This is a genomic window from Gracilibacillus suaedae (assembly GCF_017599345.1).
GTDB classification, from domain to species: domain Bacteria; phylum Bacillota; class Bacilli; order Bacillales; family Amphibacillaceae; genus Gracilibacillus; species Gracilibacillus suaedae.
Window position 1 is genome coordinate 57,672 of record NZ_JAGFVL010000039.1, and the last position, 57,671, is coordinate 115,342.

General features: G+C 37.0%; 61 protein-coding genes (2 of these 61 cut by a window edge). 14 read left to right on the top strand and 47 right to left on the bottom strand.

Going from position 1 to position 57,671, the window contains the following annotated elements; all coding sequences use genetic code 11:
- From J5J03_RS11140 to J5J03_RS11155, 4 genes are all read left to right on the top strand, one after another.
- Window positions 1–924, top strand: partial view of an ABC transporter ATP-binding protein gene (locus J5J03_RS11140; protein WP_208589571.1) — the 3' portion only. 30 nt of this gene lie to the left of the window's left edge; only the last 924 of its 954 coding nucleotides appear in the window; its start codon lies off the left edge, out of view; its stop codon occupies window positions 922–924.
- On the top strand, window positions 917–2,428 hold the full coding sequence (locus J5J03_RS11145; protein WP_208589572.1) for an ABC transporter permease/substrate-binding protein: 1,512 nt from the start codon (window positions 917–919) through the stop codon (window positions 2,426–2,428). Before J5J03_RS11140 ends, J5J03_RS11145 begins: the two co-directional genes overlap by 8 nt.
- Window positions 2,429–2,469: 41 nt before the next feature.
- Window positions 2,470–2,880 (top strand): VOC family protein, encoded by a 411-nt coding sequence (locus J5J03_RS11150; RefSeq protein ID WP_208589573.1) that lies wholly within the window; start codon window positions 2,470–2,472, stop codon window positions 2,878–2,880.
- Between the two features lie 151 nt (window positions 2,881–3,031).
- Window positions 3,032–6,232 (top strand): DEAD/DEAH box helicase, encoded by a 3,201-nt coding sequence (locus tag J5J03_RS11155; protein WP_208589574.1) that lies wholly within the window; start codon window positions 3,032–3,034, stop codon window positions 6,230–6,232.
- Window positions 6,233–6,280: 48 nt separating this feature from the next.
- On the opposite strand, the gene J5J03_RS11160 is transcribed toward J5J03_RS11155, so the two are convergent.
- The 4 genes from J5J03_RS11160 to J5J03_RS11175 form a co-directional block, all read right to left on the bottom strand.
- On the bottom strand, window positions 6,281–6,829 hold the full coding sequence (locus tag J5J03_RS11160) for a DUF7010 family protein (protein WP_208589575.1): 549 nt from the start codon (window positions 6,827–6,829) through the stop codon (window positions 6,281–6,283).
- A 95-nt stretch (window positions 6,830–6,924) separates the two neighbouring features.
- Entirely contained in the window at window positions 6,925–7,509 is a 585-nt protein-coding gene (locus J5J03_RS11165; protein ID WP_208589577.1) for a TetR/AcrR family transcriptional regulator, read from the bottom strand.
- A 13-nt stretch (window positions 7,510–7,522) separates the two neighbouring features.
- Window positions 7,523–8,305 (bottom strand): DNA alkylation repair protein, encoded by a 783-nt coding sequence (locus tag J5J03_RS11170; protein ID WP_208589578.1) that lies wholly within the window; start codon window positions 8,303–8,305, stop codon window positions 7,523–7,525.
- A complete protein-coding gene (locus tag J5J03_RS11175) occupies window positions 8,305–8,736 on the bottom strand; it encodes a VOC family protein (protein ID WP_208589579.1) in 432 nt (143 codons plus the stop codon). The genes J5J03_RS11170 and J5J03_RS11175 overlap by 1 nt, the downstream gene beginning before the upstream one ends.
- 113 nt (window positions 8,737–8,849) lie before the next feature.
- Between J5J03_RS11175 and J5J03_RS11180 the strand changes: the two genes are divergently transcribed.
- Window positions 8,850–10,292 (top strand): amidase, encoded by a 1,443-nt coding sequence (locus J5J03_RS11180; protein WP_208589580.1) that lies wholly within the window; start codon window positions 8,850–8,852, stop codon window positions 10,290–10,292.
- A gap of 17 nt (window positions 10,293–10,309) precedes the next feature.
- Here the strand turns inward: J5J03_RS11180 and J5J03_RS11185 are convergent, their stop codons facing one another.
- The 8 genes from J5J03_RS11185 to J5J03_RS11220 form a co-directional block, all read right to left on the bottom strand.
- On the bottom strand, window positions 10,310–11,131 hold the full coding sequence (locus J5J03_RS11185) for a carbohydrate ABC transporter permease (protein ID WP_208589581.1): 822 nt from the start codon (window positions 11,129–11,131) through the stop codon (window positions 10,310–10,312).
- A 14-nt stretch (window positions 11,132–11,145) separates the two neighbouring features.
- Window positions 11,146–12,459 carry a carbohydrate ABC transporter permease gene (locus J5J03_RS11190; protein WP_407927830.1) on the bottom strand — a complete coding sequence of 438 codons (1,314 nt, stop codon included), beginning with the start codon at window positions 12,457–12,459 and terminating at the stop codon, window positions 11,146–11,148.
- Between the two features lie 113 nt (window positions 12,460–12,572).
- On the bottom strand, window positions 12,573–13,901 hold the full coding sequence (locus J5J03_RS11195; RefSeq protein WP_208589582.1) for an ABC transporter substrate-binding protein: 1,329 nt from the start codon (window positions 13,899–13,901) through the stop codon (window positions 12,573–12,575).
- A 149-nt stretch (window positions 13,902–14,050) separates the two neighbouring features.
- On the bottom strand, window positions 14,051–15,037 hold the full coding sequence (locus J5J03_RS11200) for a LacI family DNA-binding transcriptional regulator (RefSeq protein ID WP_208589584.1): 987 nt from the start codon (window positions 15,035–15,037) through the stop codon (window positions 14,051–14,053).
- 280 nt (window positions 15,038–15,317) lie between these two features.
- Window positions 15,318–15,821, bottom strand: a complete 504-nt coding sequence (locus tag J5J03_RS11205; protein WP_208589586.1) for a PadR family transcriptional regulator — start codon at window positions 15,819–15,821, stop codon at window positions 15,318–15,320.
- A 35-nt stretch (window positions 15,822–15,856) separates the two neighbouring features.
- Window positions 15,857–16,090 (bottom strand): hypothetical protein, encoded by a 234-nt coding sequence (locus J5J03_RS11210; RefSeq protein ID WP_208589587.1) that lies wholly within the window; start codon window positions 16,088–16,090, stop codon window positions 15,857–15,859.
- 74 nt (window positions 16,091–16,164) lie between these two features.
- Entirely contained in the window at window positions 16,165–16,791 is a 627-nt protein-coding gene (locus tag J5J03_RS11215; RefSeq protein WP_208589588.1) for a hypothetical protein, read from the bottom strand.
- Window positions 16,792–17,123: 332 nt separating this feature from the next.
- Window positions 17,124–17,732 carry a dihydrofolate reductase family protein gene (locus J5J03_RS11220; protein ID WP_208589589.1) on the bottom strand — a complete coding sequence of 203 codons (609 nt, stop codon included), beginning with the start codon at window positions 17,730–17,732 and terminating at the stop codon, window positions 17,124–17,126.
- Between the two features lie 191 nt (window positions 17,733–17,923).
- On the opposite strand from J5J03_RS11220, the gene J5J03_RS11225 reads away from it, so the two are divergent.
- Window positions 17,924–18,358, top strand: a complete 435-nt coding sequence (locus tag J5J03_RS11225) for an SRPBCC family protein (RefSeq protein ID WP_208589590.1) — start codon at window positions 17,924–17,926, stop codon at window positions 18,356–18,358.
- A 164-nt stretch (window positions 18,359–18,522) separates the two neighbouring features.
- Here the strand turns inward: J5J03_RS11225 and J5J03_RS11230 are convergent, their stop codons facing one another.
- From J5J03_RS11230 to J5J03_RS11270, 9 genes are all read right to left on the bottom strand, one after another.
- Window positions 18,523–18,681 carry a hypothetical protein gene (locus J5J03_RS11230; RefSeq protein ID WP_208589591.1) on the bottom strand — a complete coding sequence of 53 codons (159 nt, stop codon included), beginning with the start codon at window positions 18,679–18,681 and terminating at the stop codon, window positions 18,523–18,525.
- Between the two features lie 348 nt (window positions 18,682–19,029).
- Window positions 19,030–19,578, bottom strand: coding sequence for an alpha/beta fold hydrolase (locus J5J03_RS11235; RefSeq protein WP_208589592.1), 549 nt, complete (start codon window positions 19,576–19,578; stop codon window positions 19,030–19,032).
- 17 nt (window positions 19,579–19,595) lie between these two features.
- Window positions 19,596–20,069, bottom strand: coding sequence for a DinB family protein (locus J5J03_RS11240; RefSeq protein ID WP_208589593.1), 474 nt, complete (start codon window positions 20,067–20,069; stop codon window positions 19,596–19,598).
- Between the two features lie 174 nt (window positions 20,070–20,243).
- Window positions 20,244–21,128, bottom strand: coding sequence for a glycerophosphodiester phosphodiesterase (locus J5J03_RS11245; protein WP_208589594.1), 885 nt, complete (start codon window positions 21,126–21,128; stop codon window positions 20,244–20,246).
- A gap of 30 nt (window positions 21,129–21,158) precedes the next feature.
- Complete coding sequence (locus J5J03_RS11250) at window positions 21,159–21,488, bottom strand: hypothetical protein (protein WP_407927831.1); 330 nt, start codon at window positions 21,486–21,488, stop codon at window positions 21,159–21,161.
- A 9-nt stretch (window positions 21,489–21,497) separates the two neighbouring features.
- Entirely contained in the window at window positions 21,498–22,250 is a 753-nt protein-coding gene (locus J5J03_RS11255; protein ID WP_208589596.1) for a GNAT family N-acetyltransferase, read from the bottom strand.
- Window positions 22,251–22,256: 6 nt separating this feature from the next.
- Window positions 22,257–23,114: an aminoglycoside 6-adenylyltransferase gene (locus J5J03_RS11260; protein WP_208589597.1), complete on the bottom strand. Its 858-nt coding sequence runs from the start codon at window positions 23,112–23,114 to the stop codon at window positions 22,257–22,259.
- An 89-nt stretch (window positions 23,115–23,203) separates the two neighbouring features.
- On the bottom strand, window positions 23,204–23,791 hold the full coding sequence (locus J5J03_RS11265; protein WP_208589599.1) for an LOG family protein: 588 nt from the start codon (window positions 23,789–23,791) through the stop codon (window positions 23,204–23,206).
- 110 nt (window positions 23,792–23,901) lie between these two features.
- Window positions 23,902–24,363 carry a hypothetical protein gene (locus J5J03_RS11270; protein WP_208589601.1) on the bottom strand — a complete coding sequence of 154 codons (462 nt, stop codon included), beginning with the start codon at window positions 24,361–24,363 and terminating at the stop codon, window positions 23,902–23,904.
- 302 nt (window positions 24,364–24,665) lie between these two features.
- Here J5J03_RS11270 and J5J03_RS11275 point away from each other — a divergent pair, with 302 nt between their 5' ends.
- Window positions 24,666–25,226: a sugar O-acetyltransferase gene (locus J5J03_RS11275; protein ID WP_208589603.1), complete on the top strand. Its 561-nt coding sequence runs from the start codon at window positions 24,666–24,668 to the stop codon at window positions 25,224–25,226.
- Window positions 25,227–25,319: 93 nt separating this feature from the next.
- Here the strand turns inward: J5J03_RS11275 and J5J03_RS11280 are convergent, their stop codons facing one another.
- The 5 genes from J5J03_RS11280 to J5J03_RS11300 all read right to left on the bottom strand — a co-directional run bounded on the left by J5J03_RS11280 (window position 25,320) and on the right by J5J03_RS11300 (window position 29,332).
- Window positions 25,320–25,958 carry a hypothetical protein gene (locus J5J03_RS11280; RefSeq protein ID WP_208589605.1) on the bottom strand — a complete coding sequence of 213 codons (639 nt, stop codon included), beginning with the start codon at window positions 25,956–25,958 and terminating at the stop codon, window positions 25,320–25,322.
- Window positions 25,959–26,004: 46 nt separating this feature from the next.
- The gene (locus J5J03_RS11285; protein ID WP_208589607.1) at window positions 26,005–26,826 is read right to left on the bottom strand and encodes an undecaprenyl-diphosphate phosphatase; all 822 of its coding nucleotides are present in this window, start codon (window positions 26,824–26,826) and stop codon (window positions 26,005–26,007) included.
- 65 nt (window positions 26,827–26,891) lie between these two features.
- On the bottom strand, window positions 26,892–27,206 hold the full coding sequence (locus tag J5J03_RS11290) for a PadR family transcriptional regulator (protein ID WP_231710703.1): 315 nt from the start codon (window positions 27,204–27,206) through the stop codon (window positions 26,892–26,894).
- A 257-nt stretch (window positions 27,207–27,463) separates the two neighbouring features.
- Complete coding sequence (locus J5J03_RS11295; RefSeq protein ID WP_208589609.1) at window positions 27,464–28,561, bottom strand: C40 family peptidase; 1,098 nt, start codon at window positions 28,559–28,561, stop codon at window positions 27,464–27,466.
- A gap of 300 nt (window positions 28,562–28,861) precedes the next feature.
- Window positions 28,862–29,332 (bottom strand): DinB family protein, encoded by a 471-nt coding sequence (locus J5J03_RS11300; protein WP_208589611.1) that lies wholly within the window; start codon window positions 29,330–29,332, stop codon window positions 28,862–28,864.
- 150 nt (window positions 29,333–29,482) lie between these two features.
- Between J5J03_RS11300 and J5J03_RS11305 the strand changes: the two genes are divergently transcribed.
- Window positions 29,483–30,097 (top strand): NUDIX hydrolase, encoded by a 615-nt coding sequence (locus tag J5J03_RS11305; RefSeq protein ID WP_208589613.1) that lies wholly within the window; start codon window positions 29,483–29,485, stop codon window positions 30,095–30,097.
- Window positions 30,098–30,222: 125 nt separating this feature from the next.
- On the opposite strand, the gene J5J03_RS11310 is transcribed toward J5J03_RS11305, so the two are convergent.
- Entirely contained in the window at window positions 30,223–30,948 is a 726-nt protein-coding gene (locus J5J03_RS11310; protein ID WP_208589615.1) for a class I SAM-dependent methyltransferase, read from the bottom strand.
- Between the two features lie 252 nt (window positions 30,949–31,200).
- On the opposite strand from J5J03_RS11310, the gene J5J03_RS11315 reads away from it, so the two are divergent.
- Entirely contained in the window at window positions 31,201–32,352 is a 1,152-nt protein-coding gene (locus J5J03_RS11315) for an oligogalacturonate lyase family protein (protein WP_208589617.1), read from the top strand.
- A gap of 71 nt (window positions 32,353–32,423) precedes the next feature.
- On the opposite strand, the gene J5J03_RS11320 is transcribed toward J5J03_RS11315, so the two are convergent.
- Genes J5J03_RS11320 through J5J03_RS11330 form a run of 3 tightly spaced genes read right to left on the bottom strand, consistent with a single transcriptional unit; the run spans window position 32,424 to window position 34,313 of the window.
- Entirely contained in the window at window positions 32,424–32,741 is a 318-nt protein-coding gene (locus J5J03_RS11320) for a hypothetical protein (protein WP_208589619.1), read from the bottom strand.
- Window positions 32,729–33,823: an anti-sigma factor gene (locus J5J03_RS11325; RefSeq protein ID WP_208589621.1), complete on the bottom strand. Its 1,095-nt coding sequence runs from the start codon at window positions 33,821–33,823 to the stop codon at window positions 32,729–32,731. The genes J5J03_RS11320 and J5J03_RS11325 overlap by 13 nt, the downstream gene beginning before the upstream one ends.
- Window positions 33,816–34,313, bottom strand: a complete 498-nt coding sequence (locus J5J03_RS11330; protein WP_208589622.1) for a sigma-70 family RNA polymerase sigma factor — start codon at window positions 34,311–34,313, stop codon at window positions 33,816–33,818. Before J5J03_RS11330 ends, J5J03_RS11325 begins: the two co-directional genes overlap by 8 nt.
- Window positions 34,314–34,709: 396 nt before the next feature.
- Between J5J03_RS11330 and J5J03_RS11335 the strand changes: the two genes are divergently transcribed.
- The gene (locus tag J5J03_RS11335) at window positions 34,710–35,465 is read left to right on the top strand and encodes an SDR family oxidoreductase (RefSeq protein WP_208589623.1); all 756 of its coding nucleotides are present in this window, start codon (window positions 34,710–34,712) and stop codon (window positions 35,463–35,465) included.
- Window positions 35,466–35,717: 252 nt separating this feature from the next.
- Here J5J03_RS11335 and J5J03_RS11340 read toward each other — a convergent pair whose 3' ends face one another.
- From J5J03_RS11340 to J5J03_RS11420, 17 genes are all read right to left on the bottom strand, one after another.
- Window positions 35,718–36,062 (bottom strand): CHY zinc finger protein, encoded by a 345-nt coding sequence (locus J5J03_RS11340; protein WP_331460479.1) that lies wholly within the window; start codon window positions 36,060–36,062, stop codon window positions 35,718–35,720.
- Between the two features lie 70 nt (window positions 36,063–36,132).
- Window positions 36,133–37,302 carry a GTP-binding protein gene (locus J5J03_RS11345; RefSeq protein WP_208589625.1) on the bottom strand — a complete coding sequence of 390 codons (1,170 nt, stop codon included), beginning with the start codon at window positions 37,300–37,302 and terminating at the stop codon, window positions 36,133–36,135.
- A complete protein-coding gene (gene dcd, locus J5J03_RS11350; RefSeq protein ID WP_208589626.1) occupies window positions 37,302–37,847 on the bottom strand; it encodes a dCTP deaminase in 546 nt (181 codons plus the stop codon). The genes J5J03_RS11345 and dcd overlap by 1 nt, the downstream gene beginning before the upstream one ends.
- Before the next feature lie 16 nt (window positions 37,848–37,863).
- Window positions 37,864–39,054 (bottom strand): GTP-binding protein, encoded by a 1,191-nt coding sequence (locus J5J03_RS11355; protein ID WP_208589628.1) that lies wholly within the window; start codon window positions 39,052–39,054, stop codon window positions 37,864–37,866.
- A 64-nt stretch (window positions 39,055–39,118) separates the two neighbouring features.
- Complete coding sequence (locus tag J5J03_RS11360) at window positions 39,119–40,792, bottom strand: FeoB small GTPase domain-containing protein (RefSeq protein ID WP_208589630.1); 1,674 nt, start codon at window positions 40,790–40,792, stop codon at window positions 39,119–39,121.
- A complete protein-coding gene (locus tag J5J03_RS11365; RefSeq protein WP_208589632.1) occupies window positions 40,786–41,898 on the bottom strand; it encodes an NAD(P)/FAD-dependent oxidoreductase in 1,113 nt (370 codons plus the stop codon). Before J5J03_RS11365 ends, J5J03_RS11360 begins: the two co-directional genes overlap by 7 nt.
- A 48-nt stretch (window positions 41,899–41,946) precedes the next feature.
- Window positions 41,947–42,909, bottom strand: a complete 963-nt coding sequence (locus J5J03_RS11370) for a CobW family GTP-binding protein (protein WP_208589634.1) — start codon at window positions 42,907–42,909, stop codon at window positions 41,947–41,949.
- Window positions 42,910–43,061: 152 nt separating this feature from the next.
- On the bottom strand, window positions 43,062–43,331 hold the full coding sequence (rpsN, locus tag J5J03_RS11375; RefSeq protein ID WP_208589637.1) for a 30S ribosomal protein S14: 270 nt from the start codon (window positions 43,329–43,331) through the stop codon (window positions 43,062–43,064).
- Between the two features lie 855 nt (window positions 43,332–44,186).
- Window positions 44,187–45,110 (bottom strand): iron-hydroxamate ABC transporter substrate-binding protein, encoded by a 924-nt coding sequence (locus tag J5J03_RS11380; protein WP_208589722.1) that lies wholly within the window; start codon window positions 45,108–45,110, stop codon window positions 44,187–44,189.
- 41 nt (window positions 45,111–45,151) lie between these two features.
- Window positions 45,152–46,189, bottom strand: a complete 1,038-nt coding sequence (locus tag J5J03_RS11385; protein ID WP_208589639.1) for an NAD(P)/FAD-dependent oxidoreductase — start codon at window positions 46,187–46,189, stop codon at window positions 45,152–45,154.
- A gap of 21 nt (window positions 46,190–46,210) precedes the next feature.
- A complete protein-coding gene (locus tag J5J03_RS11390; RefSeq protein WP_208589641.1) occupies window positions 46,211–47,248 on the bottom strand; it encodes a FecCD family ABC transporter permease in 1,038 nt (345 codons plus the stop codon).
- The gene (locus J5J03_RS11395; RefSeq protein WP_231710711.1) at window positions 47,245–48,279 is read right to left on the bottom strand and encodes a FecCD family ABC transporter permease; all 1,035 of its coding nucleotides are present in this window, start codon (window positions 48,277–48,279) and stop codon (window positions 47,245–47,247) included. Before J5J03_RS11395 ends, J5J03_RS11390 begins: the two co-directional genes overlap by 4 nt.
- Window positions 48,280–48,475: 196 nt before the next feature.
- Window positions 48,476–49,285, bottom strand: a complete 810-nt coding sequence (locus J5J03_RS11400) for an ABC transporter ATP-binding protein (RefSeq protein ID WP_208589643.1) — start codon at window positions 49,283–49,285, stop codon at window positions 48,476–48,478.
- A gap of 11 nt (window positions 49,286–49,296) precedes the next feature.
- A complete protein-coding gene (locus J5J03_RS11405; RefSeq protein WP_208589644.1) occupies window positions 49,297–50,262 on the bottom strand; it encodes an ABC transporter substrate-binding protein in 966 nt (321 codons plus the stop codon).
- A gap of 658 nt (window positions 50,263–50,920) precedes the next feature.
- Window positions 50,921–52,027: an N-acetylmuramoyl-L-alanine amidase gene (locus tag J5J03_RS11410; protein WP_208589645.1), complete on the bottom strand. Its 1,107-nt coding sequence runs from the start codon at window positions 52,025–52,027 to the stop codon at window positions 50,921–50,923.
- 276 nt (window positions 52,028–52,303) lie between these two features.
- Window positions 52,304–52,774, bottom strand: a complete 471-nt coding sequence (locus tag J5J03_RS11415; protein ID WP_208589646.1) for a DinB family protein — start codon at window positions 52,772–52,774, stop codon at window positions 52,304–52,306.
- Window positions 52,775–52,815: 41 nt separating this feature from the next.
- Window positions 52,816–54,042 (bottom strand): MFS transporter, encoded by a 1,227-nt coding sequence (locus J5J03_RS11420; protein ID WP_208589648.1) that lies wholly within the window; start codon window positions 54,040–54,042, stop codon window positions 52,816–52,818.
- Between the two features lie 120 nt (window positions 54,043–54,162).
- On the opposite strand from J5J03_RS11420, the gene J5J03_RS11425 reads away from it, so the two are divergent.
- The 4 genes from J5J03_RS11425 to J5J03_RS11440 all read left to right on the top strand — a co-directional run.
- Window positions 54,163–54,744: a CGNR zinc finger domain-containing protein gene (locus tag J5J03_RS11425; RefSeq protein WP_208589650.1), complete on the top strand. Its 582-nt coding sequence runs from the start codon at window positions 54,163–54,165 to the stop codon at window positions 54,742–54,744.
- A 317-nt stretch (window positions 54,745–55,061) separates the two neighbouring features.
- On the top strand, window positions 55,062–55,847 hold the full coding sequence (locus J5J03_RS11430; RefSeq protein WP_208589652.1) for an arylamine N-acetyltransferase family protein: 786 nt from the start codon (window positions 55,062–55,064) through the stop codon (window positions 55,845–55,847).
- Between the two features lie 135 nt (window positions 55,848–55,982).
- Complete coding sequence (locus J5J03_RS11435) at window positions 55,983–57,653, top strand: GAF domain-containing sensor histidine kinase (RefSeq protein ID WP_208589655.1); 1,671 nt, start codon at window positions 55,983–55,985, stop codon at window positions 57,651–57,653.
- Window positions 57,644–57,671, top strand: partial view of a response regulator gene (locus tag J5J03_RS11440; RefSeq protein WP_231710704.1) — the 5' end (the start) only. Its footprint extends 602 nt past the window's final position; only the first 28 of its 630 coding nucleotides appear in the window; the start codon lies at window positions 57,644–57,646; its stop codon lies beyond the right edge, outside the window. Before J5J03_RS11435 ends, J5J03_RS11440 begins: the two co-directional genes overlap by 10 nt.

Consider the following 57,671-nt stretch of genomic DNA (forward strand, 5'->3'; position numbering starts at 1 on the left):
TTTACTGATGGTACAACAGCTGTCGATAGGGCGAGTTTCTCCATTGAAAAAGGAGAATTTTTTGTACTGATCGGCCCTAGTGGCTGTGGAAAAACGACGACACTGAAAATGATGAATCGACTCATTCCACTTTCAACAGGTACCATTTACATCGATAATAAGAGAATTAGTGATTATAACATTCATGCATTAAGATGGAATATCGGCTATGTCCTCCAGCAAATTGCCCTTTTTCCTCACATGACAATCGAAGAAAACATTGCTATTGTTCCAGAAATGAAAAATTGGGACAAAGATGACGTTCAAAAACGCACAGATAAATTATTAGAAATGGTCGGCCTCGATCCTGATACATATCGCGACCGCCAGCCACATGAACTTTCAGGTGGTGAGCAACAGCGAGTGGGAGTTATTCGTGCCTTAGCGGCAGACCCAGATATTATCCTAATGGATGAACCATTTAGTGCATTAGATCCAATCAGCAGAGAAAAGTTGCAAGAAGATATCATCGATTTACAACAAAAAATCAATAAAACGATTGTATTTGTTACCCATGATATCCAAGAAGCACTTAAGCTTGCAGACAGAATCTGCATCATGAAAGAAGGAAAAATCGTGCAGCTCGGTAGTCCAAAAGAAATCCTGACTAATCCTGTTAATGATTTTGTCCGTGACTTTATAGGTTCTGCTAACAGCATTGACTCCACTTTTCATTTAAAAGATATGATGCAACCTGCAACTGATGGAAAACCGGCTATTACAATTGACGCCTCCGCTTCCCTTGAAGAAGTATTAGATATGTTATCCAAGGAAGAAACCATTTACGTTACATCAAAAGGGAAAACAGTTGGACAAGTAGATCGACAAGCATTGTTACAATACTTATCCTCCTCTTTCAAAGAAGGGCGGGGAGAATATGTCTGATTTCTATGACGTGTTCCAAAACAGACAAACTCAAGTATGGCAAGCATTATTGGAACATATCCAAATATCGTTCATTGCCTTATTGTTCACTGTATTCATTTCGATTCCAGTCGGTATCTACTTGACCAAAAAGGAAAAAATTGCAGAAACTATTATTGGTGCTACCGCGGTTTTACAAACCATTCCTTCCTTAGCTTTACTCGGTCTTTTCATTCCATTGTTCGGAATCGGCAAAGTACCGGCAATCATCGCGTTAGTCATTTATGCGTTGTTACCAATCTTGCGCAACACATATACAGGGATTAAAGAAGTAGATAGTTCCTTAATCGAAGCTGCAACAGCAATGGGAATGAATCCATCAAAAAGACTGATGAAAGTAGAACTCCCTCTTGCAATACCGGTCATTATGGCTGGGATCAGAACAGCAATGGTCTTAATTGTCGGTACAGCAACACTTGCTGCTTTAATAGGAGCCGGTGGTTTAGGAGATATCATCTTGCTAGGAATCGATCGCAATAACACATCTCTTATTATCATAGGTGCCATACCTGCTGCACTTTTAGCCATTGTTTTTGACTTCTTATTACGGAAGATGGAGAAATTTTCTTTCAAACAATCCATCGTGACGATTATTCTGATTATCATTATTTCTTTACTTTTTATCATTGTGCCAAATGTAATGAAAAATAATCAAGATACCATTGTCATTGGTGGAAAGCTAGGTGCTGAACCGGAAATATTAATTAACATATACAAAATATTAATTGAAGAAGAAACAGATCTACAGGTAGAATTAGAACCCGGACTAGGAAAGACTTCCTTTTTGTTTGACGCATTGCGATCAGGAAGCATTGATATCTATCCGGAATTTACTGGAACAGCATTATCGCAATTTTTAAATGAGACTGCCTCTAGTAATGATGAAGAAGAGGTATATCATCAAGCACAAGATGGATTATTAGAAAAATATGACTTAAAATTCTTACAGCCTATGCAATTCAATAATACATACACATTAGCAGTACCAAAGGATTTTGCCGAACAACATCATTTAGAAACTATTTCTGATTTGCAAGAAATGGAAAATGAGGTTCAGGCAGGGTTCACGCTCGAATTCTCTGATCGGGAAGATGGCTATTTAGGAATTCAGGAACTCTATGGAGTAAACTTCCCGAACGTTACCACGATGGAACCTCAACTTCGATATGCAGCTATCGAAGAAGGCGATGTCAATCTAATTGATGCTTATTCTACGGACAGTGAGTTAAGGAGATACCAATTACAAGTGTTAGAGGATGATAAAGGGCTTTTTCCACCTTATCAAGGGGCACCACTACTAAGACAAGAAACACTGAATCGTTATCCTGAACTAGAGGAAATACTTAACCAACTCGCGGGAAAAATTACCGATGATCAAATGCGTGAAATGAACTACCAAGTAGCCGTCGAAGGAAAGAGTGCACATGAAGTAGCACAGTCCTACTTAAAAGAAGAAGGGTTATAATCATGTTACAATTGAAGAAATAGTTGTGAAAGGTGATTGTTATGAAAAAAGTATTAGATCACATCGGAATTGCCGTTAGAGATTTGGAAGGAAGTATCGATTTTTATATAAAAATCTTAGGTGGAGAATTGATTGATCGTTATCGTAGTGAAGCAGTTGGTGTCGAGAGTGAAATTGCGATCATCGATATCGAGGGTGCTCGTACAGAATTATTGATGCCAACCAATAATACAACCTCTCCTATTGCTCGTTTCATTAAGCAAAAAGGGAAAGGCGTACACCATATCGCTTATCGTGTTGACAACTTAGATATAGCAATTGAGGATCTAAAGAAACAAGACATTCGCGTGATGGAACACACTAGACGAATCAACAAACACGGCAGACGATTAATTTACTTAAACCCTGCTGATACAGAAGGAACCATTATCGAATATTGTGATTATCCTTAAACAAGGATATTACATAGTGCCTGGTCCCAACTAGAAAAATGATAAAGGGGGGGAGACTGACAAGACAAGACGTTTAGCACCGTGATTAAAATATTGGACAAATACTAAATGGACATTACATGTGTCTTGATAGAAGGCGAGAACGCATCTTATGAATATAAAATGGAGTCACAAAAAAATTGAAGAGGCTAGTGGTAAAATTTCCTTCAAAAAAGGACTTTCCTTTTATCGTTCGAATAAAGTATATCTTGAGACTTTCACTGCTCATCGTTGCGAGGCAATCGTAGCCGGAAAAGAAAATTTCCATGTCACAGTTGAACAGGATGAAAGTGGCGGTATAAGTACAACATGTAGCTGTCCTACATTAGCTTCTGTCAAAAATGACTGTCAGCATGTAGCGGCTGTTTTACTGGCGATATCTGAACATCCACAAAGAGAGTCACACTCTTCGTCTAGTTCAGAAATTTCAAAAGGTCTAATGAATCTATTAGAAAATCAACCAATCCGTCCTAGTGCCCAACAGCCACGATTTGAAAGCCGCCAAGTACTTCCATTAGCTTTCACATGCAAACTTATTACCAATAATCAGGGACAATCCCTGTTTGGCATAGAAGTTGAAGTTGGTACTACTAAAGTTACAAATATCCGCGCCTTTCTGAAGCAGGTGAAAGAACACGGTAACTATCAGTTAACTAGTTCATTCACTTACAATCCAGAGTCGCATTGTTTTTCAACTGATACAGACGACATTATCCAACAACTGATCCAAGTGATGAATGACGAAACAGCATATGGTTATGATCGGTTAATAGATAAATTTGCATATAAGATAAGCGATCAGCTATTAGTTATTCCGCCTTCTCTCTGGAGACGACTGGTGCCTTTACTCACTAAAGCACCAGTTGTGAAATTATCAAATGGGAAGGAAATTATAGACAAACTCTACTTTTCCGATCATGTCACATTGCCATTATCGTTTTATTTTACCAAAACTCACAATCAAGATTATCTACTTACCGTTAAAGGACGAGATAAGATCGTTATGTTAGATGCTTATCAAGCGCTACTGTTTGATGACAATGTAATACAGATAAACGAGGAGGACTTTCAGTATCTATCTGAGCTCATCCAGATACTAGATACTTCTAAAACTAATCAGACTCCGATTCCGCCAAGACAAACAGAATTTTTCATTGAAAAAGGACTACCCATATTGAAAAGGTTAGGCCAAGTCCATTTACATGGTGCTGTCACTAATCAACTGAAGCAGACTCCTTTAATTATAAAATTATACTTGGATCGAGTGAGAGACCGACTGCTTGCGGGTTTGGAATTTCATTATGGAAATATCTTGATTAATCCATTGGATGATGAGCAAATCGAAACGGGATCGATTTTGATAAGAGATGAGGAGAAGGAACATACGATACTGCAAATGATGGATGACAGTCGGTTTACACAGACAGATAGTGGCTACTTCTTACATAATGAAGCTCTGGAGTATAACTTTTTATACCATATGCTCCCGAAAATTCAAAAATTAGTACAAGTATATGCTACAACTGCTGTGCGGAACAGGATCTTCAAAGAGAATCCGCGGCCAAAGATTAAAGTAAAGATCCAAAGGGAACGAACCAACTGGTTGGAATTCAAATTTGAAATGGATGGCATCCCTGACCAAGAGATACGCGACATATTATCGGCTTTGGAGGAAAAGCAAAAGTACTATCGTTTGCGGGACGGATCCTTATTGTCATTGGAAACAAGAGAGTTTGAAGAGCTTCAACGTTTTTTAAGGAGTGCTGCTCCGATCCAGGATCAAGAAGACGTGGTAAGTGGACTACATGTACCAGTCATTAAAGGAATGCAGTTACTAGACTCTGCTGATGATCAGGTATTCACATTTGAACAATCGTTTCGGCAGTTCCTACACAATATCGAAAATCCTGATAATCAGAAGTTTACAGTTCCGAATAACTTAAAGACCATATTACGAGATTATCAGACACAAGGTTATAAATGGCTAAAAACCCTTGCTATACATGGATTTGGCGGAATTCTTGCAGATGATATGGGACTTGGCAAATCGCTACAAAGTATTGCATTTATTTTGTCTGAGCTTCCTACTATCCGTAAGAAAAAACTTCCTATTCTAATTGTTTGTCCATCATCTTTAATGTATAACTGGCGTAGTGAGATAAAGAAGTTCGCACCTGACATTCAAGTGACTATTGTAGATGGAAATAGAACAAAGCGATCCCAAAAGCGGACAATGGCGTTGGAAGTAGACGTTGTCATTACTTCCTACCAATTGTTACGAATGGATATCGACTGGTATAAGAAACAAGCCTTTCACACTGTCTTCTTTGATGAGGCACAAGCCTTTAAAAATCCCGTTACACAAACAGCACAGGCAGTAAAGAAGATACAAGCTAGTAATCGCTTCGCACTAACTGGTACACCGGTAGAAAATAATCAAGAGGAACTATGGTCGATTTTCCATGTCGTCTTTCCAGAACTATTTCATGGATTGAAGGAGTATAGTAATCTCACGAGAACGCAAATTACTCGGAGGAGCAGACCCTTTTTACTTCGTAGGGTGAAAGAGGATGTCCTCTCAGAGCTACCAGAAAAAATTGAATCAAGGGAATCTGTCGAACTGCTACCAGATCAAAAGAAGCTTTATGCCGCTTATTTGGCAAAACTTCGTCATGACACCTTAAAGCATCTAGACCAGGACACATTACGGAAAAATCGGATCAAAATCCTTGCTGGCCTGACACGGTTACGACAGATCTGCTGTCACCCTGCCTTATTTGTAGATGGGTATAAAGGAAGTTCTGCTAAATTTGAACAGCTAAAACAGATTTTAGAGGAATCGAGGCTAGCAGGAAGAAGGGTATTGATTTTCTCACAGTTTACGAAAATGCTTGAGTTAATAGGTAGAGATCTAGCGATTCAAGGCAGGTCCTTTTTGTATCTGGATGGGCAAACCCCGTCAGAAGAACGTGTCAAAAGATGCAATCGATTCAATGCAGGTGAATGCGATTTGTTTCTGATTTCAATGAAAGCAGGTGGAACAGGCCTTAACCTGACTGGTGCTGACACGGTTATTTTTTATGATACTTGGTGGAATCCTGCTGTGGAAGAACAAGCAGCAGACCGTGCCCATCGTATTGGGCAGACGAATGCCGTACAAGTCCTCAAGCTTGTTGCCCGTGGTACAATTGAAGAAAAAATGAATGATTTGCAAGAACAAAAAAGATCCCTTATAGAAGAGATCATTGCTTCGAAGGAAAAAGCATCGTCCACATTAACAGAAGAAGATATTCGTGAAATATTGTTATTGTGAATTTTTGCAAGGGGTGTGAGGGACAAGATACCTGACCCCCGTCCCATTCTAGTTACCTTTCACCTTACTTTTATAGTCACCATACAATAAGAGGCTTAGAATGAAAAGAAACATGATCATCATAAGCGGTATGATCCATAATTGACTTTCCTCCATCTTCCATCCTGCTATCATAATCGATACCGAAATAATTGGAGCGAATATATAATAAGACTTCGCTTCATAAAACCAGCCATAAGGGAAAAAATGGGCTCCTGTCACGATAGCAAAAAAGATAATCATGTCCTTAGGGCTTTGCATAAACGCCCAAAATATAATAGGAAAATACATAAACTGAGCTAAGTTTAAGAATAACCCTAACATTCCTAGTGGATTATCCGCTAATTTCCAATCGGCTTTTACAATAGCTGAAACACCTAATGCCAGTGGAAAAAGGAAAGCGCTAAGAAAAAATAAGATGATATTCTTTGTTTGAATTGGTATCGTTTGTGCATAAATGATAGCAATCGCTAGCCAAATAATCGTTGCCGCCATAATAAAAGCAATCCCGTTCTTCCCTTTTACAGCAGCATCTCGTTTCCATTCAGAAATATTCAATTTTTTAACCTCCAGCACTATAGACATTAGCTTGGTGTGTGATCTTCTGTTGGTTAACTTATTATACCATGTTAAAAATAACATACTTCATTTTTTTATTGTTTTAATCCTGCTAACAAATGCTCCAGAACAACCATCGCTTCTCCTATTACCTCTTTCTGATCAATATGCTCAGCAATCCATAGAACCGCTTCATTCATTGCTCCTGATAAGCAATGTGTCATAGCTTCAATGGAAATCGGCTTTAGTAATCCTTGTTCCTGCATTAACTGTAATTGTTCTTTCAAAGAACTCATCGAGTATTTTTCGTCCATTTTCCGAAACACATCCCAGCCTAAAACGGCCGGTCCATCAATCAAAAGGATACGTTGATTGTGGGATTGCACTGCCCCTTCCAAAAAAGCTCGACAACCACGGATCAGCTGCTCCCAGCTGTCATTCCCTCTTGCCGCTTCTACTTCTACATGTTCCCCCACTTCCTTTTGAACAGTTTCAAAAACAGCAAGAAAAAGCCCTTTTTTATTTCGAAAGTGGTGGTATAATGCCCCTCGAGTTAAGTTCGCTTCTTTAACTATCTCTTCTAATGCCACTTTTGCATAGCCATACTCTGTAAAATGATATCGGGCAATTTTTATCAAGTTATCTATTGTCTGCTCCGTTTCTAATTTGGTTCTTCTCATGCTGTTCCACTCCTTACTTCACTTTTCGCAATAACTCTAGTGCATGCTCATGTTCTGATTTTACCAGAGTTCTTAATCCGTTTTTAATTATTTTTCGATTCACATGATGATTGGCTTTCATCAGATGATGCAACCATATTAAAACTTGTTCCGGAGATTCTTTCGTTAAATCATTCAGATGATTGGCTACTGATTTTTGCACATAAGGAGAAGTATCATGAAGCAAGCTTTTAAGCAAAGATAAATTGTTTTCAAGATTATTCTTCAGTGGTGGCATCTTTTTAGCCCAAGGCAGCCTTGGGCGTGTTCCTTCACTGACTAATCGCCTCACATGTGGGTTGGGATCTGTTATCCAATCTTGAAGATAGTTCATGGAATGATCGATATCTGCTATTAGATATGGACGGATCGTATATTCAGCTGTATGTCGTTTTGTTATTTCATATATTGCATAGAAGGAAAGATCAAAATACGCCAACCCATACTTTTCAACAAAATAGGCTACCGGCATTAGGAAATATCCGTTGGTAAACATTCCTTTTTCTGTTTTATTTTCCGGTCCGAGTATCTTTAGTAAGATAGCGATAGCTTCCGGATAGTCTGATGGGAGGTTTTGTTGCAATGCATCCGCAAACACCTCCACTCTAGCTTTCAATTCTTTATTCGCTACCTCTCTGGTTACTAACTCTATAAAGACCTTGTGGTTAAAGTTAGGATAAATCGGGTGAATTAATTCCGCTAAACGAAGGGCCAATTCTTGATCAAAGTAATATTTTAAAGGGACATAATTGCCCATTACACTTCATCCTTCCATGCTTCTTCTCTATACTGATCTTGAAACGATTTATCAGGTGGAATGACGGTGATTACATCAATTAAGATACCATTTGGATCACTTGTAATAAAATGTCTTTGTCCAAATGCCTCGTCGCGTAATTCAAGGTGTAAAGGAAGTCGATGTTCTTTAATCAGTTTCTGATAGACTTGATCCACATTGTCTACCTCAAAATTAAGGATTAACCCTTGCACTGACTTACCAAACGATGATGGTACTGTTTCATGGCTAGCTTGAAGAATTGCCAATTCATCACCAGTCTCCTCCTGTTTCAAACTCATGTACCAATCCGCTTCAAACACGACAGAGAAACCAAAAAACTTTTGATAAAATTCTCCTGTTTCCTTTACCTTTTCCGTCATCAATACCGGATAAAAACTGCTTAATCTCATGATTCTCACTCCTCTTTTAAATTTGAATCCATTTTAACATACACACTGTATGTATGTTAAATGATATGCTATACTGTAAATAAGTGTTATGTATAGAGGAGAGTGACTGATATATGAAAGCTTTGAATGATTTGCTTCAACTAGATGCCTTAGGGCAAAAGGCGTTGCTCAATCAAAAGGAAATATCTGTCCTAGAACTAACCGATTTTTATATCAATCAAATCGAGCAATTTAACCCCATTTTGAATGCGATAGTCACAAAAAGTTTTGAACTAGGGCGAGATCAAGCAAAAAAGATGACGACATCAGAAGGGAAGGTTGCAGGACTTCCTTTTTTAATAAAAGATTTAAATGCGGTAAAAGGAATTAGACAAACAAGCGGGTCTCGAATGTTAAAGGATTTTATCGCTCCAGAAAGTGATGAGATCGTTAATCGTTTTGAAAATGCTGGACTTATTTTTCTAGGAAAAACAAATACACCTGAATTGGGTTTTCTACCTACGACAGAGCCTCTGCTATTTGGGGCGACTAAAAACCCATGGGATTTAGAACGCTCACCAGGGGGATCAAGCGGTGGTTCTGCAGCAGCTGTTGCAGCTGGTTTAATTCCTTTTGCACATGCTAATGATGGTGGTGGATCGATTCGAATTCCCGCCTCTGCCTGTGGATTGTTTGGCTTTAAGCCAAGTCGAGGAAGAATGCCCTATCCTGCTTATATGAATCATTTCTCTATCAACCACGCACTTACTCGTTCTGTTAGAGATAGTGTAGCATTATTGGATATTTTAAATGGCGCCGGAGACCACCAACTGTATCCTGCTTTTACTTCAAAGAAAAACTTCTTAGAACGTGTCCATGAAACACCTAGAAAACTGAGGATTGCTGTTCAATATCAAACAGATGAGACTATTCATTTTGATGAAGAGACTAGAAAAAACATGGAGAGCACCGTACAACTAGTAAAGGAGTTAGGGCATGAAGTAGTCGAGAAAATGCCGAAAATCGATTTCCAAGAACTAGCCAAACATTTTATTAATATTTGGATGGGGAGTGGATCTGCTGTTATCAAGCATTCTGGATTAATGGTCAGCCAAGAACCTTCTTACCAGAACCTAGAACCGTTAACTTACGAAATTCTAAGACACGGAAAAGACTTATCAGCATTAGAATATGAGGAATCCCGAGTATATATCCAGAAGGAAGCTCAAAACATCTTAGCCTTTTTCCAAGATGTAGATGTATGGATGACACCGACTATGAATCAATTGCCAACAAAACTTGGAAAAGATACAACCCCACCAAAAGATGCATTTGAACAAATGATGAATAACATGTTAGACTATAATCCATTTATGCCCATTGCCAATGCAACGGGACAACCGGCAATGAGTGTCCCAACTCATTGGACAAATGAAGGAATACCCGTTGGAACGCATTTCTTTGGTAGGCTTGGTGAAGATCAATTATTGCTCCAGCTCGCTTCCCAGATTGAACGAGAAAAACCATGGTTTCACAACTATCAAAAAATTAGTGATAACATATTAGGAGGGAGGTGACCACCCTCCCCTATTTTTCACTCCTTAACAGATCCAGAAGTTAAACCAGATACGATCCGCTTTTGGAATAATAGTACTAAGACAACAATCGGGATTGTGACGATAACTGTTGCTGCGGAAATATCGCCCCACGGAATAGAAAATTCACTTTGATACATAGATATCCCTACTGGAACAGTTCTCCATAAATCATCACTATTAATAGTTAAGGCAAACAAGTACTCATTCCAAGCAGCGATAAAAACTAAAATCGCTGTCGTAAATATGCCCGGTGTTGCTAATGGGAAGATAATTTTACGAAATGTTTGAAATGGGCTTGCACCATCTAATTTTGCTGATTCTTCTAATTCGAACGGAATCTTATTAAAAAAAGTGGCAAGCACCCAGATCGATAACGGTAAACTAATCGTAATATACGGGATGACTAATCCGATATAGCTATTACGCAATCCTAATTCTGTCACTAAGTTAAAAATGGGTGATATAATCGCAATTTGCGGAAACATCGATGCTGCGAGTACAACTCCTAAAAATAATCCTTTCCCCTTGATTGGCAACCTTGTAACAGCATAGGCTGCAAATGCAGCACATCCAACTGCTAAAATCGTAGTTAAACTTGAAACGACAAAACTGTTTAACATATAGCGCAATAACGGTCGATTCGTCAATGCAGCTTCATAAGATGATAATGTAGGACTCGTGGTAAACCAACGGAATGAAGTAAAAATTTCACCAACTGGTTTTACCGAAGTCAAAAAAACCCATATAAATGGAAACATTACTAAAAAAACAAAGATAGCTAAAAATAGATAAAAACCAATACCAGCTCGTTTTCTCATCTCAGTACCCCCTTCTATTTCGTACGTCCTGCGAATAAATCGGAACCAATTAATCGAACATAGATAAAACTAATCAATGCCACACAGAGAAATACGATAACGGATAATACTGAACCCTCACCAAAGTTCTGCTGTGAGAACAAGGTAACGTATGCATACACGGAGATCGACTCTGTGGCATTCGCCGGTCCACCACCAGTTAACACATAAATTAAGTCGAAAACTCGAAACGCATCCAATGTTCTAAACAATAGAGCAACTAAAATAGCTGATTTTAGTAAAGGTAGTGTAATCTTAAAGAATTGTTGCCATTTATTTGCACCATCGACATTACTAGCTTCATACAATGAATTCGGGATCGTTTGCAATCCAGCAAGTAATAATAACGCCATGTATGGTGTTGTTTTCCAAACGTCCGCAAATATAATGGCAAACATACCACCATCAGAAGTGGACAATAGCCATGATGCACTTGGTATAATATTTAACTTCTCAAAATAATGGGCAACGATCCCAGTTTGGCCATCGTATAAAAACCCCCACATCATGGCAGCAACCGCTGTAGGTATTGCCCATGGAATTAATACAGAAGCACGCACGATCCCTCGTCCTTTAAATGCTCGGTTAATCAGTAAAGCAATTGCTAAACCTAAGACAAGTTCAAATCCAACAGAGACAACGGTAAAATAAAACGTATTCCACAAAGATTGCCACATACGTTGGTCTTGGAAGTATTTAGTGTAATTTGCAAAACCAATAAAATTTGATTCTAAAATATTATCACTTGTCCCTGCAAGTAAGGATCCAGTTTGTTCGAAACTTTGAGCTAACTGTTCATTGTCAGTAGAGTCCGCTATAGACAAGAAATCTGCCGATATATTCTCCAGAGCACCCCGATAATCTGCGGCAAAATCATTATCTACCTTGGTATATTTGAGCTCAGAGTCTGATATGGGCTCAAAGTTCATCAACATTTCATCTATCTGTTCTATTTTTGCATTAATTTCCGCATCACTTGTTAATTCCTGATGATAACCTTCGATCGCTTCCCTTGCTTGCTGAACAGCTTCTAACTGATCACCCTCAGCATTACCTTCTAGATCACTAAGCTGACCATCGATATAAAAGTAATTGTCAACATAACGTTCCAAATCAATATTAGCGTTCAACATTTTTTGTGACCTTGTCGGATCATTAAGGCGATAATCAAATAAACTGTTATAAAAAGACTGTGCAACCGGCCATAAAGTGACAACGATAACAAGTAGTAACGATGGTAAAATCATCGCATAACCTAGCTGTTTTTCGTTAAGTTGAAATTTTTTCACTTTACCTTCCCTCCCCTTCTATCAAACACACCTTACGAAAGATGTACTTGAAAGAAAAAGCAAGATGAGTTCACACATGCCCATCTTGCTTTTTTAGTTCGATTTGATACAAATTAGTCTCCCATTGCTTCCTCCATTTTGGATTGCATATTTTCTGCAGCTTCCTCTGCTGATTGATCTCCAGTTAATACTTTAGATATTTCAATTTGCATGATATCTGAAATCTCCGGGTAAATCGGTGATACAGGACGTGGTACCGCAGATTGTAAAACATTCACAAATTCAGGGTTTGCAAATAACGGCCCAGCTTCTTTTACTTCCGGATCTTCATAAAGCGCTTCCAATGTTGGCGCGCGTCCTCCATGGACCGCAATGATTTTCTGCCCCTCTTCACCAGTCATAAACTTTAAGAATTCCCATGCTTCTTCTGGATGTTCTGAATAACGGTTAATCATACCCATCCAGCCTCCTAAAGTGGCTGCATGACCTTCGTCACCTGCTGGAAGTGGTGCAATATCTACGTTACCGACAATAGATGAACGCTCCTCATCATTTGACGATGCTTGTAAATATGGCCAGTTACGAGCAAACACCGCATCTCCTGCAATCCAAGCATTTTCTGTTTCTGTTTCCATAAAGTTCAAAATATTGTCAGGAACAAAATCTGAATTCACAACTTCCGTTAATTTTTCTAGTCCTTTAACCGTCTCAGGACTGTTTACAACTACATTATTATCATCATCAATAACTTGCCCACCATAAGATGCTATAAATTCAATATAGTTACATACTAACCCTTCATATTGTGCAGCTTGCATCAAGTATCCAAATTCTGTACCTTCTTCTCCTTGCAGCTCACTCGCTTGCTCTATCAATTCATCCCAAGTTTCGGGTGCTTCCTCAACAATATCAGATCGATAGTAAAGCATCCCAGCATCTGTGAATTTGGGCATTGCCCATTGCTTGCCATTAAAGTTTGCTGCTTGAACAGTACCTGGGAAATAGGCATCCATATCAATGCTATCTCTTTCAATAAAGCGATCTAATTCTAATGCATAGTTTGCTTGTGCAAATTCTGCTGGCCAGATAACATCTGCATCAAATACATCTACTTCAGAACTTTGTGAACTGAACATGGTTACGTATTGATCATGTGATTGACCTGTATCTGCCGGCATTTCTCTGAGTTCTACGTTAATATGGGGATGTTTCTCTTCGAAAGCTTCAATGACTAAATCAATGGCTCCTGTCGTATCTACACCACGTGCATAAACGATGGTAACCTCTTCTGAAGCGCTTTCATTTCCTTCACTGGTTGTTTCTTCATCAGATGTACCTTCTGTATTATCTGTTTCTGATGTACTTTCACCATTACACGCCACAACAAAAATAGCCAATACTGAGATAATACCTACTAGTAAAAGTCTTTTCATCTGTTCCATAACAGAACCCCCTATTACAGATTTTCGATTTCGTTTAACCTTTTGAAATCGATTACATTTTGATTTTATATGAACTGTATATACAAGTCAACAATTTACGAAAATAAATTATCTTAATTTAATCGGCGGAAAAAGTTACACCGAAACTTTTAAGTAGATTCTCTTATAATTAATTCATGGTCTAATATGACATCTTCTATTTCCTCGCCTCGAATTTTCTTTATTAGCATATCTACTGCTATACTTCCCATTTTATACATTGGTTGTGCAACCGTTGTCAATCTTGGAAATGTCATATTAGTAAAATCAATTTTGTCAAAGCCAACGATCGCCATCTCATCGGGAACATGGACCCCTTGTATATTTAATTCCTTTAACGCACCAATAGCTAATACATCTGATACAGCAAAAACTGCAGTAAACTTCCCTGCCTTGTGACTCAACAGTGACCTCATCACCTGTTGACCTGCTTCAAACGTCACATTATTTGTTTTATAAATCCAATCATCCTCAAATTCTATGTCAAATTCTTTCAGCGCTCTCAGAAAGCCTTTCTTTCGTTCGCGAGCGTAAAGAAATTTTTCATCACTATTGATCAAGACAATTCGCTTATGCCCTTGTTTTAAGAGAAACTTTGTCATCTGGTATGCTGCCAGTTCGCTATCAATTGTTATATAAGACAAACTTTTATCTTTGTCATACTCACTACATTGTACAATCGGAAATTGTCTAGCCAATTGTACGAGTTTATCCTTATCTATCGTGGGATCCATTGTTATAGCTCCATCTGCTAACCGATTTTTTAATAGATCAAAATAGACACTTTCCCTTTCCGTTTTAGAATGCGTTTGACAGACTAATATATTATACCCGTGATCTAGTGCAGTCTCTTCTATTCCTTCGACTATTCGCAAGTAGAAAGGGTTTGATATTTTCGGTATCAAAACAAGCAACATTCTACTTTCAGAATTCCTGAGATTTCGACCTAAAATGCTAGGGGCATAATCTAATTCCTGCATTGCATCCTGAACTTTTTGTCTCGTTTTTTCTGTCACCGCAGACGGGGTATTCAAAACCCGTGAAACGGTCGCAACTGAAACACCTGCTTTTTTTGCCACGTCTTGTATAGTAGGCATAATACTACCTCCTTCCTAACATCATGAAGGTCACCATATAAATAAAAAATGAAGAATTCACCATATACGGACCTTGATTATCTATCAAAATGTAATCCATTACATATTTGATAACATTATAATATAGGTAAATATAAAGTCAATCTCTACCTGTTATATAACATTTTTTATCAAATAGGATGAAAATAGGACATTAAAATCAAATATCTATTCTCACTCCATTATAAAGAACCGAGATGAGTTTTCATACATTCTCGGTTCAAATCTTGCAACTTCCATTTTATTTTTGGTCCCCAGCAAGGATATCAAGCCATTTTATATCCGCTTCTAAGTGCAGTAATGCTCCTTCGATAAGCATTTTCATCGTATCATTTCCTGATTGCGTCATTTGCTTTTTTAAATGGGTTAAATGAAGGACTTCCTTTATCATCGTTTCTTTTTGTTTCTTGATCATTTTTTGTTTCTCATCGTATGCTACATGATCAGTACAGAGAAACTTAAAATAAAATTCGTCTTTTAACAATGACCGTCCGACCGGTTTTTCCAACCAATTCCAAAGTTCTTCTTTACCTGCTTGTGTTATCGTATAAAGCTTACGATCCTTTTGATCGTTTCCCGGAGACTCTACTGAAGCATCACGCTCCAACCGATCAAGAGTGGTATATACTTGGCCAGCATTGAGTGGCCACATTCCTTGAACAAGTTCTTCGAAACCTGTTTTCAATTCATAGCCGTGTCTCGGTTTTTCATATAATAATGCAAGCATAGAATGTTTTACTGACATGGTAATCCCCGCTTATTCATAGTTTATCGCTTCTTTCACTGGTATATGTGATGCTGTTCTGCTGTGGAGATTTCACCTGTTTCGTTATAGATCAAGAAGGCTAATCCAGCTTCTAGAATGAGTAAGAAGAGGAACAAAAATAAAAAGAATAAGCTATGTTTCCTCTTACCAAACAGATAACGCACCCCACCAAATAACAATATGAAGACAAGTGATAGTATTTCAGCGACAATAAAGATTTCCCATTGGTATTGGACAATAAAATTCAATTTTCCCCCCCTTTTTTATGGCCGATTGTAAAAAAGCCGAAAAAGTACTACATGTACTCTTTCGGCTAACTCCTTTATATTTTTATCTCTTTCAAGGCATCAACCGGGGTCATAACGTTAAACCCTTTATTTTTTAAGTGTGTGGCTGCCTGGTGCATGGAAAGCTGAGGAAATACTATCTGCCCTTGAGGTGGATTATTTTCGATATAGTCAATAATCACTTCACTATATGCGTCTTGCTTATTGGACATTAGTAGCGCAAAAGCATGATCAATGACCTCCACCTGGAAATCAGCTTTTACGTTTGGTTGCTGTTTAAGTCGATTAATAGTACCTTTCACCGTAGCGGGATTGGTAAAATATAAAGTTGCAGTTGGATAATCAATGAGAGACTTGAGAAATAATTCATCTATTTTCAATATGGGAGTATCATTTATCTTAGTTTCCTTTATGTATAGACTATAATTGGTACATGTGATTAAAATAGCATCTGGCTCAGCAGATGCCAACCATTCTAGTTGTGTCTGTACTCGTTTTTCAATCTGTTGAGTTGATTTATTTTTAATCGCATCAATAAGGCCTGGATCAACATGGTGAATTTGTTCTACGTTGGTACTTTTCAGTGCTGACTCTGTATATTCAATGTTACTATGGTGTGCGTGTAAAACTACTAGTTTAGCTTTTCTATTAAGATTCATCATGTTCAAACCCAACCTTCTAATGGATAATTCCGTTATGATACTCATTTTACTAGTAGTACCTGATTATTTCCAAGCATTATTCGGGAGATTCCATGGGATGTGGTGAAACAGAGTATAGCAGGATCTTACGGACACGATTACAGATTTTCACGATTTTGTGTCCATAAGAATCTACCTTATGGACACATGTTGACTTGTTTACTTTAAACTGTCTGTAAGACGTATTCTTGCAGACAAAATTTCTCACATTCCCCTCATACTGTCCATAAGATTTGTTTTTACGGACACAATTTTGCATATGGACTCTAAACTGTCCGTAAAAAATCTAAATTTCAATACAACAGCTTATATTTCAAGTGTGTAACATTTGAACCATCTGTAACTTCTTGAGATTCTAACTTTATTTGTTCTGAGCCAATTTGATCAAACAAGCGAATACCTTTTCCCATTAGGATTGGCGCTACATGCAGATGCATTTCATCCAGAAGACCGGCTTTTATACATTGCTGAGCAATACTTGCTGTTCCAATACTGACATTTTTACCATTTGCAGCTTCTTTCGCCTGTACAATAGCATCTTTAACTCCACTGGTGACAAAAGTAAAGCTTGTCTTATCTTCTTCATAACTTTCCGGAGCTTCATGTGTTACGATAAAAATAGGAACATCCTGAATCGGATGACTGCCACCCCAACCATTAACAATATCAAAAGTTCTCCTTCCTACAACCATCGCCCCTGTCATGGGAACTGGACCATCAAAAATTTCTTTGTTTGTGGCAGAAAGCTTAAAAAATTCATTGTAACGACTGGATTGATCACCACTGAACAACCAGTTTTGAATCAATTCCCCTCCTTCCCCTAGCGGCTGCTTTTGGTTATCATTCACACCTGCGATAAAACCATCAAGTGACATAGAAATATCAAGAATAACTTTTGACATTTAATTCACTCCTTCCCCTTTGTTTCTTTATTCTAGCATGTGAAATAGCTGAATATTTCTCTTATATTGCTAGACAAAAACTCAGTGAACAACAGAAAATAAAAGCAATTTAGAAGAAACCCATTGGTCTAAGAAATTGTATAATAAGATAGATTTATATAAAACATTTAATATAAAAAGGAGATGGGATTATGTCCAGTATCGAACACTTTCAAATTGTGAACAGTCCAGTTCAAAATGTATACGAGGTATTGACAACGGAAAAAGGTCTTTCCGAAATATGGACAAATGACTTAAATTTCAATAATGAAATAGGTGCGATTAATGTGTTTCGTTTCGGCGAAAGGGATGAAAGCAAAATTCGTGTAGAAGAGCTAATTGTTAATAAGAAGGTTGTTTGGAAATGCATTGAATCAGATGAACCAGAATGGATCAATACAACAATTTCCTTTGATTTGGAAGAAAACAACGAAAAAACTGAGATCATTTTCCGTCATACAAATTGGCAGGATATTACCACATGCTATCGTAGTTGTAATTACAACTGGGCTATCTTTTTATACAGTCTGAAACAATATTGCGAAGGTGGAAAAGGAATATCGTATCAAACAAGGAAGTTTTCATAGGGGGTTCTGCCCCCTACATAGAGAAGGCAGTAATTCAAATTCCTCAAGTATTCTAACTTTGTATCTTCGTTAATCAAATTTTCTCCCTTTTTTAAAGGTTTATAAATTTATAGCTGATCACCACTAAACAACTAGGTCGAAAGCACTTCTCATCTATCTAACATCTAGTCAAACGAAACAACAGTAGGTTGAATCATTGCTGCTCCTAAACCAGCTAAAACTCTAAAACATATCAATGCTAATAAGGAACCTGATATGCCGGTTACAAATGTTGCACCTGAAAATACAGCGATACCTGCTAATAACACTTTTCTTTTACCCATACGAGCGGGATATGCTTACCATTACTAATCCAAACACTGCATAAGATAAAGCATAAGATGTAAATAAGACCCCACTGAGTTCCATCTTTAAATCTAAATCATTACTTATTACTTGATTTCTGAATCTAATACTTTTGTTAGTTTATTTGTTTTTTGATGAAGAGTAAGGAAAAGCTGTACTTCTGCATTCGGATTATTTAATGGATGCCGCATATATGTTCACCACTTTTTAGGGAATTAATCCATTTTATTGTAACACCAAATAGTTAATCACCTAATCATATCAACCTTTTTATCCTTTTCAGAATCCGTTCTTCATTTAAGGAACAGAAACATACTCCGGCATGTCTATCCTTTTATATCAGTTATAAGGTCTGGTATTCCATCGGAAAAGTAATGGCCTTCTCTTTCTAACACTCTAGTAATAGCTTGTGGAAATTCGGTCGCGTAGTGATGGATGTGCGTAACCGGCACTACCATATCATCCTTGCTGTGATACAAATATATATGGGATATGTGTGGAAGGTTTGATGTGAAATTCTCTGCTAGGGTAAACTCCTCAGCCTGCCAGTCCTCCTCTTTTCCCCAGTATGGTGATGCAATTAAGAACAAACTAGAGACAACAGGCTTTACATCCATTTCCGAAAGATATTTTAATAAAACCGCCCCACCCAGCGAATGTCCAATCAGTATTACTTCATTATCCAAGTTAGCGAATATGTTTGTTAATGCTGCTTTCCATCTGGCATACTCAGGATTTTCTGGACTAGGCATCTTAGGAGATATCAAATGATAAGTATCACCAAGTTGACCTTGTAGATATTCGATTAAATCACTGCTTCCTTGCTGAGGACCCTGTGGCCCTGCACTATGGACAAAAAGTATTTGCTTTTTCACCTATTACACCTCCAGCACTATAGATCATGATAACTCGAATGATTTTGCTCCAATATTCGCTGCATTGTAAGAATCTGCCCCAAATGCATTGCCTCATGGAATAATCCAAGACTGGCAAACTCTTCAAAACGGTCGATCCCATCAAATGGTTCTGTTAAACGTTCTTGCACCTGTTCAGATGACATATTCCCGATTCGATTTACTTGATCTTGTAAATCTAATACTAATTGGTCCATGCTTGGTACATTTTGAGGCCAATCATTAGGTTTGGTACCTCTTCCAAACAACTTCTTATAATTATCTGGTAAGCTACTCTTACTTCGATGCGGGAAATTAGCAATTTCTTCTGCTATGACTAATACATGGCCAATCTGCCAATGAATCGTATTACGAAATCCAGGTGGCTGCAGATCAATCAAATCCTTCGCAATCGGTGAGATGGAATCAATAAACAACCCTCTCGTCAACTTATATTGATCAAATATTGTCATGTGCTTCCTCCTCCTTGGTTTAGTATTCAATCAAACATTAATGAGAGTATACCAAAGACTAACCAACACATTTCTTATTATTTGCTAGGGTTCTGCTCCATTTCATAAGTAAAAAACTCCGTTCACTTTTCACATGTGAACGGAGGTCATTAGCGATTTATAAAGTTAGTCTTACTAAATATTATTTGAAAGTATTTCTGCCAACCGATCAGGATAATCTGTAAAAATGCCGTCAACTCCCCACCTTATCATTTGTACCATATCCTCTTCCGTATTGACTGTATAAGTATGAACGTGTAAATCTTCATTATGAATCTTTTGAACGAGCTCTTGATCTAACTCTTGATAGGAAACACCTACTCCTGATGCATATTGTCGAATCTGATTGTAATTAGCGGACTTTGCTTCATCTTTATACAACAGTTGAATAAGCGGAATTGACTCATATTTTGCATGAATTTGTTCCAATGTCTCTGCACTAAAGGATTGAATGATGACTTTATTTTCTTCGATTAGGTGGTAGTCCTCTAACATGCTAAGAAATTTGTCAGTCATCACAGGATCTGGGTCTTTTATCTCGATATAATAATTGCTATGTAAACCGAAAGTATCGAAAATCTCTTCTAAAGTGGGCACTTCTATTCCAACATAATAATCGTCTACTTTTTCAGGATAAGCAATATTGAACCAAGTCCCAGCATCCAATTTTTTCAGTTCAGTAAGAGACATATCTTCAACTAAACCACTTCCATTTGTCGTACGGGAAACATCCTCATCATGCAGCGCAACTAACTCTCCATCAGCTGTCATATGTATGTCAATCTCTAAATAATCTGCATTCATCTGTTGAGCAGACTCATAAGCAATTAATGTGTGTTCTGGTGCATAGCCGGATGCTCCACGATGGGCGATATTCAAAATTTTGTCAGAAGATAAAGAAACGGGTGATACACTATTAACATTTCCCACCTTTTCCTCAGCCTTCCATAAATATGTTCCTCCAATTATCATTATCACAACAAAAAGTACGATGAAGCTCCATTTCCAAGTTGTCTTCACAACATCACCTTCACTACTCTAAAAATGTTTCTAACTATAGATCCAGAAAGGTAAAAACACCCATTTATTGTCTACAAAAAACACCATGATAATTCCTATGAGGACACCTATACTTGAAACCATTAAAATTTGAGCTTTATTTTTAATCCAACCGAACGTATAACCAACAGCCAACACGAGTGGTATAAATGTTAATCCTACTGTCAGTTGCCCTATAGAAAACCCCGCCAAGAAACTAAATATATAAATACCAATTGCAGATATCCAGTAATAATGACGTTTCCCGCTAATAGCTAAAATCACTGATATAAGTGCTACAATTAAGGAGGAATATGCGAAGACAGTATACAATAGCTTCACTCACCATAGTTAGCTTTTTATTCTATACCAATATTGATACGCTTCTGTAAAGCCTAGCTTTTCGTATAGCTTTAGAGCTGGTTTATTATGTAACATCACTTGAAGATATGCCTTTTCTGCACCATGGTTCTTTCCCCAATTTAGAATGGAAGAAACGAGTTCTATACCATATCCTTTGTTCCTATGCTCTTCACTCGTAACAATATCGTATAATCCTATCCATCTGTCTTCTAGCACACCCATTCCACATGCGAGCGTTTCTTCCTTCCTGTTAATCAAACGAACATAACAAACATCTGCATGGATATGGTTTAACATCTGTTTAAGCGTATACTGGTCCGTAACTTTTATATGATTTAATTCACAAAAATCAGTAAACCAATTATCATCTAATTGATTATCAATAAGAGCCTTGTTCGAGAAAGATATCTCTCTTTCGTCAAGCGATAATAATTGAACACTCGTCTTTCCAACAAGATCATACCCTATCCGTTCTAGAATGCTGTCTAATTGATCAGGGAAAACGTGAGTTGTTAGTTTATAGATAACTTTTAATCCTTTGCTTTGGTATACTTTTTCACATTTCTCTATCTTTCGGTTAATATCTTCTTGTGAATCATATAACGGATTAATAGAGTTTGCTCTTTTTGCATAACCATTGGAGAAGCGTAATACCCACCCATCCAAAAGTTGTGTTTGCAGTGAGGGGAAAGCATTCATGGATAGCTCTTCCATTTTTCGAATATCTATATGACTACTCATGTTTTACTATCTCCCTTGATAATATGAATCCACTAAATGGGTTGCGTATCGAATATTTTCATCAGGATAAGGAATATTCTTCAAGTGATAAACTTCTATAGACACTTCATGAAACAAATTCATGGTATTTTTAAGCGCTTTCCACACATCATCTTCTTCGTAATGTGCATATATATGCTTGAATTGGGAAACGAATTTAGTATCAGCCCATTCCTCAACAAAACGAAACGCGTGCCATGTATTATACTCCATGCCATTATTTAATTTTGCATGTATTCGAATAAAAGAGATAAGCAGGTGTTTCATATAACTATCAATTATTGATTTCCCTTCTAACAACTCAGCTCTCCGTAGTTTTTTTGCAGCTAGAACGGCGTGATACCAGAAATCGTGCAACATATTTTCTATTTCTTCTGGTATTTCATTTTTAATGAGGTTTGCTTTAATATTCTTTTTCAGGCGTGGTATGATATTATCCTTATCTACTAGTACTTTAGTTCCTTTGGAAAGAACACTTAACACTTGATGATGAGATTCCATCTCTGCAATTGCTGATATAGGAAAGCAAGCAAAGTCGACATCCAGTCCACCATCAAATAAAACTCTTCTTTCGATCCCTCCACCAACTGCTGTTTGTTCAAGAAAAGTAAGATAATACCTACCTATCTGAGCTAACCATTTGGTATGATGGAGTAATGAATTGGGATTGTCGGCAAATAAAACGAGATCTAGATCTGCATATTGATCAGCTGGCTTTTCTCGCCTTGCTCTTGAACCAACTATTATTGCTACTCGGATATTTTGCTCTCTTTCAGCAAATGATTGAAATCTCTCTGTTATGATATCGTATGTCAAATTAACCAAATTCATCCACCTACCATCTTTCTGTATCCTCTAGGTCTAGATCAGTTATTACTGTTTGGCATAGGGATATTTGTTAGAACTATTAACTATTATTTTTTCTCTGTTGGTTCCGCTCCCCATTTATGTATATAAGTTCCCTCATATTTCAACATTCGATCGATTAATTTTTTTGATTCATTTTCTATTAAAATAAGTTCTTTATATTCCGGTTTCACAAAGCCTTGCTCTATCATATGATCAAAAAGCGTCATAATCGGATCATAGTATTTATTGATGTTAAGTAGTGCACATGGCTTCTTATGGTAACCTATTTGAGCCCAAGTGAATACTTCAAACCATTCTTCTAACGTCCCTGTTCCGCCTGGTAATGCAATAAATCCGTCCGCATAGTCTGACATCATCGCTTTTCGTTCATGCATCGTTTGCACGACATGTAGTTCAGTCAGTTTCTCATGGGCAATCTCCACATTCTTTAACTTTTCTGGGATGACACCAATCACATTACCACCATTTTCTAAGACGCCATCTGCGACAGCTCCCATACACCCGACATTCGAACCGCCGTATACAAGATCAATACCGTTTGCTACTAATAGTTGTCCTAACTTCTTTGCCTCTTCTACATAAATCGGGTCTGTCCCCTTACTAGATCCACAATAAACTGCTAACCTTTTCATAACTATTACCTCACTCATCCATTATTGATTTCTTCATATATTACTATATTAAACCATATTCCAACTTATGCCTATTATAGAAAGAGCTATTACAACATTTCACTTTGAAATCAGAAAGTTATCTCAAGCATTGCTTTCATATCATCTAAAATATCTTTATGTGTGTCCACAGTGACAAGCGGATGATCAGAATTGTCAAGTTGATTATAGTTGAACAGAATCGTTCCATCCTCCAAAATTTGAAACCCATAATCTTCTTTTTGAATATTTGTACTCTCACCTTCAAAAAAGCCAAACATATAGTAACTATCATGATTCTCTAGTATTCTAATTAGTTCATCATTGTCAATTTCTTCTGCTTCCAGTCCTTCCACCGTAGATAACGCTTGTTTTATTTTTTCCGGATCTTCTATCAGCATCGCGAGTTTATCTGAAGTAAAATTATTTTCTACCTTTTGCACAAATAGCGTATTGGCAAAATCTTTATTCTCTATTTGAACCGTTTTTTCCTCAGTAGAACAAGCACATAATAGGATAGAAAGAATGACTAGTATAAAAGATACCTTCTTCAATGTTGAATTGCTCCTTCCGTGAATGTATGTACACATAAGACAATTTCTTGTCCCTATATTTTTTTCTATATTAAAGGAGACGATTTCATTACATGTAAGGTTTCATTTATCCATATTAAATTAATATTACAGTTTTATGTCTTTCATTGTTATATGTATCTTAGCAATTCTATCTTGATCTTAACACAAACTTATTCTGTAAAAAAAAGGGGGAAATAGATACAATAGATACAATAGATACAACTACATATATATGCCATCGTATTTTCAGAACTTATTTTAACTAAAGGAAGTGTATATTAATGAAAACAGAAAAGGAAAAAATGCTAGCAGGCGAAATGTACAATCCATCTGACCCACAATTATGGAGTGATCGAGAGTATGTAAGAAAATTGGTGAGAGAATATAATCATACTACGGAAAAGGAAACTAATAAACGAGAAAAGCTATTGAAAGAATTACTAGGTTCTTCTGGTGAAGGTGTATTTATGGAACCTAATATACGCTTTGATTATGGTTATAACACTTATGTTGGTAACCATTTTTTTGCTAATTTTGACTGTACGATTTTAGATGTTTGCGAAGTCCGCTTTGGTGATAATTGCATGTTAGGTCCTAACGTTCAAATCTATACAGCAACACATCCACTTCACCCTGACGATCGTAATTCTGGCAAAGAATATGCAAAACCAATTACGATTGGCAATAATGTATGGTTTGGTGGTGGAGCAATCATTAATCCCGGTGTAACCATTGGCGACAATGTCGTAATTACATCCGGAGCGGTAGTCACCAAGGATGTACCTAGTAATGTTGTCGCAGGTGGTAATCCGGCAAAGATTATTAAACCAATACAGGTGTAGCTGATTCATTTCAGGTATCATTTTTCATTCTCTACACACCACCAACTGGAAAAAGATAAAACCTGAAGTGACAGTCTCTTCAGGTTTTTTATATTATATTGTCAGCTTTTTGTGAATGAAGATATCCATCAGTTTATACACAAAGAAAAGGCCGAAAAAGCCAATTCCATATAACATGAATGTTACTTCAAGTACGATACTAATTAATGGCGGATCTGTAAGCACATTTGATATCACTAGCAATATGAGCGATGCGGTTATTCCTAACAACGCATATCCCCCTAAATAATAATGAGCATGCATGTTGAAAATTTGAGTGTTTTTGGATATGGAAGAAAACTCATTCACTTTAAATTCGTTTATAGCAGCTATGATCGCATCTTCTTTTGTCATCCCCTGCTCTATTAGATCTTGAGAATAGTCTTCTAGATATGCTTGTAACTCTAATCTTTCATCATTGGATAATACGAGATTATCAACAAATGCTTTAATATTGTTATTCCTTTTGTACATACCATTTAGACGAATATGACCAATATAATTGAACACCGCCCAAGCAAAGACAATTAAAAGGCTAATTGCGTAGGCAACTAGTGCAACCTTGGGCGATCCAGTCTGATGAAACGCTAGATCCATATATATAGTAGTGGTGAATACTAATATTGATATAAATAGTAGCCAACTATATTTTATGTCCTTTAGATAAAGTAATTTTTTGATGAAATGTTTCACATTACATTCCTCCACGTTGAACGATTTTAGACTAGTCTTTTTTATCCTACAAGAATAGGATGACAAGAACTCCGACTATCAAACAATAATAGGAAAAGTAGCCTAAATTACCTCTTGTCATGATATTAATAAACCATCTTAGAGAAAATAAAGTGGCAATGAAAGTGGCTACAAACGCAACCGCATATGGAATTATTAATTCCGAAAAATTTGGATCATTTACAATTTCGGGTATTTCCAAAATTCCTGTACCAAGACTTACTGGAATATAAAGTAAGAACGCAAACCTTAACGCTGTTTCCTGTTTCATCCCTACAAGCATAGCCCCTACAATCGACGCTCCTGAACGACTGATCCCTGGCGTTACAGCTATTGCCTGGGCAAAACCCACAATAATCGAATCTTTTATTGATAGATCTCCGTCGTATTTTCTACCCTTGAGGTTTCGAATCATCCATAATGCAACTGCAGTAATGAGTAAAGTAACACCCACAACTTTTGTATTGCTTAGCCATTCACTAATTACATCTCCAAACAGTACGCCAATGACACCAACAGGAATAGTAGCAATAATTAAATATACAATAAATTGAAAATCGCTCTTTTGCTCATACTTACGAGTTACAAGAAATTGCACACCATTTTTCGCTAAGCGAACTATATCTGTTCTGTAGATAACAAGAACCGCTAAGAGAGAAGCGAAATTAACAAATATTTCAAATGAAAGCCCGGTTGCTTCAATACCAAAAAGCTCTCGTAAAATGATAAGGTGACCGCTTGAAGAGATCGGAATAGGCTCCGTGATCCCTTGTGTTAAACCTAACAATAAATACTTTATCACTGTCCATAATTCTGTAAAACCTTCCATTATTAGATCCTCCTTCATTTTTCCTAAGGCAACATGCCCAAACTTTTAGCGTAATATAAACTTTTTTATATAAAGCGTTGTACTAACTGAGCCATAAGCTCCCAGTCTTTTTTATACTGGTTATACTGTTGCTGTCCCAGTTCAGTTATTGAGTAATATTTTCGTTTACCTCCTTGACTCTCTTTCCCCCAGTAAGAAGTAATAGCGCCGTTTTTCTCTAAACGTTTTAATGACAAATAGAGAGTTGCTTCTTGTATATTGAAGGAACCATCAGATTTATCTTTAATCCGTTTGGATATCTCGTATCCATATCCTTCCTTATCCTGCAGAAGTGAAAGTATAAGAAGATCAATAGTACCTTTCAGCATTTCCTTATTCAATGATCTACCCCCTACACAATTACCTTGTAATATTAAGTAATTTCAGTATACTGCACATTACTTAATAATACAAGGTAATTCCTAAAAATATAACCTATGGATACACTATTGGATTTCATAATAATAATAGATTTTCAATGACATTTTAGAATTTCAGAAAAAATATAAAGAGCTGCCACCTATTGGTGGCAGCTCTATTTTACTTCCTGTTTCGCGAGAGAAATTCATTCACAAAGAGCTATATCGTTCTTTCATTTTTAATAGAATCTCTTAAAACTTTCAAAGTGTTTCTTCCAATAAGAATTATCCAGACTAGTAATCACAACCCCATTGGAACTTGCATGGATAAACTTATTATCTCCTAAATAGATCCCCATATGAGAGATACCAGATTTATAGGTTCCTTCAAAGAATACTAGGTCTCCTACTTTTGGATTATTCACATAATAGGAACGATCATAGTATCCAGAACTGGAAAGACGGCGAATATCCATACCAGCTTCCTTGTAAACATAATATATGTATCCACTACAATCGAATCCACTTGGAGTTGCTCCACCCCATGCATAACCAGTGCCTTTCAAACCTGTCGCTACTTCAATAAGCTTGTCAACATTGTATTCTACATCAACAGTTGACTTGTCACTAGAACTACTATTCTTGGAAGAGGACCCACTGCTTTTTGCTTCTCCGATGTTTAATTTTTGCCCGATATAGATTGTATCTGAGCTTAAATTATTCCATTTCTTCAGATTGGCAACTGTCACACTGTGCTTTGCTCCAATATGAGATAGTGTGTCACCAGATTTTACAACGTACACAATAGAAGACCCAACACTTTGTTCTTTAGGTTTCGACTTAGAAGTGGAAGTGTTATTGTTTTTAGAACTGCTACTAGTTTTAGTAGGTTCTGCAACAACAAAAACATTTCCTGGATAAATTAATGTAGTATCTAAATCATTCCATTTCATTAGATCGTTAAGTGAAATACTATGTTTGGATGCAATCGCACTTAACGTATCTCCGCTTTTCACGGTATACTTCTTGGTAGAACTGGATTGTTCTGTTTGGCTACTCTCATTGTCTTTATTTTTAGTATTACTACTACTTGTATTACTACTACTTGAAGAGTTTTTGCTAGTTTGTAGAATTTGATTCGGATAAATGACATCTGAAGTGAGCTTATTGATGTCGATTAATGATTGTACATTGGTGTCATATTTTTGTGCTATCTTCCATAATGAATCTCCACTTTTGACTTTATATGATGCAGCTTCTGCTTCATCTGCACCTACCATTGCTGCTGCAATCGCTGCACCTAAGGTAACCGACATAACCACTTTTTTATTTGCCAATTTCCATATCCTCCTATTTTCTAAAAAATGTGGCGTTGATTTAAAATAAAGCTCGATTAATACACACGTATATTCATCTAATCGAAAAAGTATGGCATGACTTTTATACTAACACACGTGACTTTATTTTAAATCTACTTGAGGATATTATATCTTTTTTTAGAAAAAATTGATAGATAAATAGAGAAATTATTAAAAAAATTGTTAAACTTTCCCGAAAAATAGGAGATAACTAGAAATGAGCAGAAAGACTCACGTCAATTTCTGAAGTATGTGGCAGACCACTGTAATAATGAATCATCATACAGTGTAGTTAATCCCTTTATTCTCATCCCATATTCCACGGCTTTTTCGAATTTGCAAAATTTGTCCAATGTGATAGGCAATGTGTAAGTTTATGTAAGTAAGACTTTGTGAATGCCTTTCTATATATTCTTCATCACATCGTTTTAGTTCATCTATCCAATCTTTCATTATAGTAAATAATTTGTTCACCAGTAATTCCCAACTCATCTCGCTTGCCACACTAAATGTTGTCTTATTGTCTTTGACACTTACATCTTCAGCTATATCTTTGAATCGATTTAATTCTAATAGATTATAAAAGTATACGTGATGTACAATCTCCATTATAGAATGGGTAGAATTTTCACTTTTGTAAGAAGCTTGATAAGAACTTACCCCCTCTAGCGCAGTCTTCAAAGATACAAACCAAGTATCCCTGTTATAACAAGCTTCAAATTGGTTCAAAATAAATTCCTTTGTGTTCATTTTACTCACTCCTATGTTTATTTTACGCATATGATTAAACGGTAGTTGGTCCGACAAACAGGTGATAATACCCATTTAATGGTAAGCGTTAATCTGTTCTATGATATACTAACATATACAGACAAAATATATTATAGGTGGAGTAGGTAAATGAGTGAAAAACTGACAATTTATGATGAGAATCGCAATGAAATAGGCGTAGCAGATAGGGATGAAGTGCATAAGAACGGGTATTGGCATGAAACATTTCAATGCTGGTTCGTTGATAACCATGATGGTATAGATTATATTTATTTGCAAAAACGCAGCAATGATAAAAAGGATTTCCCTAACCTTTTTGACATAACTGCTGCTGGCCATTTATTAGCAACGGAAACTGTTGCAGATGGTGTTAGAGAAATAGAGGAAGAACTTGGGGTTGATGTAGATTGGAATCATTTACTATCATTAGGCGTTATCGAAGATCCCATTGAAACAAATAGCTTTTTGGACAGAGAGTGGGCAAATGTCTTTCTATACCGTGTAAAAGAAACCGATCAGTTTAACTTGCAACAAGAAGAGGTTGCTGGGATTGTGAAGGCAACGTTTCATGATTTCTATAATTTGTGCTTTGATCAGAAAAAGGAAATTAGAGTAGATGGTTGGGAAATAAATGAACTCGGGGAGAGAACCGTCATTAACAAAAAGGTAAGTTTAAAAGATATTGTTCCCCATCGAAAAGCATATTTCCAACAAGTTGTGAAGTGGATTGTTGATAACAAATAATAATTAGAATCACTGGACTTACTTAGCGGTTGTTGAGGAGGAAAAATGACACAAACTTATGATTTTCTCACTGAAAAAAGTAAAAAAATCCTCCAAGCATCCGGAGAGTTGCATGTGAGTCTTGATTAAAATCTAGAACATTCATTACTATTTTGATGTACCACAAATGTGATTACATTCGATTTTAATAGAACGGGTTTCTCATCACGTACAATCTGATATTCCAATGGTCTTACTAACTGTTTGACGACCTTCCATCCCTTATAATTGTTAGTTAACTTATCGATCATTCGGTCTGTTGTAAGGTTGACCTCCATTAATGCATCATGTCGCTTATTTGTTTCGATTTCAATCTCTTCTATTTCGGAATTGATGATAATGCAATTTATACCACCTTTTTTGGTACCTTGAGTCATCTGATTAAGAACTCTTTCCAGAATATTCTCGGAACTAACATGTTCTAAGCTTGATACCGCAACAATCACATCATATTCCTCTTCTTTTATGGAATATTGGTCAATATCGGCTTTTTCTGTTTCAATAATGTCTGCCACATCAAACTCTTTACTGTATTCTATTAATTTCTCTATTGCTGAATCTAGTAAATCAACACAAACAACTCTTCCACCTTTGTCTTTGATTTCCTCAGCAATTGGAATACTATTTCTTCCCACACCTGCACCCAAATCCAAAACATTTAAAGGAGCTTTACCTTCAAGTAATGCTATAGATTCCATTACTGACTTCACCGGTTTGTATAACCACGAGCCTTTCTCAAACAATCGATAATTATCGTAACAATGGTCGTGATACTTCTTTTCTTCCTTACGAATAAATTTTATCCTGTCCATTTACTCCCCTCCACATCTGTTATCGGATACAGGAAGTTATTTCTAATTACCTTACCTCTTTTCTATATAATATCAATAATTGGAGCAAAATGTGAAGTTACCTATATTTCGAACCGAATTCACTAAATCCTTTGAGTAAAATGAAAGGATAGCTTAAAATGAAATTATGACTAAGACTTCTTTTTAAATCAAAAATGAATACGATTACATTTAGGTAAGGAAATTTTCTAAAAAAGAAAGGGTTGGAATTCTATGTCCAAAAGTACCGTATGGCCAGCAGAATGGAAAAGATATAAAGATCGCTTTTCGGGAGTAACCATTACACAATTAACAGATTATACTGGTCACAGTCATCACCTCTATTTTACAGAAAACGGTTGGTACGATAATGGTAATAAGATATTGTTTTGCTCGGATCGAGAGAATAAAACCAATTTATTTAGCGTGAATGTATCCACTGGAGAGATTGTACAATTGACCGATCACGATACGACATATGGTAGTTTACCCGCTTGCTTACATCCAAATGGACAATTCGCTTTCTTCAGAAAAGAACATCAAATTATCGAAATTGATTTAATCACCTTGAAAGAAAGAGTGATTCATGAAGGAGACCCATCACTAGTTGGAGGTAATATTAACTGTACTGCAGATGGGAAATATATTATTACATGTCAACATGAAGATTTTAAAAACAAATTTCCAATTGATTTAAAAAATGGCTATGTAGGTCATCGTGAATTAATGGAAGCAAAGCCTTACTCGCAAATTCTTCAAATAAAGATTGAAGATGGTGAGTCTACCATAGTATTTGATGATCATAACTTCATCACACATATCAATACTTCACCTACCCATCATAATCTGATCACATTCTGCCATGAAGGTCCGTGGCATCTTGTCGACCATCGGATATGGGGACTTAATTTGGAAACAAAAGAAGTATGGAAGATTCGTGAAAGAAAGGAACCTCGTGAGATGGTTGGGCATGAATACTGGTATCCAGATGGTGAACATATCGGGTATCATGGGTTCAGGGAAAATGGAACTGCCTTTTTCGGAAAAATACACTATCGCAATACAGATCTGGAAGAGATAGAGTTTTCATTCCGCAATTGGCATGCACATTCTCACGGATTTTCGAAGGTTGTAATAGATGGTAGATCACCGCTCGATAAGTTAATTGTCTGGGAACAGGTTGATGGTACGTTTTCCAATCCAAAAATATTATGTGAACATCGTTGCAGTTTCCATGTACAAAAGGTACATGCCCATCCACAATTTAACCCAGATGGCACGAAATTGTTGTTTACTAGTGATAAAAATGGCTACGGGAATCTGTATTTAATTGATTTGCCGGAGCGTTTTGAAAGTTTACCAGATTTTGATGCAAATAATCATTAACTAACATAGCATTCATTTTGAAAATATTTTTACGAAATGAATGCTTGTTATTTTTTTTGGATTTAAGCAATTTATGGCTTCGTATAAGTAGCTAATTCAATGAAGCCAACCACTACCACACTTACGAAGATAAATAGAAATAAGCCGAGCGACCACCAAGCAAATGTATTTTTATACTTTAATCTTGTAAAACTCAATAGTCCAGAAATAACCCCTAGAACGGGAACAATCAACAGAAATACATTAGAAAACAACGGTAAACCAATGGACGTCATTAACATCATATTAAAATAGGCTAAGGTTAATAAGGCACAAATAAATGAGAATATGCTTAACCTTGTCTCTCGTAGCTTTGGTTTTTTGCTGTTACTTCGTTTTACCAATTCCATAACCGAACCTCCCCAATCGATATCGTTCGAATGGATTCGTTGTCTCTTAACTGTAAAATTTCTTTAGCAGGACCCGTAATGACTCCTCCATAGGCATGCAGCCCATGTTTTTCGATATAATTAATACGATAATCTAGATCTAACCATTTTGCATGCGCAATGTTAGTTGCCTGTTCTTCATATTCTTTAAGAAACACAAGACTCTCCATAAATTGTTCATCATTTGGCTCTCTCCCATTGTATGGAGACCATGCATCCGGATCTGGCTGGGCAGGATACCCAATTGGAGCTAAATAGCCTCCATCAAGACTTTTCCCTGATGCCTCTAAACCAGTGTCAATAGCATACCATCTCCATTCCACATCAACATCTTCTATGACCTCTTTGGCATTTTCAGGTTGGATTAACTCATCCAACGATACATATACTTCAGCAACTGTTCCTTCCGGGAGCCTTTCTAATCTATTCCATGCAGCCATATCTCGATTGGTTATGGCTGCTTCTGGATGATAGAGTTTTTTCGTATCATAATAAGGAATAGCTTCTGGCGGATTTTCTGATATATAATTTCTCTGAGGGAATTCGGCATCATCATATTGATAAGTTACTTCCCAATCGCCTTGTTTGATATCACTTTTTCCTACTCTTTTATATAAATCCATTGTAACTTCAAATGTAAATAACCCAAACGCTCTCTCGATATCCATTTCTTCTAAACTGACATTTGGTTCTGTTATATAAACGGTTTGAATCGGAACTTGGATAAGGTCTTCTGCCTTTTGATTCCATGCATAGTAAATATAACTAGCTAGTGTGAGGATCGGATAAATTAACAAAAGAATCATGATGACGTATGCCGCTAAGGAAAACTTTGCATTTCGCATGCTATTATTGAGAATCTTATTCACTTTTTCAGGTGGTAGGTCATCAGGCTGGTACTCAGCTTCAGCATCTAATTCCTCTGAGATAACTTCCTGATAAGCATTTAATTTTTCTAGATCTCTTTCGACTTCTTCCGCTTCTTCCTCTGTGAGATTTCCTTCATAATATTTTTGTAATTTATTTTTCCATTCATCACTCATTCTCGACACTCCCTTTCCTATAGAGCTGTCTAAGTTTCCCTCTTCCTCTAAAAATATGGGTTTTTAATGTATTTTCTTTTATAGCTAGAATTGAAGCTGCTTCTTTATAAGAAAACCCTTGTAAGTCACACAATACTATCGCTTTTTTCTGTATCGGCTTTAATTGCTCTAGCTTCCAATACAATTCCTCTTTGTCGGTATTTTTTTGCCATTCCGTTTCTACAGTATTGTCGGATGAAAAAGTTATAAAATAATCTGGTGGTTGATAGTCCATTTTTCTCATTCGCCTCTTATAGTCAATAAATGTATAGTAAGCTATTTTTATTAACCAGGATTTAAGAGCCTTTGGCGGACTGCTATCTAACGCTTGGTATGCTTTCATAAATGTATCTTGTGTTAAATCCTCTGCTAAACCCTTATCCTTACAAAGGGAGAGAAGATATCTATAGACATCATGGATATATAATTTATATAGTTGTTGAATATCCAATTTTTCTCCCCCCTTCACTAAACAAACGGATATTAAATCTTTAAAGTTGCACTTTTTTATATTTTTTCCTTTTTTTCTCTGATACTATGGAATTGTATTGTTTTTTTACCCGAACATATATAAGATAAAGATAGAGATGTATCGAAAGGGGAATTCTTCTACATGTGTCCAATTCTGTAATGAATGATGTATCAAAATAAATAACTGCTTATCCAGAACGCTAAAGGGATAGGTATGTCTATTTATTGCATGCTATTCATTACAGGGATGCGCGGTGTGGAGGTATGAATATCCATTGACTAAGCAGATCCCATGTGGATCTGCTTTTGTTATATGAGACTGTTACATCTCTATTGCCCCTTAGCGAGTATCCCTAAAAATCAGGGGGTATATAAAATGAGTCAGTTTCAACGTAAAGTGGCACTAATTACGGGAGCAAGTAGCGATAAGGATATGGGAACAGCTATCTGTCGTAAGCTAGCTGCTGAAGGTATTGATATTTTCTTTACGTACTGGAAAGCAAACTCCGATTGGAAAAAAACATTTCAACAAGAGATAAGAGAAATGGATGTGCGTTGCGAAAGTTTGGAAATAGACTTATCTCACGCAAATGCAGCTATTGAAATGCTTGATACAGTTACCGATAAGCTTGGTTTACCATCAATATTGGTAAACAATGCGGCCCATTCAACAAGGGATGGTTATGTACAATTAGATGCCAAAACGCTTGATGACCATTATGTAGTCAATATGCGATCAACTTTTCTCCTTTGTGTCGAATTTGCTCGTCTGTTTGAAAAATCTAATTTAGATACAGGAAGAATGATCAATATGACCTCAGGACAAGATCTCGGACCTATGACGGGAGAGTTAGCTTATGCAGCAACTAAAGGCGCCATTTCTAGCTTTACTAGATCATTATCACAGGAACTTGCACCATTGGGAATAACGGTTAATGCTGTTAATCCAGGGCCAACTGATTCAACTTGGATGACAGATGAAATAAGAAATACACTTTTACCTAAGTTTCCTATGGGGCGAATTGGTAGACCAGAAGATGTGGCTCGTATCATTAGATTTCTTGCAAGTGATGAAGCTGCATGGATAACAGGACAGGTTATAAATTCTGAAGGTGGGTTTATTAGAGGTTAATGAAATAGGCTAATTGATGAACTGTTTTAGATCACTCATTAGTATAGCCCTATTTGTCTATTTGCTTAATTAAATTCAATAATACAAAAAGCATCCATTTCGAAAAATTCGAAATGGATGCTTTTCATTTATCTTCAGAATAATACTTCTTGATTTATTAAAAGGCTTGTCGAAAATCTCTATTAGACTTACATATAATAGAGTAATCAATAGATCGACTTCATATGAGAGGTGGCGCCGAATATTAGTATTTCACATTTCAAAGTATTTACTGTAATGATTCGCACAATTGGGATTAAATGGTGCATTACAATTACTACACTTTTGATTTTGGATATATTCGTTTATTGTTAATTCATGAAAACAATTACCACAAAGTATTGCTTTTTCATTAAACTCTTCCTTTACCCAAATTTGTCGCTCATGGTCAGTACTTGCATCATGGCATTTATAACAAGGATAATAGCTATTACAACATTTAAACTTGATCGATACAATATCATTTTTCCCATGATAATGTTTACACCTACCTGCAGAGTCAACAGGGAATCCAAGTATCTCCATCATTACACCTCTTTTATGGCTTCTTTGTAGCATAATCAAATATTCTCATATTTTATTACACGATGCAAAAAAGTGTTGCTTAGAAATATCCAAGCAACACCACTTAAACAAACGAAGGTAATGGATCCTTAAAGGAATGATTCTCTTTTTCTTCTTCGGTTACTAAACACGCATTCAATGAATTAATAATAGCTTCCTTATCCATATTACTCCCAATAAAAACAAGCTCTGTCATTCTATCTCCTGTTTGTTCATTCCACCCTTCAAACAATGCAGGGTCCTGTGCCTTTAATTTTTCTTGTTCCTCTTCAGTGTAGCTAGCTAACCACCTACCTGCACCTTCTAAAGTTAACATCGATCCCGCTTGTGACAAGAGTCCTGCAACTTCATTTCTTGTCACTAACCAAAAGAAACCTTTTGCCCGAATAATTTCTGATGGCCAATTTTCCAACCATTGATGAAAACGCTCTGGGTGGAAGGCTTTCCTGCTTCTATAAACAAATGAACTAATACCATACTCTTCCGTTTCCGGGGTATGCTCCTCATTCAATTCCTTAATCCAGCCTGCTCCTTGACTTGCCTCTTCAAAATTAAAATGATTAGTATGAAGTACCTGTAATGGATCAATTTGTCCAAAGCTTGTCGGAATAATCTTTGCTTCCGGATTTAATTTAGTAAGCAAGTTGTTTAATTTTGTTACTTCACTGTCAGACAGCCTATCTATTTTATTTAAAACCATCACATTCGCAAACTCAATTTGATCAATTAGTAAATCAACAATACCTCTTTCATCATCATCGGAAACGTGTAATTGCCTGTCGATTAATAAATCCTCCGATTGATAATCTTCCCAAAACTGCTGACCATTGACAACTGTTACCATGGTATCAAGTTGGAAAAAGTTATTTAAGTCTATTCCTAATTCTTCATCATGATAGACAAAACTTTGTGCTACTGGAATAGGCTCAGACACACCACTTGATTCGATTAACACATAATCCATATCCAGTTTTGCCAATTTCTCTAATTCCACTACTAAATCTTCTCGTAGTGTGCAGCAAATACAGCCATTTGTCATTTCTACCATATTTTCTGCTGTTCTCACAAAGCCACCTTCTTTCACAAGCTTTGCGTCCACATTAATTTCGCTCATATCGTTAACGATAATCGCTATTTTTAATCCATGCTGATTTTTCAGGAGATGATTAAGTAAAGTTGTCTTACCAGCTCCTAAAAATCCGCTTAAAACTGTTACCGGTATTTTTTTACTCATTACTTGTCTTCCTCTCTATCCATATACACTCGACTAGGTGTAGCACCTTCTTGAAATAAATACTTTCCACTATAACCTTCGGTAGCTTGATCAACTTGCGCTATTACCAATTGACACACCCGCATACCGACTTTTAATTGAACAGGTACACGATTTGCGTTAAATAACTCTAAAGTGATTTGACCGGAGAAGCCCGGATCAATCCAACCCGCGTTTTGAATAAAAACACCAAGTCTTCCGACGGAACTTCTCCCTTCAACAAAAGCCGTTAAATGGTCAGGTAAACGAATTTGCTCTAATGTTGTTCCTAACATAAAAGTCTTTGGTGGAATCGTGACAACTCCCCCATCTGTTACTTGCATTTCATGATAACTTGCCGACTTGTCGACAGATAAATAAAGGGTAGACATGTCATCTACTACTAAGAAATGCTTTCCTAAACATAAATCAATCGACGCTGGCTGTATGCTTACATCCTTGTAAGGAATAATTGAAATTATTTCATCGTGTATGAATTGTTTAATCGTTTGTCCTGATAAAATCACCTATTCTCACCCCTAATTAAGAAATTCGCCAGTTAAATGGATTTCTAAATTTCGACCAATCTTCGGTCATTTCTGACTCACTTAACAAACAACGTTCCAATTCGCTCTTTATTTCTTCAACATCTAAATCCATTCCAATGAAAACTAGCTTAGTATGGCGATCTCCAAAATCAGCGTCCCATAAATCTTTCACTTCAGGATTATTCTTAAAAATTTCCTTTTGTTGGCCTTTTGGTAATGATGCTACCCAATAGGCTAACGGTTCAACCGATACTGATGGACCAGCTTGCGATAACAATAAAGCCATATCATAATGAGTCGCACACCATATCACACCTTTTATCCGAACAATTTCTTTTGGTAAATCTTGATACCAGCTCATTAATCGTTCCGTGTGAAAAGGCAGTCTGGATGTATACACGAACGAACTAATTCCGTATTCCTCTGTTTCCGGGGTATGATTCTCTACTCCAGCATTGAGTTCCTTCAACCAACCAGCTGATTCACTAGCTTTCTCAAAATCAAATAAACGGGTATTTACTATTTCTTTTGGATCTACCTTACTATGTTGGGTTCGGATAATTTTCGCTTCAGGCTGTAACTTACGTATGACTTTCTCTAACTTCTGTAGATCTTCCTCTTTCACTAAATCTGTTTTATTCAAAATAAGGACATTACAGAATTCAATTTGGTCAAGTAATAAATCGGCAATATTGCGCGTATCTTCGTCACCTACCGCTTGTTGTCTTTCTAGCAAGCTGTCTCCTGAACCGAAATCATGCCAAAAGCGATTAGCATCGACAACTGTAACCATCGTATCCAAGCTGCAATATTTCGTTAGATCAATTCCCATCTCTTCATCAATATAAGAGAAAGTTTGTGCAACTGGAACAGGCTCACTAATTCCGGATGATTCAATCAAAATATAATCAACAACACCTTTTTTCACGAGTCTTTCTACTTCTACCAATAAATCCTCTCGTAATGTACAGCAAATACAACCATTAGACATTTCTACTAATTTTTCTTCGGTACGGGAAAAGCCACCTTGTGATTGTACTAACTCACTATCTATATTGACTTCACTCATGTCATTGACAATTACCGCAACCTTTAATCCTTCTCGGTTATGTAAGACATGATTCAATAGCGTAGTTTTTCCAGCGCCTAAATATCCACTTAGTACAGTAACAGGAATCTTTTTCATTTATTACTCCTCCTTTTATAACGGTGTTAATCGTCGGTAAAACCCCACTGAGGGAAGTCATGCTTTAGGATAAGAAATATAGTCCTGCAGCAAGAAAAGCTGCACTAACGACACTTGTCAGCATTTGCTTCCACGCAATGGATAAAGCATTCTTCCAACTTAGTTCTCTACCGATAGTAAATAACGTAACAAGACAAGCTGATAGTGTTGATGCTAAGTAAACAAGCATAAATATTTGACTGATTGACATATCCATGAACAAACTGCCCTGCCCCTCATTTAAGACAAGTAATCCATCCTTTCTAATAAAGGAAAAGATCAATCCAGGTGCTACATCTGTTGGTAATGAAAATAGATATAATAACGGCATTGCAAGCCAACTAAAAATGGATAATATTCCTACTGTTTCTAGTACAGATGCAATCAAACAAATCAACAAGAAAATCGGCATAGCTTGAAGTAAAAATTGTTTAATCACACTAGAAACCTTCCACCAAAATGAACTCCAATTGATTCCTTGTAAATAAGGTAGGGGGGCAATTCTAGTTAGCTCGTTCGTGGTGGTTCTGTTCCAAATCCTTGTATGAATAGCTCCAACTACAAAAAGGAAGAACAAATAAGGAATAAATAATAAAGGAGCATGTGCTGCATTGAAAATAGATAACGTTGCTCCTATTTGATAACTGCAGGCTGAACCAAAAGCAAGCATTGATACACAAGATACTCGGGTGCAGCTACTACAGCTTCTGCTTTGCATGACTGCGACAACGTTACAACCAAAACCAGTGATAACAGGAAGCAAATCTCTTCCTGTTAATCCAATTTTACGAAGCCATGGATCTAACGCATTTGTTAAATGCTCTTGTATACCTATCTCTTCTGTAATAGTCGTAGTTACGCTAATTAACAAGACAACAGGAAATGCCCAGAGAAACGAGTACCAACCTAAGGTAATGACTCCATAATCACCAACCAATACATTTGCTAAAAAGCCAGGTGTCTGCTCTAGCCATACAGTTATCGGTGTAAGCAGATACTGATCTGTAATCGGTTCTAGCCAACTGACAAATAAATAGGCTGCAAACACTGGTAAAGCAAACATAGACAGTATAATCAGGCAAGCTAGCATTGGTCCTACTAACCTCAAACGGAACACCGGAATCAGTTTATTAACTGGATTAGGTGTTGAAGGTAGAAAACGAAGAATACTTGCAGTAACAGCCCAACTTCGAGCATGCTCGATACATGTGATTACTTTTGCTTGTTCTGCTTGGTCCATTTTTCTAGCATTAACCCAAACAACTGGTAATTGTAACAACTCCTTTACTCTTTTTTGTTCAGCGTTAGAAGGCTGGTATTTATCCTGGTGAGTTGCTACAATAGCTACTTGTTTACCTTTCAAATTCAATTCTTTCTGTAACTGTATTAACTCCTCCTTCAGTTCCGTTGCTTTAACAACTAATAGAATAGTTTGATTCTCTTCTAAATGATCTAATGTCAGCTGTGTACTTATGCTGTCCATATCGAATTGAAGTCCTGGTAAATCTGTTAATCGCATATTACTGTTTAATTTACAGGACGCCGTGAGGGCCGCTATGGTGGAGCCTTTCACATTACTTGTCAGTGCGCGTTTTTCACCAGTCAAATGGCGAAACAAACCTGATTTACCAACAGATTCACAACCTACTAGCATCACATCTATTGGACAAGCAGCAGAAGACTGCACGCTTTCTAGCATTGACACCTCTCCCCACACATCGAAAGATCATCAAGATAGAAGTTCTCTCGTTTGTACTCTGCTAATATCGATAAATCTAAGCCTAACTGGCTACCAATCGTTTCTGCTATGATTGCAAATCGCTGACGAAATTTGTAAATATAACAGAAAATATGATCATCGTGGCGAAGTTCTGGTCCTGCTAAAAATAAACCAGGAGTCGTTTTAGCTTCATCTTTTTCATTGACTAGTACTTCGCCATGCTCGCCACGTGTGACTAGATTTTCGATCTTCGATGTACTGCCCGAGAAACCAGTAGCTAATATGGGCTTCTCTGCTGTTGAGTAAACTTTCCCTCTACTTGTATAAACGTCATAACCCGAAGACACTGACTCTATTCTTGTGACAATTGTGTCGCCAACCACCGTTAACAAATGGGAGCCTAACAAATGACGAACACGACTATATGTGTAAGGAGACAGAGCTATACTTGGATCACTATCATCAATTTCCCAAGTATTTGTTTTAGCTATTAAAGTAGTTTTCTTACCTAAACGTCCTAATTGGAATGCGGCATCCATACCACTTTCATAACCTCCGATGATAATAAAATCATCACCTTCTAGCTCTTGCCAAGATGGAATTAAACTATTGTGCACGCCAAGCTCTGCACCTGGGAAAGACTTTAAATCGGGATATTGATACTGCCCTGCTGCCCAAATAACATAGCGACTTTGATATGTCCCTTGGGTCGTATCTATCGAAAAAATACCATCTTTTTTATAGATTTGATCTACTTGTACTCCTTTTTCAATAGGAAGCGTAAAATGCGCTGCCACTATATCAAGATAATCTGCATATGCTTCACCAGTAGGATGTTCCATATCTAATGTGTAAGCTGGTGAAGTTTTCGGTACAATGGCATTTAAATCTGTCTGTCCAAACCCTTGCGCAGGAAACGAAGGGGTTATAAACCTCATTTCCTTAGGCCAACGCAGAAAAGATGCTCCTACTTCTTCTTTTTCTAATATCAAATAGGAAATACAGTTCATTTGTTGTAATAAAGCGGCGACACCAATTCCGGAAGGTCCAGCTCCTACAACGATGACATCATATATTTTATTCATTATTACCACCCCTCAAATCATAATGATTTCGATTTGCGTCGCAAAAAATTAAGCAAGACAATATTGAAAACCTCTCTCTAACTCCTGATAATCGAGATTCTTCCCAATAAATACTATCTCACTTTGGCGCTTTTCATTATTCGCCCATTTAAAACCTTCTGTACCTGCAAATAGCATATGTACACCTTGGAAAACAACTCTTTTATCCAGTTGCTTTATATGGAGCACTCCTTTATAACGATATAAATGTTCTCCCTTAAACTGCACTAAATAGGCGAACCATTTATTCACTTTCTCTAAATCAAGTGGACGTTCTTCTCGAAAAACAAAAGAAGTGACTTGATCATTATGATGATGGTGATGTCTTTCGGCTAATAGGCTTGGATCCATTTTTAATACATTACCTAATTCAAAGGATTTTTTCCCTATTAAATCTTGGCTTTCTACATCTGCATATGTTGTGTAAATTCGTTTTGCATGTGGATTCATGTTAATCAGCTGTTGTTCCAGTTCTTGCTTGTCATCTTCTGTGATCAAATCGATTTTATTTAATAGCAGTACGTCAGCAAAAGCGATTTGTTGCCCTGGTTCTTCTTCTTTTAGATGTTGCCAGATATGCTTGGCATCGACCATCGTAATCACACTGTCTATTTCGAATGATTTTGCTGTTTGTTCATCCATTAAAAAAGTTTGAATAACCGGAGCTGGATTAGCCATCCCTGTTGTTTCAATGACAACACGATCTATTTTTTCTTGTTCCATCAAATTACTTAATATATGAATTAAATCTCCTCGTACATTACAACAAATACAACCACTGTTTATCTCAATAATTTCTTCCTTTGTTGAAACCACCAAGTGACTATCAATGGATGTGTCACCAAATTCATTAATAATGACAGCAACTTTCTGTTCTGGCATGTCCTTTAATAAGTTATTCAGCAATGTTGTTTTACCTGCACCTAAAAAACCAGTTAAAATGGTTACCGGAATCGTTTGTTCTTTTGACAACGGAATTTCCCTCCTCTTACTATGTACAAAGGATTTTTGTATCAAAAATAAGACAGGGACAAAATTTAGATGCCCCTGTTACTTATTTTAATTCTCTCAGTTAATAAAGCAGTGTGGTTCTGACAGGACGATTTGCCCCATGATAACCTCTCTTACCAACTAGATTTTTTCACGCCTGGTATTTGTCCTTTATGAGCATAATCTCTAAAGGCAATACGTGACATCTTAAATTTCCGCATGTAACCTCTTGGTCTTCCAGTAATTTCGCAACGACTTTTTAAGCGAGTTGGAGAAGAGTCTCGCGGCAATTTACGAAGTGCTTCATAATCACCCTTCTCTTTTAACTCTCTTCTCAAGGCTGCATATTGTTCAACCATTTTCTGGCGTTTTTTCTCTTTTGCTATTTTAGATTTTTTAGCCATCTGATCTTACCCCTTTCAATAATTAGAATTTATCCTTTATATCAAAACAATTATAAATCGTAATGATTACGCCTTTTATTGCATTATAGTACATTTCATTTTAAATGTAAATAGTAATGATTACGATTTATGTTTCGTATGACTTCCGCTAATCTTTCGCGAATTGATCATCTTAATCGGTAACAGAACATGGCGTGGTATACTACAAATCTTTCTGGTACTCGTTGAGATTTGTCTATTATACCGTTTTTTACGACAAATCTTTCTGGATTCCACAGAGGTTTGTTTATTATATCGTTTTTTATGACAAATCTTTCTGACCTTCAGTTAGATTTGTTTATTATCTCTTCTCCCTTCATACCTTTCAGAAAAACTAAACAAAAAACCGCTCAATAAAATGGATCTTCAGGCCAAACGAAGTGGGCGCTCTTCGTTTAATGCGAACGCTACAACATTTGTCAGATCAGGTAACTTTGATTATTATTCCTGTGAAGTGCAGATATGACATAGGAAATCACTAATAGGGGGTATAAAGCCGATATGCTTTTTCTGTTATTCGTTATAGAAGAAAAGTATAGCGAAGGCCAACCATTTTGACTCCTTTAGTGTTAGCATACTCTTGGAAAGCGAACGGTCAGCTGTAGCGGTTAAACTTGCACTAGCTAGCTTTCAAAATAGCAACTCTATCTGTATAGCTATTCTTGCTTCTTAAAATATATGTTTTGAATCACCTTTTCCTATGATACTTGCTTATAAAGGTTGTAATATCAATGGTTATATAGTTTCTTTACTTATTATTAAAAAACTGCATCTTAAAAAGTCTCTCTTTTTTAAGATGCAGCTCTATATTCATCATTATTCTCCTAGAAAAGCTTCTTCAAAAATTCCCGTTAAATAATCAAGTGTGATTGGGTCACTGTACGTAGACGCATCTTGGTCTATTTCTATTACCCGATCGTTCTGAACGGCCGGGATATTGTTCCAAGTATCACTTTCCATAAATTCATTATCCTCGGATGTTTTTTTACTAACGACGATAAAATCACCCGCGTATTCTGGTAGAGCTTCTAATGACAACGTATGATATCCTTCTTCTAATGCATCTTCACTTACTTTTTTAGGCATGTTTAGATCCATTGCTTGATATAAGATTTCTGTACCTCGTGCCCAATTATCACCGAATACATAGAAGTTTTTCGCATCTACTTCAAACACTGTTACTGTAACGTCTTCCCCATATTCCGCTTTGATCTCTTCACCAATTTTAGCTGTACGTTGTTCGAAATCATCAACCCATTCCTGAGCCTCTTCTTCTTTATTCAGTAACTTTCCAATTTCCACCTGCTGAGACAGGTAATCAAGTTTTCCCCAAGTATATATAACGGTAGGGGCAATTTTCTCTAGTTCTTCAAGGTTTTCCATGTGAGATCCAGCAATGATTAGATCTGGTTCTTGCGCCATAATAGTTTCTGGCTCATTTTCTGAAACAGTAGCTACATCTTCTAATTCATCTGCAAAAAGCGGATTGGATTTTGTCCATTGGTCAACACCGACTAACTTTCCATCTAGCGCATGTACATTAGGTGCGTTAGTCAAAGCAACGATCCGTTGTGGATCTGCTGGAATTTCTACTGGTCCAGTCTCTGAATCATATGTAACCGTATCTGAAGATTCTTCATCTGTTGTAGCTGATTCCGCCTGATCACTTGATTCACTACCACAAGCACTTATTACGAAAATACTAGAAATTAAAATAATCATAAAGAAAAAATGTTTCATTTTCATGTTTCATGTTCCTTTCTATAAAAAACTATTATTATTTACTTCACATATAGATATTCTTTATTTTTTTCTTTAAAGCGGTCATTGTGAGAAGACACAAGTGCTACTTTTTGTGCTTCGGGATCTAGGTAACGCTTCGCACCATTCACAGCATTTGCAGCATCTTGGAAAGCTCCGGCAATAAGGTGCAGCTTACCGTCATGTGAGAGAATATCTCCAGCACCATATAAACCTGGAACATTTGATTCTCCCAGCACATTGCCTTTAATAAAATAATTATCTTTCAAATCAATTTGCAGGCCACTTTCATTCATCAATTGATGGTTGCGATTATATCCATGATTTACAAGAACCGCATCTACTGATAGAATGTCCGTCTTTTTTGTTTGATTATGAAGTAATACCACTTCATTAATCTGATCGTCACCTTGTAGTGCGGTAATTTCTGTATGCGTCCGATACTCAACATTGTTTTTCGCTAATTTTGAAACGTCGGCCTCATGTCCCTTCAATTGGTCACCTCGATAGATTAATAGAACTTTCTTTGCTATCGGAGCTAATTCATTAGCCCAATCTACAGCAGATGGCCCTCCACCTGATATCAAAATGGTCTTATTTTTAAAATCTTTAAGGGACTGTACACTATAGAACAAGTTACTATCTTCGAAAGTTGACGCTTTGTCGACATCGAGTTTAATTGGATCAATTACCCCTCCCCCGACTGCCATGATCACGGTTTTAGAATAATGTTTCTTTTGTTGGTCGGTTTCTAATTCAAATATTTGAGAATCTAGTTTATTCATTTTTGTTATGGTCTGTTGGAGCTCAATTGTCGGATCAAAGGTAAGTCCTTGTTCTATCATTTGTTCAATCAGCTCTGAACCTGTTACAGGTGTCATCCCGCCGACATCCCAAATCATTTTCTGTGGATAAACATGGACTTTTCCTCCTAATCTATCCTGTGCTTCAATCACCTTCACCTTCATTTCACGTAATCCTGCATAAAAAGCGGCAAATAATCCAGCGGGTCCTCCACCAATGATCGTCACGTCATATAACTCTTTGTTATCTTCCATTATAAATAACACCTCTCTTTTTTAATCTTTCGTTTTTGCAAGCAAGTATAAGAAATATGGAGCACCGATTACGGCGACAATAATACCTGCTGGAATTTCGGATGGCTGCATCATCCATCGCCCTAAAGTATCCGCAACAAGCAGCAATAATCCACCAACCATTGCCGAAATCGGAATAATATATTCGTGTTTATCCCCAACTAACCGTCGCGTGAGATGGGGGGCTATTAAACCAACAAAACCGATACCACCACTTACTGAAACACAAGCTGCAGCGACAATAACTGCTAATATTAACAGGATCCGCCTCTCCCTTTCCATATGTGCACCTAAACCGATAGCTGTTTCATCGCCAAGCGTTAAGATATTAAGAACAGAAGATTTAGAATAGATGAATGGAAGAAATACAAGTAACCACGGCAATAACGCAAGGACAAATTTCCAATTGGAACCCCAGATGCTACCCGCTATCCATGTAGCTAAAAATTGATAGTTATCCGGATCAAGTCTTAAAGTCAAAACAATCATTAATGCATCAATCCCAGCCGCAATCGCGATACCGGTAAGCACAAGACGAATAGGAGAAATTCCTTCATGACGTTTATAGGACAAGATATAAATTAATAATGCTACTCCTCCAGCACCAATAAACGCGATCATCGGCATCGCAAATACCGGAGCGTCTGATACAGTTGCGAAAAATGAAATGAATAGCATAACCGCCAGTCCTGCTCCCGCATTAATCCCGATGATGCCAGGTTCTGCTAATGGATTGCGAACAACCCCTTGTAATACCGCCCCGGATACCGCCAAACCCATTCCTACTAAAATCGCGATAACCATACGTGGCAAGCGAAAATCAAATAAAATTAACGATTGCTGTTCTGTACCTTGACCGAATAGAGTCATGAGCGTTTCTTGAGGTGATAACCGGATATGACCAGTATTTAAACTAATAAAGAAACAGACACTGATCAGGATAAAAATGATCAAAGCAGTTAATTTTACTTGTCTTTCTTTTTTTAGTTGACTCTTCGTTTTCCATTGTTTGTTCGTCATACGTGTCCTCCCCCTTTTCTTGCGAGATACAAGAAGAAGGGCACACCTAAGAGTGCAATTAGTGCACCGATTGGTGTTTCATAAGGAGGGTTGATAATTCTTGCTGTTAAATCTGCCAACACAACAAGTAATGCTCCTAACATCGCCGAAGCAGGGATAATCCAGCGATAATCATGCCCTACTAAGCGACGAGCAAGGTGAGGTACAATTAATCCAACAAAGCTAACAGCCCCAACTACCGAAACGGCCGCTCCTGCTAAAATCAAGATGAGGACAGCACTTAATAACTTGACCCGACCCATTCTCTCACCAAGTCCAATTGCTACTTCTTCACCAAGACTTAAGATAGTAATCGATCGTGATAAAGCAATTGCTCCTATTAGAGCAAGACATAACCATGGTGTCACCACTTTCAATTGTCCCCAAGTTGTACCTGATACACCTCCGGCATACCAGAACGCTAAATCTTGACCAATTTCGAAATAAAGTGCTATACCTTCACTTAACGCTCCTAACAAAGCACTAACAGCTGCTCCTGCTAATACTAAACGAATTGGTGTCAACCCATTTTCTGATAAAGAGCCAACACCGTACACAATCCCTGCTCCTAATGCTGCTCCTAAAAAGGAGAATACTATGACGTAGGAATAGGGTAAGCCCGGAAAAAAAGCAAAACATAAAGCCAACATAAAAGCTGCTCCCGCATTTAATCCAAGCAAACCAGAGTCAGCTAAAGGATTTCGTGTCATCCCTTGCATCAATGCACCAGACACTGCAAAACAACTGCCAACGATTGCCGCTCCAATAACCCTAGGTATTCTCAGCTCCCAGATAATTTGATGATCCACTAAATCAGGATTGAAATGAAATATCGTCCCCCAAACTGTTTTGAAGTCGATATCTGCTGCTCCTAGCGATATCGACAGTGCTAGCGAAAAAATGAGTAACAACGTTCCAACAGTTAGGATCAATATTCCAACTGTCGGACGAGCCGTGTCTTTCACTTTTTTTAATTGTTCTTTTTCGTCCATTTGTTCCTTTGACCATTCCATCTATTGATAGTTCCTTTCTTTTATGCACAGATAAAGTGTGACTATCATCAGTTGGGGTTTATCCCCCCGCTGATCATTAGCGAAACTTGTCAGAATATTAGGTTATCCCTATTTATCATTGTGTTACTTAAGCGGGAGGCTTACAGAAGATTAGAACCATGGGAAATGACTCATACTATCTAACTTTGCACCCCACACTATGCTCACATAACTGATATGATAAACAGACCGGATTTGCACTGTACGGGCATGAAATTAATTCTGCATCAATCTGAAAAACTCTTCTTAAATAATCACAAGTCATGACTTCGTTTGGTGCTCCTTCCGTTACAATTGCTCCGTCGCGCATTGCAATCATATAATCAGAAAAACGTGATGCGTGATTTAAGTCATGGAGAACCATAATAATGGTTCGACCTTCCTCTTTGTTTAAACGTTGTAATAATAATAAAATGTCTAATTGATGAGCTAAATCTAAATAGGTAGTCGGTTCGTCAAGTACAAGAATATCGGTTCCTTGTGCCAATGCCATTGCAATCCACACTCTTTGTCTCTGACCTCCCGACAAAGCATTGGCGGGCTGGTCTCGCAAATCATTCAAACCTGTTACATCCAGAGCCCAATGAATATATTCATAATCTTGTTTAGATAATCTACCCATCCGCTTACGATGCGGAAAACGTCCATAAGACACCAATTCAAATACGGTTAGTCCGCTAGGTGCTTGTGCTGTTTGAGGTAAAATCGCCATACGTTTAGCAACCTCTTTAGTATCTAATGTATGGATCGCTTTGCCTTCAAGGAAAACAGCCCCCTCTTTTGCTTGCAACACACGTACAATGGTCTTTAACAATGTAGATTTACCACATCCATTAGGTCCGACAATAGTAGTGATCTTGTGTTTAGGCATAGAAACACTTAAATCTTTGATAATTAAGTCATTTGAGTAACCTACACTGATATTGTTGACATCTAAAGCATCCATGTTACATCTCCTCACTTTTCACTAGATTGAAAGAAATCCACCAGTAAATCTAATTGATATTCCAGTGCGATAACATCTTGAAAATAGAACGAGTCTAGGTCATATTCATAGACCTTTCCTTCTTTAACAGCAGGTAATTCCGTCCATAGTTTGCTAGATTGGACCTCTGCTTTTCTGTCTAATCCCTGCTCTCGCACACCCATCAAAATATAATCTGCTTCACCTAAATACTCTGGTATTGTTTCTTGGGAAATACTTGCCCACCCCTCAGCTTCTGTTACTTCTTCTACATTCTGCGGTTGTTTTAATTCTAATTGGTTATATAAAATTTCTCCTCCGCGTCCGTATGTTTTACCGAATAAGTATAAATCTTTATCCGTAACTTCAATAATCGCTACCTTCGTGTCTTGATCTAAAATCTTTGAAAGTTGTTCTTTCTTCTCCTTCACTTTTTCCTGGAACTGTTCTAATCGTTGTTCGGCTTCTTGCTCTTTATTTAATATGTTGCTGATTTCAAGTAGGCGTTCTTCATAATCAAGCGTTCCGTATGGAAGTAAAACCGTTGGAGCGATTTTAGACAATTGTTCGTATGAATCTTCTGCATATGTAATAATCAAATCTGGATTTAAACTTGTAATTTTTTCTAACGAAATTGCTGTATCCTCTCCGACACTCTCAACCCCATCTAACTGATCCTGATAATAAGGTGCATCCAAGACCATTGTTTCCGATACTCCTACAGGTTTAACTCCTGCAGCTAATACATCGCCAACATAATCTCTGACAGCAACAACTACTCTTGAAGGTTCGAGTGGTATCTCCACGTTTCCTTTTTCACTTTCGTAATATCTGACACTTTCATCCTTGCTATCTTCTTCATTGATAGCTGAATCTGCTTCATTCGAGTTACAGGCGCTTAGCAAAACAACAAGCAACAGGCACAAGATTACGAGACTATTATTATTCCGTTTATACACTACTTCTCCTCCAAACTCGATTCGACCAATATTGATAATCATTATCAATTAAAGAGTATATACTAATCCCTTAATTTTTACAACCCTTGACTATATTTAGCTATAAGAAAAACTGAGCAAAAACCACTCGAAAAAGTGGATCTTCAGGCTAAACAATTCCCACAGGAGTGGAAGTGGGCGGCCTACGCTTTATCCATGTTCTACAACATTTGTCAGACTAGACAACTTGAGTTATTATCCCTGTGAAAGTGCATGGTATGGCATAGGAAATCACTAATAGGGGTTATAAAACCAATATGCTTTTTCTGTTATTCGTTGTAGAGCAAAAGTATAGCGAAGGCCGAGCGTTTCGACTCCTTTAGCGTTAGCATGATCTGAGGGTCCGCTTTTGCAGAAGTGAACTTCTCCTGTAAAAGTTAGCTAAAAGAGCATGCCCCTTGAAAAGCGAAGGGTCAGCCGCAGCGGTTGAATGACAACTCCTTTCATACTGGATAGCTATTCTTGCTTCTTAAAATATATGTTCTGAATCGCCTTTTCCTATCATACTTTCTGTACTTATAAGAAAGTGCAGAGTGCACGATTAGAAACGTATTTATATGCTTTCTCTATAAAACTATGAAAGCGAGCTGAATATTTATTCAGCTCGCTTGACCTTAACTTATTCAAAGTAATGGATTAATCCATTTGTAATTCCTTGTGCTATATCGTTCTGATAACTTGCTGTTTGTACGACAGACAGATCATGAGGATTTGATATAAAGCCTAACTCAAGTAAAACAGAAGGAGCTGATGTATTCCTAAGCACTTTGAAATTCGCTTGTCTTACTCCTCGGTCATGAAGGTCAACTTGAGATATCATGGCTGACTGTATAGAATCACCCAAGTGCTTATCAGCCTTATCAGCAAAATATGTAGCAATCCCATTTGCTGATATATGCAAGGATGCGTCATAATGAAGGCTAATATAAGCATCCGTATAATAGCTATTACTAATTCGGACACGATCATCTAAATAAACATAATAATCTCCTGACCTAGTGACAATGACATTGGCACCGGCATCTCGCAAGTGATCAATAACTTTTGTGGATGTCGGTAACACAACGTCTTTTTCTTGTACTCCATTGAATCCTATTGCGCCGGGATCTGTGCCACCATGTCCTGGGTCTACCACAATATTATATCCTTCTAAACTTTTGGAGTTTGAGGGAACCGTGTTGTTATTTGATGAGGCTTGCGATGTCTGAACTGTTTGTGTTACTTGTTCCGTTAACCAAGAAGCTATCCAGCCTGTCTCTGACCCATTTAACCTAACTTGATACCAATCATCTGTCTCATCCGTCACTTCAAAACTATCTCCAGATACTGCCGAGCCTATCGATTCATAGTTAGTACCTGGTCCACTACGGACAAAAATACTTTCGGATTTAATCGTAACATTTTTTGGTGTGTTACTTGCTTCGGTAGAAACTTCTGTACTAGAAGACGCCTGTTGAATAAGATGATGTTTAGCTACCCATACTTCTTCACCATCAAAGTAAGTTTGAACCCATCCGTATTTTTCCTGAAAAACTACTAGCTCGTCCCCTTTCATGAGTTGCGCCACTATTTCACCATTAGAAGAAGGCGCACTTCGAACGTTGAGAATCGATGAACTAACTTCATAGGATTCTGAACTACTAGCCATAACTGGTTGTAATAAAAAGCATGAGAGAATAGATAACGAAAAAATAAATACGAGTCGAGAAATTAGCCTATGATTCATTGAAATCCTCCTTTTTTCCCCTATAGGTAAGTTACTAAAAATCCCTCTTATTCATATGGTAGATTACCCTAAATCATATACTTCTATGCTTATCTAGCAAAAATAGATTATATTTACCTAGCAAATTCGAGGTGAAGGAGGATAATTTTACTAGTTCATTAAAAAATAATATTGCAAATAGATTGCTAGTCCCGTTATAATAATCGAGCCAAATTTATTCTACAAACTGATCTCCTATTTCGAAAAACATGGATCAAAATACGCTTTTCGACTATTCTATTTTGAGATTTGCTGATAGATACTTTTTATGCCCCCAAAATGCATTCCTTCATGATAAAGACAAAAGCTCAAACATTCTTTCACTTTATTAATCTCTAGCCCTGTCGAAGTGGTATACACTTCCTTAATGGATTCCTCTATTCTTTCTGTCGATAGTGATTCTACTTTTATTCGTTGTTCATTTAACAAAAATAGTAACTCTTCTTTCCCTGGGGCTTCTATAGACCAATCTCTAGGAGATGTCCCCGGCTTAAATAATTCAGGAAAATCAGTCGGTATATTTGTTTCTTCACCAGTAAGTTGAAAAGCAAATATTTCTGTGACGAGATAAATATGTCCCAAGTTCCACCTAATATTATTATTCATTGCTACAGGTATAACATCCAGGTACCTTTCATTGATATCTTTCACATAATTCAATGTACTGTTACGCACAAATTTAATCTGGTCAACAAGGTAATGACTCATTTACGGTCAATCCTTTCTTATGATTATTTATTTTTACTTACTTAAACTGTTACTTTACTGCTGACAGGGACAGGTTGTTCCTTAATCAATGTTGTAAGAATGACACCAAACACTAATAGAACGGCCCCTGACCAAAATGCAGTTTCATAATTTCCTGTCATTGTTCGAAGATAACCACCTAGAAATACACCTAGTGCTGCAAATACTTGATGGATAAACCAACTAAATCCCAGTATGCTTCCCATTGCGTTTTTCCCGAATCTATCACCAATGATTCCTGTTACAAGTGGAATAATCGGCATGGAAGAGACACCATACACGACAGCAAATACATATAGTTGCCAAATACCTGGTGATAATGCGAGCCATAAAAAAGCAAGTAATCTGACAACGTATAAAAAAACGAGTAAATTCTTTTTTCCTATTTTCCGTGTGAATTGTCCCGTCATCCACATAGAACATGCACTTGCTAAAGCAGCGATTCCCAGTAATTTTCCTCCCAGTGATTCTCCACCTCCTAAATCAACTGCAAAGCTTGGTATATGCATCGTTACTAAGTACAAAGTAAAACCGCATGTAGCAAATCCTAAAGTAGCTATCCAAAAATCGCTACTTTTTAAAGCTTCCATCAATGAAACACTTCTCGCTTCTGTATATAAAGAGGTTGAATCTCCATCCGGCAGCTGATTATCATCTGACGGATTATTCTTTACTACAATACATATGATTGGAACCACGATAACGAGCATGATAAACCCTAGCACGACAAATGCAGTTTGAAAACTTGTACTAGCGATTAAAAATCCGGTAAGCGGAAGCAGTATAAGTTGACCGATATTCATTCCCATCGAGCTTCTTGAAAGCATTTTAGCTCGCTTCTTAACATACCACCTAGATATTAATACAGAATTAGCCATGGAACCACAGCCTGCAAAACCTATGGCTGTAAATACACCATAATAAAGAAAGAATTGCCATAGTTGTGTGATCGTTGCTGAAAGAATAAAAGCAATACCCATTAACGCTGCACTACCTGTAATAACTGATTTGGGTCCAAATTTGTCGATCAACTTCCCCATAATTGGTTGAAAAACTCCCCAAATGATCATATTAAGGGACACAGCTAAGCTTAAAATCGCCAAATCCCAACCATATGCATCATTTAATGGAGCAAAAAATTGTCCTGCTGTTAAATTTAACCCAAATGCTCCCATTAATGTAATAAAGGATACTGCAACCATTTTTGTACCTGAAAAAGCATTGGTCATATAATCCCCTCCTTTAATTAACCCTTTAAAATGATATTAACTGGTTAATAATATAATTCATTATAATTAACCTGTCAAGTGTGATAAAATAGGTTAAAAAATAATAAAGGGGTTATTCAAATGGCAAATGAAGTAACTTTCCCACTTATATCAGGGAATATCTCCATTGATTTAATTAATACGGAAGTCGTTCGACATGGTATTCGACACGATTTGCTTACTAAACCAGAACATGTAATAGCCTGGTTCCATACATTAACAAAAGAAAATATCATCATGAATCAACAGTTTAATATGGATATAGAAGATTGGGCGGAGGATTCGTTACCTCGCTTACGTGAAATGCGTTCATTGTTGCGTAAAAGTTATGAAAACGTGGCGGACGGAGTAGAACTGTCTTCTGATTGGATCACTGATTTAGAATTATTCATTAAACAAGCTCCCTTTGCTTATCAATTGATAGATGGTAAATTAGTTCTTATTCCAGTAGGAGAACCTGCAAAAGCATTAGTATCCTTGATTGCACTAGATGCCTTATCCCTTATTGACTCAGGTCAATTGAGCTATCTCCATCGTTGCGCAAATCCGGAATGTGTCTTGTTATTTATCGACACCCGTGGAAGACGGAAGTGGTGCTCCATGAAAATATGTGGGAATCGTCATAAAGTAACCCGTCATCAACACAAAAAAAAGGAGAAATAAGAGCTAGGACTCCTATTTCTCCATCGAATTCTATTTCACAACATCACTAGAAAATGAATGATCAGCTATTCTTCCAACTGCTCCTTCCATTCCTCAGTTTATTGTACTTTTTTTCTTCTGGCAAATAGTCATACGATCCATTATTTTAATACTAAGAAGTATATTGAATTTAGTTAGTGCAAGTTTCCTTAATGGAGTCATTAACTGAATAAGACCTTTTATGTATGGTTTACTAAGACCTATGCATGATGTGTAAAGTTTCTTAAATGGTAGCATAGAAAGTAACAAGGTAAAGAGAGTAAAAGGAGGAAAATCAAATGAGTGAGCTAAACACGTTATTCCGTAGAAAAATCAAAGTTTCCACAAACGAAGAAATTACATTTACAGCCTTAAATACCATTCTTGAAAAAACAGCAACAACGTTTCCATTTGGAAACTTAAGCATCATTGCAAACAAAACGGAAGTCGTAACCAAGGAAAATTTAATCAACAAATTACTTATTCGTAACGAAGGGGGTTTATGCTTTGAATTAAATCCATTACTTTATTTTTTCTTGATTGAGAATGGATTTAATGCCACTTTAGTTCGCGGAGAGGTTTATAACGATGAAAAGCAGGACTGGTACCACTTTGGAAGAACCCACGTAGCAATTCTTCTACATCACGAAGAACAAACTTATTTACTGGACACCGGATTTGGTGGAAATCTTCCCTTAAAGCCTGTTCCATTAAATGGTGATACGGTTATATCCCGAAATGGAGATTTTCGAGTTCAAAGGCAACAAACTGAATATGGCAATAACGTGCTCCAATTCAAGCTAAGATATAAACATACTGACTGGCAAATGGGTTATACATTTGATTCAAATCATCCAGTGGCAGATATGATGGAATTAAATGAATTACAGGAAATCATTGTACAGGATGAGAGGTCACCTTTTAACAAATCCCCGCTGATTACTAAACTTACAAGTAACGGAAATGTAACGCTAACGAATAATTCATTCACACAATGGAGTCATGGAAAGTCAAAAAAAGAACAGATCGATGAGGCAAGGTTCAAACAGTTAGTACACCAGTATTTTGGCTTGCAAGTTCTATGAATAGTCATTACGGCTACTCGAAAATGGTGTAGCCTTTATTAAAAACCATTTTATCAATTACTCTTAGGCCTTAAGTTTTTTCACTTGATTTAAGTTATAATAAGACCAAAATGAAATGGTAAAGGATGGATGTTAATGACCAAATCGGATAAGGAGTTACTTATTCAGAAAGAAATCGCCGTTACCTTAAACCAATGTATAGATATGTATGAAATGTTAGAAGTTTCATTAAAAAAGCTATTAGAATTAATGGAACTTCAAACAGGGTGGATATTTTTAACCAATGAGGCGAGTGCTTATGAGCTAGCTGCCTATCAAAACCTTCCTCCTGTCTTTTTAGATGATAACTTTAACAGATTGACATGTAGTAGCGGTTGTTATGATTGCGCTTGCTTACAACTCTACTGGGAAGGAAACCTCCACAATGCAGTGAATAGTATCAAGTGCGTTCGCTTAGAAGAAGCAATACTAGAAAACGCTGGTGATACTCGCAACTTAAAGTTTCACGCCAGTATTCCTTTGACAATCCGTGGCAGAAAACTTGGATTACTAAATCTTGCTTCTTTAGAGAAAAAACGATTTGATCAGAAAGAATTGCTCTTATTAGAATCAATTGCATACCAAATTGGCACAGCTGCTGAGCGTATTCAACTATATGAAGCACAAAAAAAACAAGAAGTAGATTCCATAGCTCGCTATCTTGTAGATTACTATAAAGATATGGACCGCCTCAACAGGCAACTAGAGAAAGCAAGTAACCGCCAGGAACTATACAAAATGATTATAGAGGAGTTAAGTTCTCATTTTAAATTTTGGCCAAGGGTTGCTCTTCTTACAAAAGAAAACAATGAACTACTGTTACGTGCTATTACCCATGCTCAACATACAAAGATGTTAACAGAACAACCCTTTGCTCCACTTCCATCTATCATTCACAAGGCTTATTATGAAAAGAGCATTTCCCAAAGTTATCAACAATCTTTAAGTTATTCATCGCTAGAGACATGGGAAAACTGTTACACTATCGCTTTGCCATTAGAAACTAATGAACGGCAGAGCCACGCTCTAGGTGTTCTTTTACTAGGCAGAGAATCAGCAGTATTTACCGATCTAGAAATAGAAATGCTTGAAGTGCTCGCAGGTCTCCTTTCTATGGCTATCGAGAAAACATACTTGCAAGAAGAGTGGGAAGCTTTATTAGTTGAAAAAGAAAGAAACAGACTTGCTCGTGATCTCCATGATGCGGTAAACCAGAAATTATTCGCCCTTTCCTTGACAGCAAGAGGGTTGCAAAAGATCACAACAGATAGTAAAGACATGGTTACAGAGGCAATTTTAGATATTCAAAATTTGTCGCAAGATGCATTAAGTGAAATGCGAAGTTTAATATGGCAATTAAGACCACAGGAACTAGACAAAGAAATTGCCACATCCATCCAAGAATATGGGAGTAAACTTGGTCTACAATTAGAGATCCATGCTCCTGAAAATATCATGCTATCCGATAAGAAGGAGCAAGCTCTATGGCGAATCGCACAAGAAGCATTAAATAATATAAAAAAACATGCTAAAACAAATGAGGGAATCGTTCATATAAGGAAAACATCTTCTTTTATAGAAATGAAAATCTCAGATCACGGTCGTGGAGGAGCCGCTGAAAAACAACACTCTATAGGTATGAAAAGCATGAGAGAACGTGCGAAAGAAATCAATGCCAAATTTACGATTGAAAGCATCAGCGGGAAAGGAACAAGTATCACAGTAACAGTGCCAATGCAAAATGAGGAGGAAAAAGAATGTCTATAAGAGTACTGCTCGTTGATG

Excerpts from the sequence above, each read along its gene's own strand:
- J5J03_RS11145 (WP_208589572.1), top strand. The coding sequence starts at position 917 with ATGTCTGATTTCTATGACGTGTTCCAAAACAGACAAACTCAAGTATGG.
- J5J03_RS11150 (WP_208589573.1), top strand. The coding sequence starts at position 2,470 with ATGAAAAAAGTATTAGATCACATCGGAATTGCCGTTAGAGATTTGGAA.
- J5J03_RS11155 (WP_208589574.1), top strand. The coding sequence starts at position 3,032 with ATGAATATAAAATGGAGTCACAAAAAAATTGAAGAGGCTAGTGGTAAA.
- J5J03_RS11165 (WP_208589577.1), bottom strand. The coding sequence starts at position 7,509 with ATGAGAAGAACCAAATTAGAAACGGAGCAGACAATAGATAACTTGATA.
- J5J03_RS11170 (WP_208589578.1), bottom strand. The coding sequence starts at position 8,305 with ATGGGCAATTATGTCCCTTTAAAATATTACTTTGATCAAGAATTGGCC.
- J5J03_RS11175 (WP_208589579.1), bottom strand. The coding sequence starts at position 8,736 with ATGAGATTAAGCAGTTTTTATCCGGTATTGATGACGGAAAAGGTAAAG.
- J5J03_RS11180 (WP_208589580.1), top strand. The coding sequence starts at position 8,850 with ATGAAAGCTTTGAATGATTTGCTTCAACTAGATGCCTTAGGGCAAAAG.
- J5J03_RS11185 (WP_208589581.1), bottom strand. The coding sequence starts at position 11,131 with ATGAGAAAACGAGCTGGTATTGGTTTTTATCTATTTTTAGCTATCTTT.
- J5J03_RS11195 (WP_208589582.1), bottom strand. The coding sequence starts at position 13,901 with ATGGAACAGATGAAAAGACTTTTACTAGTAGGTATTATCTCAGTATTG.
- J5J03_RS11200 (WP_208589584.1), bottom strand. The coding sequence starts at position 15,037 with ATGCCTACTATACAAGACGTGGCAAAAAAAGCAGGTGTTTCAGTTGCG.
- J5J03_RS11205 (WP_208589586.1), bottom strand. The coding sequence starts at position 15,821 with ATGTCAGTAAAACATTCTATGCTTGCATTATTATATGAAAAACCGAGA.
- J5J03_RS11215 (WP_208589588.1), bottom strand. The coding sequence starts at position 16,791 with ATGATGAATCTTAATAGAAAAGCTAAACTAGTAGTTTTACACGCACAC.
- J5J03_RS11220 (WP_208589589.1), bottom strand. The coding sequence starts at position 17,732 with ATGTCAAAAGTTATTCTTGATATTTCTATGTCACTTGATGGTTTTATC.
- J5J03_RS11225 (WP_208589590.1), top strand. The coding sequence starts at position 17,924 with ATGTCCAGTATCGAACACTTTCAAATTGTGAACAGTCCAGTTCAAAAT.
- J5J03_RS11230 (WP_208589591.1), bottom strand. The coding sequence starts at position 18,681 with ATGGGTAAAAGAAAAGTGTTATTAGCAGGTATCGCTGTATTTTCAGGT.
- J5J03_RS11240 (WP_208589593.1), bottom strand. The coding sequence starts at position 20,069 with ATGACAATATTTGATCAATATAAGTTGACGAGAGGGTTGTTTATTGAT.
- J5J03_RS11255 (WP_208589596.1), bottom strand. The coding sequence starts at position 22,250 with ATGAGTAGTCATATAGATATTCGAAAAATGGAAGAGCTATCCATGAAT.
- J5J03_RS11265 (WP_208589599.1), bottom strand. The coding sequence starts at position 23,791 with ATGAAAAGGTTAGCAGTTTATTGTGGATCTAGTAAGGGGACAGACCCG.
- J5J03_RS11275 (WP_208589603.1), top strand. The coding sequence starts at position 24,666 with ATGAAAACAGAAAAGGAAAAAATGCTAGCAGGCGAAATGTACAATCCA.
- J5J03_RS11285 (WP_208589607.1), bottom strand. The coding sequence starts at position 26,826 with ATGGAAGGTTTTACAGAATTATGGACAGTGATAAAGTATTTATTGTTA.
- J5J03_RS11300 (WP_208589611.1), bottom strand. The coding sequence starts at position 29,332 with ATGAACACAAAGGAATTTATTTTGAACCAATTTGAAGCTTGTTATAAC.
- J5J03_RS11305 (WP_208589613.1), top strand. The coding sequence starts at position 29,483 with ATGAGTGAAAAACTGACAATTTATGATGAGAATCGCAATGAAATAGGC.
- J5J03_RS11310 (WP_208589615.1), bottom strand. The coding sequence starts at position 30,948 with ATGGACAGGATAAAATTTATTCGTAAGGAAGAAAAGAAGTATCACGAC.
- J5J03_RS11315 (WP_208589617.1), top strand. The coding sequence starts at position 31,201 with ATGTCCAAAAGTACCGTATGGCCAGCAGAATGGAAAAGATATAAAGAT.
- J5J03_RS11320 (WP_208589619.1), bottom strand. The coding sequence starts at position 32,741 with ATGGAATTGGTAAAACGAAGTAACAGCAAAAAACCAAAGCTACGAGAG.
- J5J03_RS11325 (WP_208589621.1), bottom strand. The coding sequence starts at position 33,823 with ATGAGTGATGAATGGAAAAATAAATTACAAAAATATTATGAAGGAAAT.
- J5J03_RS11335 (WP_208589623.1), top strand. The coding sequence starts at position 34,710 with ATGAGTCAGTTTCAACGTAAAGTGGCACTAATTACGGGAGCAAGTAGC.
- J5J03_RS11340 (WP_331460479.1), bottom strand. The coding sequence starts at position 36,062 with ATGCTACAAAGAAGCCATAAAAGAGGTGTAATGATGGAGATACTTGGA.
- J5J03_RS11345 (WP_208589625.1), bottom strand. The coding sequence starts at position 37,302 with ATGAGTAAAAAAATACCGGTAACAGTTTTAAGCGGATTTTTAGGAGCT.
- J5J03_RS11355 (WP_208589628.1), bottom strand. The coding sequence starts at position 39,054 with ATGAAAAAGATTCCTGTTACTGTACTAAGTGGATATTTAGGCGCTGGA.
- J5J03_RS11360 (WP_208589630.1), bottom strand. The coding sequence starts at position 40,792 with ATGCTAGAAAGCGTGCAGTCTTCTGCTGCTTGTCCAATAGATGTGATG.
- J5J03_RS11365 (WP_208589632.1), bottom strand. The coding sequence starts at position 41,898 with ATGAATAAAATATATGATGTCATCGTTGTAGGAGCTGGACCTTCCGGA.
- rpsN (WP_208589637.1), bottom strand. The coding sequence starts at position 43,331 with ATGGCTAAAAAATCTAAAATAGCAAAAGAGAAAAAACGCCAGAAAATG.
- J5J03_RS11380 (WP_208589722.1), bottom strand. The coding sequence starts at position 45,110 with ATGAAACATTTTTTCTTTATGATTATTTTAATTTCTAGTATTTTCGTA.
- J5J03_RS11385 (WP_208589639.1), bottom strand. The coding sequence starts at position 46,189 with ATGGAAGATAACAAAGAGTTATATGACGTGACGATCATTGGTGGAGGA.
- J5J03_RS11390 (WP_208589641.1), bottom strand. The coding sequence starts at position 47,248 with ATGACGAACAAACAATGGAAAACGAAGAGTCAACTAAAAAAAGAAAGA.
- J5J03_RS11395 (WP_231710711.1), bottom strand. The coding sequence starts at position 48,279 with ATGGACGAAAAAGAACAATTAAAAAAAGTGAAAGACACGGCTCGTCCG.
- J5J03_RS11400 (WP_208589643.1), bottom strand. The coding sequence starts at position 49,285 with ATGGATGCTTTAGATGTCAACAATATCAGTGTAGGTTACTCAAATGAC.
- J5J03_RS11410 (WP_208589645.1), bottom strand. The coding sequence starts at position 52,027 with ATGAATCATAGGCTAATTTCTCGACTCGTATTTATTTTTTCGTTATCT.
- J5J03_RS11415 (WP_208589646.1), bottom strand. The coding sequence starts at position 52,774 with ATGAGTCATTACCTTGTTGACCAGATTAAATTTGTGCGTAACAGTACA.
- J5J03_RS11420 (WP_208589648.1), bottom strand. The coding sequence starts at position 54,042 with ATGACCAATGCTTTTTCAGGTACAAAAATGGTTGCAGTATCCTTTATT.
- J5J03_RS11425 (WP_208589650.1), top strand. The coding sequence starts at position 54,163 with ATGGCAAATGAAGTAACTTTCCCACTTATATCAGGGAATATCTCCATT.
- J5J03_RS11430 (WP_208589652.1), top strand. The coding sequence starts at position 55,062 with ATGAGTGAGCTAAACACGTTATTCCGTAGAAAAATCAAAGTTTCCACA.
- J5J03_RS11435 (WP_208589655.1), top strand. The coding sequence starts at position 55,983 with ATGACCAAATCGGATAAGGAGTTACTTATTCAGAAAGAAATCGCCGTT.